The sequence below is a fragment of the Nocardia aurea genome (assembly GCF_003123685.1).
In the GTDB taxonomy this organism is placed as follows: Bacteria; Actinomycetota; Actinomycetes; order Mycobacteriales; family Mycobacteriaceae; genus Nocardia; species Nocardia aurea.
The window spans coordinates 1-56,725 of record NZ_QCYJ01000003.1; the positions used below are offsets into that span (position 1 = coordinate 1).

Annotated in this window: 52 protein-coding genes and 3 pseudogenes (1 of these 55 cut by a window edge); 35 read left to right on the forward strand and 20 right to left on the reverse strand. The window is 65.8% G+C overall.

Annotation, left to right across the window (positions count from 1 at the left end):
* Positions 1-108: 108 nt before the first annotated feature.
* From DAT37_RS46320 to DAT37_RS00065, 5 genes and pseudogenes are all read left to right on the forward strand, one after another.
* Positions 109-258, forward strand: a pseudogene (locus DAT37_RS46320) (TOTE conflict system archaeo-eukaryotic primase domain-containing protein); the annotation flags it as partial.
* A gap of 165 nt (positions 259-423) precedes the next feature.
* Positions 424-1,800, forward strand: coding sequence for a DEAD/DEAH box helicase (locus tag DAT37_RS00045; RefSeq protein ID WP_408637351.1), 1,377 nt, complete (start codon positions 424-426; stop codon positions 1,798-1,800).
* A 179-nt stretch (positions 1,801-1,979) separates the two neighbouring features.
* Positions 1,980-2,711, forward strand: a complete 732-nt coding sequence (locus DAT37_RS00050; RefSeq protein ID WP_198654014.1) for a hypothetical protein — start codon at positions 1,980-1,982, stop codon at positions 2,709-2,711.
* On the forward strand, positions 2,641-3,060 hold the full coding sequence (locus DAT37_RS44740; protein WP_332873258.1) for a glycosyltransferase: 420 nt from the start codon (positions 2,641-2,643) through the stop codon (positions 3,058-3,060). The genes DAT37_RS00050 and DAT37_RS44740 overlap by 71 nt, the downstream gene beginning before the upstream one ends.
* Before the next feature lie 756 nt (positions 3,061-3,816).
* Positions 3,817-4,428 carry a Uma2 family endonuclease gene (locus DAT37_RS00065; RefSeq protein WP_109522588.1) on the forward strand — a complete coding sequence of 204 codons (612 nt, stop codon included), beginning with the start codon at positions 3,817-3,819 and terminating at the stop codon, positions 4,426-4,428.
* Between the two features lie 86 nt (positions 4,429-4,514).
* Here the strand turns inward: DAT37_RS00065 and DAT37_RS00070 are convergent, their stop codons facing one another.
* Positions 4,515-4,862, reverse strand: coding sequence for a choice-of-anchor K domain-containing protein (locus DAT37_RS00070; RefSeq protein WP_109522589.1), 348 nt, complete (start codon positions 4,860-4,862; stop codon positions 4,515-4,517).
* 744 nt (positions 4,863-5,606) lie between these two features.
* On the opposite strand from DAT37_RS00070, the gene DAT37_RS00080 reads away from it, so the two are divergent.
* Complete coding sequence (locus DAT37_RS00080; RefSeq protein ID WP_157978214.1) at positions 5,607-5,876, forward strand: hypothetical protein; 270 nt, start codon at positions 5,607-5,609, stop codon at positions 5,874-5,876.
* Between the two features lie 419 nt (positions 5,877-6,295).
* Here DAT37_RS00080 and DAT37_RS00085 read toward each other — a convergent pair whose 3' ends face one another.
* Positions 6,296-6,928 carry a hypothetical protein gene (locus DAT37_RS00085; RefSeq protein ID WP_109522592.1) on the reverse strand — a complete coding sequence of 211 codons (633 nt, stop codon included), beginning with the start codon at positions 6,926-6,928 and terminating at the stop codon, positions 6,296-6,298.
* Positions 6,929-7,388: 460 nt separating this feature from the next.
* Here DAT37_RS00085 and DAT37_RS00090 point away from each other — a divergent pair, with 460 nt between their 5' ends.
* On the forward strand, positions 7,389-7,583 hold the full coding sequence (locus DAT37_RS00090) for a hypothetical protein (protein WP_109522593.1): 195 nt from the start codon (positions 7,389-7,391) through the stop codon (positions 7,581-7,583).
* Positions 7,576-7,914 (forward strand): hypothetical protein, encoded by a 339-nt coding sequence (locus DAT37_RS00095; RefSeq protein ID WP_109522594.1) that lies wholly within the window; start codon positions 7,576-7,578, stop codon positions 7,912-7,914. The genes DAT37_RS00090 and DAT37_RS00095 overlap by 8 nt, the downstream gene beginning before the upstream one ends.
* Positions 7,915-8,058: 144 nt before the next feature.
* Here the strand turns inward: DAT37_RS00095 and DAT37_RS00100 are convergent, their stop codons facing one another.
* Positions 8,059-8,526, reverse strand: a complete 468-nt coding sequence (locus DAT37_RS00100) for a DUF3558 domain-containing protein (RefSeq protein ID WP_157978216.1) — start codon at positions 8,524-8,526, stop codon at positions 8,059-8,061.
* A 169-nt stretch (positions 8,527-8,695) separates the two neighbouring features.
* Positions 8,696-9,928, reverse strand: coding sequence for an MBL fold metallo-hydrolase (locus DAT37_RS00105; protein ID WP_198654016.1), 1,233 nt, complete (start codon positions 9,926-9,928; stop codon positions 8,696-8,698).
* A gap of 123 nt (positions 9,929-10,051) precedes the next feature.
* Between DAT37_RS00105 and DAT37_RS00110 the strand changes: the two are divergent.
* Positions 10,052-10,171: pseudogene (locus DAT37_RS00110) on the forward strand (universal stress protein); the annotation flags it as partial.
* A gap of 25 nt (positions 10,172-10,196) precedes the next feature.
* Here DAT37_RS00110 and DAT37_RS00115 read toward each other — a convergent pair.
* Together DAT37_RS00115 and DAT37_RS00125 are read right to left on the reverse strand one after the other, a co-directional pair.
* Positions 10,197-11,084, reverse strand: coding sequence for a universal stress protein (locus DAT37_RS00115; RefSeq protein WP_109522596.1), 888 nt, complete (start codon positions 11,082-11,084; stop codon positions 10,197-10,199).
* A 372-nt stretch (positions 11,085-11,456) separates the two neighbouring features.
* Complete coding sequence (locus tag DAT37_RS00125; protein ID WP_456320106.1) at positions 11,457-12,140, reverse strand: Rv1733c family protein; 684 nt, start codon at positions 12,138-12,140, stop codon at positions 11,457-11,459.
* Positions 12,141-12,479: 339 nt separating this feature from the next.
* On the opposite strand from DAT37_RS00125, the gene DAT37_RS00130 reads away from it, so the two are divergent.
* From DAT37_RS00130 to DAT37_RS46190, 5 genes are all read left to right on the forward strand, one after another.
* On the forward strand, positions 12,480-13,010 hold the full coding sequence (locus tag DAT37_RS00130) for a DUF1269 domain-containing protein (protein ID WP_109522599.1): 531 nt from the start codon (positions 12,480-12,482) through the stop codon (positions 13,008-13,010).
* Positions 13,011-13,078: 68 nt separating this feature from the next.
* Complete coding sequence (locus DAT37_RS00135) at positions 13,079-14,389, forward strand: cation:proton antiporter domain-containing protein (RefSeq protein WP_109522600.1); 1,311 nt, start codon at positions 13,079-13,081, stop codon at positions 14,387-14,389.
* A gap of 1,149 nt (positions 14,390-15,538) precedes the next feature.
* On the forward strand, positions 15,539-15,970 hold the full coding sequence (locus tag DAT37_RS00140; protein ID WP_232839401.1) for a DUF7144 family membrane protein: 432 nt from the start codon (positions 15,539-15,541) through the stop codon (positions 15,968-15,970).
* 58 nt (positions 15,971-16,028) lie between these two features.
* Positions 16,029-16,571 carry a glutamate-cysteine ligase family protein gene (locus DAT37_RS46185; protein ID WP_332873254.1) on the forward strand — a complete coding sequence of 181 codons (543 nt, stop codon included), beginning with the start codon at positions 16,029-16,031 and terminating at the stop codon, positions 16,569-16,571.
* Positions 16,562-17,518, forward strand: a complete 957-nt coding sequence (locus DAT37_RS46190) for a carboxylate-amine ligase (protein WP_332873255.1) — start codon at positions 16,562-16,564, stop codon at positions 17,516-17,518. The genes DAT37_RS46185 and DAT37_RS46190 overlap by 10 nt, the downstream gene beginning before the upstream one ends.
* Before the next feature lie 112 nt (positions 17,519-17,630).
* Here the strand turns inward: DAT37_RS46190 and DAT37_RS00150 are convergent, their stop codons facing one another.
* Positions 17,631-17,855 (reverse strand): hypothetical protein, encoded by a 225-nt coding sequence (locus DAT37_RS00150; protein WP_109522601.1) that lies wholly within the window; start codon positions 17,853-17,855, stop codon positions 17,631-17,633.
* Positions 17,856-18,038: 183 nt separating this feature from the next.
* Between DAT37_RS00150 and DAT37_RS00155 the strand changes: the two genes are divergently transcribed.
* Both DAT37_RS00155 and DAT37_RS00160 read left to right on the forward strand, forming a co-directional pair.
* Positions 18,039-18,527 carry a DUF1269 domain-containing protein gene (locus DAT37_RS00155; RefSeq protein ID WP_109522602.1) on the forward strand — a complete coding sequence of 163 codons (489 nt, stop codon included), beginning with the start codon at positions 18,039-18,041 and terminating at the stop codon, positions 18,525-18,527.
* A 409-nt stretch (positions 18,528-18,936) separates the two neighbouring features.
* Positions 18,937-20,538, forward strand: coding sequence for an MFS transporter (locus tag DAT37_RS00160; protein ID WP_109522603.1), 1,602 nt, complete (start codon positions 18,937-18,939; stop codon positions 20,536-20,538).
* 477 nt (positions 20,539-21,015) lie between these two features.
* Here the strand turns inward: DAT37_RS00160 and DAT37_RS00165 are convergent, their stop codons facing one another.
* Entirely contained in the window at positions 21,016-22,008 is a 993-nt protein-coding gene (locus DAT37_RS00165) for an IS3 family transposase (RefSeq protein ID WP_269814726.1), read from the reverse strand.
* A gap of 17 nt (positions 22,009-22,025) precedes the next feature.
* Positions 22,026-22,343: a helix-turn-helix domain-containing protein gene (locus tag DAT37_RS00170; RefSeq protein ID WP_109522604.1), complete on the reverse strand. Its 318-nt coding sequence runs from the start codon at positions 22,341-22,343 to the stop codon at positions 22,026-22,028.
* Between the two features lie 224 nt (positions 22,344-22,567).
* Here DAT37_RS00170 and DAT37_RS00175 point away from each other — a divergent pair, with 224 nt between their 5' ends.
* Complete coding sequence (locus DAT37_RS00175) at positions 22,568-23,896, forward strand: MFS transporter (protein ID WP_157978218.1); 1,329 nt, start codon at positions 22,568-22,570, stop codon at positions 23,894-23,896.
* Positions 23,897-24,880: 984 nt separating this feature from the next.
* Positions 24,881-25,378: a DUF3558 family protein gene (locus tag DAT37_RS00190; protein WP_157978219.1), complete on the forward strand. Its 498-nt coding sequence runs from the start codon at positions 24,881-24,883 to the stop codon at positions 25,376-25,378.
* A gap of 483 nt (positions 25,379-25,861) precedes the next feature.
* On the opposite strand, the gene DAT37_RS00200 is transcribed toward DAT37_RS00190, so the two are convergent.
* Positions 25,862-27,904, reverse strand: a complete 2,043-nt coding sequence (locus DAT37_RS00200; RefSeq protein ID WP_109522609.1) for a hypothetical protein — start codon at positions 27,902-27,904, stop codon at positions 25,862-25,864.
* A 595-nt stretch (positions 27,905-28,499) separates the two neighbouring features.
* On the opposite strand from DAT37_RS00200, the gene DAT37_RS00205 reads away from it, so the two are divergent.
* The 6 genes from DAT37_RS00205 (at position 28,500) to DAT37_RS00230 (ending at position 34,305) form a co-directional block, all read left to right on the forward strand.
* A complete protein-coding gene (locus DAT37_RS00205) occupies positions 28,500-28,763 on the forward strand; it encodes a hypothetical protein (RefSeq protein ID WP_109522610.1) in 264 nt (87 codons plus the stop codon).
* An 841-nt stretch (positions 28,764-29,604) separates the two neighbouring features.
* Positions 29,605-30,102, forward strand: coding sequence for a hypothetical protein (locus DAT37_RS00210; RefSeq protein ID WP_157978220.1), 498 nt, complete (start codon positions 29,605-29,607; stop codon positions 30,100-30,102).
* Between the two features lie 28 nt (positions 30,103-30,130).
* Positions 30,131-30,616 carry a hypothetical protein gene (locus DAT37_RS00215; RefSeq protein WP_109522612.1) on the forward strand — a complete coding sequence of 162 codons (486 nt, stop codon included), beginning with the start codon at positions 30,131-30,133 and terminating at the stop codon, positions 30,614-30,616.
* Between the two features lie 652 nt (positions 30,617-31,268).
* Positions 31,269-32,465, forward strand: a complete 1,197-nt coding sequence (locus DAT37_RS00220) for a hypothetical protein (protein WP_157978221.1) — start codon at positions 31,269-31,271, stop codon at positions 32,463-32,465.
* 344 nt (positions 32,466-32,809) lie between these two features.
* Positions 32,810-33,673: an alpha/beta fold hydrolase gene (locus DAT37_RS00225; protein ID WP_109522614.1), complete on the forward strand. Its 864-nt coding sequence runs from the start codon at positions 32,810-32,812 to the stop codon at positions 33,671-33,673.
* A gap of 164 nt (positions 33,674-33,837) precedes the next feature.
* Complete coding sequence (locus tag DAT37_RS00230) at positions 33,838-34,305, forward strand: hypothetical protein (RefSeq protein WP_109522615.1); 468 nt, start codon at positions 33,838-33,840, stop codon at positions 34,303-34,305.
* 219 nt (positions 34,306-34,524) lie between these two features.
* On the opposite strand, the pseudogene DAT37_RS00235 reads toward DAT37_RS00230, so the two are convergent.
* The 4 genes and pseudogenes from DAT37_RS00235 to DAT37_RS00250 all read right to left on the reverse strand — a co-directional run.
* A pseudogene (locus DAT37_RS00235) lies at positions 34,525-34,691 on the reverse strand (arginine deiminase family protein); the annotation flags it as partial.
* A 137-nt stretch (positions 34,692-34,828) separates the two neighbouring features.
* Positions 34,829-35,545, reverse strand: coding sequence for an alpha/beta fold hydrolase (locus tag DAT37_RS00240; protein ID WP_109522616.1), 717 nt, complete (start codon positions 35,543-35,545; stop codon positions 34,829-34,831).
* 134 nt (positions 35,546-35,679) lie between these two features.
* The gene (locus DAT37_RS00245) at positions 35,680-36,501 is read right to left on the reverse strand and encodes an alpha/beta fold hydrolase (protein ID WP_109522617.1); all 822 of its coding nucleotides are present in this window, start codon (positions 36,499-36,501) and stop codon (positions 35,680-35,682) included.
* Between the two features lie 228 nt (positions 36,502-36,729).
* Positions 36,730-38,583 carry a GAF domain-containing sensor histidine kinase gene (locus tag DAT37_RS00250; RefSeq protein WP_232839403.1) on the reverse strand — a complete coding sequence of 618 codons (1,854 nt, stop codon included), beginning with the start codon at positions 38,581-38,583 and terminating at the stop codon, positions 36,730-36,732.
* Between the two features lie 144 nt (positions 38,584-38,727).
* On the opposite strand from DAT37_RS00250, the gene DAT37_RS00255 reads away from it, so the two are divergent.
* Entirely contained in the window at positions 38,728-39,108 is a 381-nt protein-coding gene (locus DAT37_RS00255; RefSeq protein ID WP_232839404.1) for a response regulator transcription factor, read from the forward strand.
* 6 nt (positions 39,109-39,114) lie between these two features.
* On the opposite strand, the gene DAT37_RS00260 is transcribed toward DAT37_RS00255, so the two are convergent.
* Positions 39,115-39,771, reverse strand: a complete 657-nt coding sequence (locus DAT37_RS00260) for a response regulator (protein ID WP_109522696.1) — start codon at positions 39,769-39,771, stop codon at positions 39,115-39,117.
* A 470-nt stretch (positions 39,772-40,241) separates the two neighbouring features.
* On the opposite strand from DAT37_RS00260, the gene DAT37_RS44745 reads away from it, so the two are divergent.
* Both DAT37_RS44745 and DAT37_RS00270 read left to right on the forward strand, forming a co-directional pair.
* Entirely contained in the window at positions 40,242-40,679 is a 438-nt protein-coding gene (locus DAT37_RS44745) for a hypothetical protein (protein WP_198654018.1), read from the forward strand.
* A gap of 139 nt (positions 40,680-40,818) precedes the next feature.
* Positions 40,819-41,661: a class I SAM-dependent methyltransferase gene (locus DAT37_RS00270; RefSeq protein WP_109522620.1), complete on the forward strand. Its 843-nt coding sequence runs from the start codon at positions 40,819-40,821 to the stop codon at positions 41,659-41,661.
* A 266-nt stretch (positions 41,662-41,927) separates the two neighbouring features.
* Here DAT37_RS00270 and DAT37_RS00275 read toward each other — a convergent pair whose 3' ends face one another.
* The 3 genes from DAT37_RS00275 to DAT37_RS00290 form a co-directional block, all read right to left on the reverse strand.
* Positions 41,928-42,782 (reverse strand): polysaccharide deacetylase family protein, encoded by an 855-nt coding sequence (locus DAT37_RS00275; protein WP_109522621.1) that lies wholly within the window; start codon positions 42,780-42,782, stop codon positions 41,928-41,930.
* Positions 42,783-43,032: 250 nt separating this feature from the next.
* Positions 43,033-43,488: a nitroreductase/quinone reductase family protein gene (locus DAT37_RS00285; RefSeq protein WP_332873256.1), complete on the reverse strand. Its 456-nt coding sequence runs from the start codon at positions 43,486-43,488 to the stop codon at positions 43,033-43,035.
* Positions 43,489-43,560: 72 nt separating this feature from the next.
* Positions 43,561-46,851, reverse strand: a complete 3,291-nt coding sequence (locus DAT37_RS00290; RefSeq protein ID WP_109522623.1) for a BTAD domain-containing putative transcriptional regulator — start codon at positions 46,849-46,851, stop codon at positions 43,561-43,563.
* Positions 46,852-46,954: 103 nt separating this feature from the next.
* Here DAT37_RS00290 and DAT37_RS00295 point away from each other — a divergent pair, with 103 nt between their 5' ends.
* Both DAT37_RS00295 and DAT37_RS00300 read left to right on the forward strand, forming a co-directional pair.
* The gene (locus DAT37_RS00295; protein ID WP_232839405.1) at positions 46,955-47,632 is read left to right on the forward strand and encodes a hemerythrin domain-containing protein; all 678 of its coding nucleotides are present in this window, start codon (positions 46,955-46,957) and stop codon (positions 47,630-47,632) included.
* A 990-nt stretch (positions 47,633-48,622) separates the two neighbouring features.
* The gene (locus DAT37_RS00300) at positions 48,623-49,135 is read left to right on the forward strand and encodes a nitroreductase/quinone reductase family protein (RefSeq protein WP_109522624.1); all 513 of its coding nucleotides are present in this window, start codon (positions 48,623-48,625) and stop codon (positions 49,133-49,135) included.
* Between the two features lie 310 nt (positions 49,136-49,445).
* On the opposite strand, the gene DAT37_RS00305 is transcribed toward DAT37_RS00300, so the two are convergent.
* Entirely contained in the window at positions 49,446-50,246 is an 801-nt protein-coding gene (locus DAT37_RS00305) for a hypothetical protein (RefSeq protein WP_109522625.1), read from the reverse strand.
* 244 nt (positions 50,247-50,490) lie between these two features.
* Here DAT37_RS00305 and DAT37_RS00310 point away from each other — a divergent pair, with 244 nt between their 5' ends.
* Complete coding sequence (locus tag DAT37_RS00310; RefSeq protein ID WP_109522626.1) at positions 50,491-50,853, forward strand: PadR family transcriptional regulator; 363 nt, start codon at positions 50,491-50,493, stop codon at positions 50,851-50,853.
* Positions 50,853-52,199 carry a permease prefix domain 1-containing protein gene (locus DAT37_RS00315; RefSeq protein ID WP_109522700.1) on the forward strand — a complete coding sequence of 449 codons (1,347 nt, stop codon included), beginning with the start codon at positions 50,853-50,855 and terminating at the stop codon, positions 52,197-52,199. Before DAT37_RS00310 ends, DAT37_RS00315 begins: the two co-directional genes overlap by 1 nt.
* A gap of 19 nt (positions 52,200-52,218) precedes the next feature.
* Here the strand turns inward: DAT37_RS00315 and DAT37_RS00320 are convergent, their stop codons facing one another.
* Complete coding sequence (locus DAT37_RS00320) at positions 52,219-52,686, reverse strand: MarR family winged helix-turn-helix transcriptional regulator (protein ID WP_232839406.1); 468 nt, start codon at positions 52,684-52,686, stop codon at positions 52,219-52,221.
* Positions 52,687-52,807: 121 nt separating this feature from the next.
* Between DAT37_RS00320 and DAT37_RS00325 the strand changes: the two genes are divergently transcribed.
* The 4 genes from DAT37_RS00325 to DAT37_RS00340 form a co-directional block, all read left to right on the forward strand.
* Positions 52,808-53,803, forward strand: a complete 996-nt coding sequence (locus tag DAT37_RS00325; RefSeq protein WP_232839407.1) for an SMP-30/gluconolactonase/LRE family protein — start codon at positions 52,808-52,810, stop codon at positions 53,801-53,803.
* Between the two features lie 220 nt (positions 53,804-54,023).
* A complete protein-coding gene (locus tag DAT37_RS00330) occupies positions 54,024-55,001 on the forward strand; it encodes an NAD(P)H-dependent flavin oxidoreductase (protein ID WP_109522627.1) in 978 nt (325 codons plus the stop codon).
* 322 nt (positions 55,002-55,323) lie between these two features.
* Positions 55,324-56,298, forward strand: a complete 975-nt coding sequence (locus tag DAT37_RS00335) for an ACP S-malonyltransferase (protein WP_109522628.1) — start codon at positions 55,324-55,326, stop codon at positions 56,296-56,298.
* A gap of 35 nt (positions 56,299-56,333) precedes the next feature.
* Positions 56,334-56,725, forward strand: partial view of an acyl carrier protein gene (locus DAT37_RS00340; RefSeq protein ID WP_109522629.1) — the 5' portion only. Its footprint extends 46 nt past the window's final position; 392 of the gene's 438 nt are visible here — the first part of the coding sequence; it begins with the start codon at positions 56,334-56,336; the stop codon falls past the right edge of the window.

Genomic DNA, 56,725 nt, shown 5'->3' on the forward strand with positions numbered 1-56,725 from the left:
CCAGCACAACTGAAGACTGAAACCACCAACCCGACCGACCGAGGGGGTCAGAATTCAGGTGCCGGAAAGTGTCCAGGATTCGCTTGCCGTTGACACCAAGACACCCACACCGGGCGCGGATTCGGGAATTTGATCGCGGCACCGCTGGCCGGAGCACGCCGTCGTCACGGCACCACAGTGTTCCTCGATCCGGCGACGCTGGAACCGTTCACCGACCAGTGGGCCTATCTGTGCAGCATCGCACGACTGTCGCCCAAGCAAGTCGCCACGCTGGCAGGGGCACTGTCGCAACCGTCGGTCGGCCGTGACGTACGGCGCCCACGGGTGCCGACCTCGTCGGCGATCCTGCCGCGCCCGGCCCTCGTCGTCCACGCGCGCCTGGGCGCCCGCATCCAGCTCAAGGCGACCGATCTCGGACCGGCGATGATCTCCACGGTCAAACACGCCGCCTCCATCGCCAATCCGGAATTCTTCGCCCGTCAACGCGCACGAAGAAGCACCTGGGACACACTACGATTCCTGCGCAGCTACGACGAGACCCTCGACGGCGACCTCGTTTTGCCACGCGGACTGCTGCCGTTGCTGACCACTCTGATCGAATCCGCTGGAAGCCGGTTGCGTATCGAGGACGCACGCGTCACCGGCACCACCCACGCCTACTCGTGCGCAACCGAACTCCGCCACGAACAGCAGCAGGCGGTGGCAACGATCCTCGGCGCCGACACCACAGTGGTGGTGGCGCCACCGGGCACCGGCAAAACCGTGATCGCCTGCGCGGCCATCGCCGAACGTGCCACGTCCACCCTGATCATCGTCGACCGCAAAGCACTTGCCGACCAGTGGCGTGCACGGATCACCCAACATCTCGGCATCACCTGCGGGCAGATCGGCGGTGGCCGATCCAAAACCACCGGCGTCATCGACGTGGCGTTGCTGCCGACGCTGGCGCGACGCACCAACACCAACGAAATCACCGCCGGCTACGGGTTCGTCGTAGTCGACGAGTGCCATCACGTCGCGTCCTCCGCGTTCACCGAAGTTCTCAACACGATTCCCGCGAAGAACTGGCTCGGGCTCACCGCTACCCCCTACCGGCGAGACCAACTCGATGACCTGATCTTCCATCAACTCGGCTCCCACACCCACACCATCGAAGCGCCCACAGCGGGGCATCTGCCGTCACGGGATACCGAGCCGGCCCCACATCCGGTCCTGCACGTTCACCACACCGCCTTCGCCTACGACGGCGACGCCGACCCCACCCGAGGCGGGGGAATGGCCGAGATCTACCGAGCCCTCGCCAGTGATCAGGACCGCCTGACCCAGATCGTCGACGACGTCACCGCATCGCATCGTGACGGCGCCAACATCCTGGTACTGACGACCTGGATCGGACACCTCACCGCGATCGCCGAACGACTCACTTCGGCCGGCTGCGGTGAGGTGATAGTGCTTCGGGGCGGCATGGGAGCCCGTGAACGCCGAACCGCCAACGACACGATCGCGGACTACCTCGAGCAGGACCGTCCCCTGCTCATCGTGGGAACCGGCTCCTATATCGGGGAAGGGTTCGACTGTCCCGCTCTCGACACTCTCTTCTTGGCGGCACCTGTCAAGTTCAAAGGACGTCTCGTGCAGTATGTCGGCCGAATCACCCGGACCCATCCGGGCAAGACCACCGCGACCGTGCACGACTACCACGATGTTCGTACCCCGATACTTGCCCGCACACTCGAGCAACGTGCACCCGGCTACACCGACCTCGGCTTCCCGGATCCCCGAAAACAACTCGGCACATGAGCCCCTACCGGTAGTCCCGCCAGCCCGCTTCGGGCCACGAAGGCGGTCCGGGGGGCGACGGCGCGCAGGTCCGAACGGTTCAGTTTCGCATCGGCCATCGAGGTCTGCCTGTTGGTTCCAGGTAGTTATGGGTCCCGTTGGGTCGCTTACGCTGAGGTGGTGATTTCTCAGGTCTCGGTGTGGGTTCCCCTCAACGGGACGCGCAGACGGTCGGAGTGACACTGATCGGACCGGAAACCGAACCGGACACCTTCGCTCGGGATCAGCTGACGAGACGGCCGACATTGCCCGGCGACGGTGTCCCCGATGTCGTGATCGGCCACGGGCGCGTGAGCGGACCGCACGCACGCCAACTCGTCGAAGAACATTACCCCGACGCGAAGCGTTTCCAGTTCGTTCACGTCAAGCCTGATCAGCTCGAATTCGAGAAGGAGCCCGGGAATCTCGACCCGACTGCGCTGGCCGAGCAGCGAACCGCAGCCGAGATCGGACTGGCCCAGGGCGCGTTCTGTGCCGTGGCCGTCGGGCCCGTGCTGTTCGACTGGCTGAACTTGTATATCGACGCCGACAAGACCGGACAATCGCTGCTGAGACTGGATCCCGGCTTCGACATCACCGAGGGTGAGGAACGGATCTACCGGAACAACCATCTTGCGCAAGTCCTGATCGCAGGGCGCCTCACCTCGAACGACGCACCGGTCAAGGGATTGGCCGACATCGCGGCACGGTCGCTGGGTTTGCACTCCGCGAGTTGTTGGACTCAGACGATCACGAGATCCAACTGGTGGTACGCGGCGTTACGGAACACGAAGGATCCACTGTCCGGCAGCGTGTACGCGAATGGGCCGGCATCCCGGGTCTTCGTGTCCTTCCCGTGTCTACTCACCAGCAGTCGAGACCTTCCAGGCTGATCTCCACCGCGCGGTACTGCTGCTGATGCCCTCACGCGCCGAAGGGTTCGGGCTGGTCGGCCTGGAAGCGATCGTCGCGGGAACACTCGTGCTCGTCAGCAAATCCAGCGGTCTGGGCATGTTGCCGAACGAAGTGTTGCCCAAGACGTTGGCGGGTCAGGTGACAGTGCCCGTCACCGACGACCCCGACAAGGATCGCATTCGATGGGGTCACGCCATCGCATCGGTACTGGGCCACCCGGATGCGGCATTCGCTACAGCACAAACGATCCGAAAGGCCATGGCGACCAGCCGGACCTGGTCGGCGGCGGCCGAACAGCTCCTGACCGTCGCAGCTGCTCGTCTCTGACCGACATCCATGGTGGCTGATGTCGTTGACCACCCCCTCGGCGACCAGGAAATCGGCCAACTTGGCAAGACTCCAGGTCGAGAACGGCAGACCATGTTCGGTCGGGGGTGGATTTGGCGATCTTCTTCACTTCACGCCGCTCGGCCAGGGTGAACGTCTTCGTCCGTCCGCCTTTGAATTTCGGATACAACGACGCGAATCCGTCGGTGTTGAAGTTGTGCACCACGTCCCCGGTCCGGGCTGGTGAAACTCAACTCCGCGATCCCGGCCACCGGCACACCCTGGCCCGACAACAACACCATCTGCGCACGCCGCCAGGTCATCACCGACCCGGTACCCCGACGGACGATTCGCAACAGCCTGCGGCCCTCGTCATCATCGAGCTCATGGACACGGACACGTTCTGCCACCCCGACAGCCTGAACCCACCACCCGCCCACGCCGGGATTTCCATCGGTGCGTCACCCACCGAACAGGACAAACATTCGCGGTTGCGGCATTAGCCTGGCTGGATGAGGCATCGTCCACACGCAGCGAGGTTCCGGTGTTCGTGGTCCTGCACCACCCGCCTGTCGCGTGGGGATCCCGTTCCTGGACGGGGATGCGGTTAGCCGACGGAGCAGCACTGGCCGAGGTCCTCTCCGGCCACTCGAACGATGAAGCCGGTTTTCGGGCGATTCGCCAAGCAAAGCGACCACTGTCTGCTCTGTCGGGTGCCGTAGGCTCGAGCAGTCGAAACACCATGAGGAGCTGACCGTGACGGTATCGAATCCCGACGCGCATCCCCGAATCACCGCCGAAGAGTTCCTGGCGACCGAGCCCGACTCATTCAGCAGCACATTCGGCGACGTCGAGATCATCGACGGCGCCGTGGTGCGGCTGATGGCCCAAAGCGAGGCTCACAGCCGCGTCGTGCGCCGACTCGGGGCCGCGCTGGAAGATGCTCGCGATCCCGCGGGGCCGTGCCTTCGTGTCGGATCCGATGTCGCGGTCCGTTTCGCCGACGCCGACGATCGCCGAACCGATCACCGGCTCAATGTCCGCTACCCCGACATCTTCGTTCGTGATTGCGAACCGTACGACGTCAACACTGTCCGCGACCACATTGCCCTCATCGTCGAAGTCGTCTCCAAAAGCACTGTCGACACCGACACCAGCGAGAAACACACGCTCTACGCGCGCACCGGAATACCCGCCTATCTGATCGTCCACTTCGACAAGAGCTGGGAAATCATCGACCGGATCGAGGAATATCGCCTCGACTGGTCCGGACTGCGATACATGCCCCACAAAGTCCATCGCACTGCTCTAGTCCTCGACACACCGGTCACACTCGCCATCACCTTTGACGCACTCCATCGTCCCTGACAACCAGCCACACGGAATGGCGACTGCCGCGTTCACCCTTGAGCGGGCGTAAGGGACGTTCGGTCTCGATGTGGTTCCGCTGAGGGTCAAGTCGGGCGGGTTGCGCGTGGTAGGCAGTGTTCCGGGGCAGCTGCACGCGTGGGCGCGCACGCACAACGGCGCGTGGATCGGGCTTGCGTCGTTTGTCTGTGTGTCAGGTGGATTCGACGGTTGTAGTGGGTGAAGATGCCAAGCCGGAAGTTCTGGCCGTCGAGGCGCGCTTCGACATCGGTCAGGCCGGTGAAGTCATAGCTGCTCTTCTCTTCGTCCTGGCCCCATCTGATACTCGACTTGATGCCGGAGCTCGACTTGGCGCCTGCCTCGCCCAATCCGTGGAACTCGCTCGGGTCCACGCTGATGCGTGTCCAGATCCCCTTGGTATCGACTTTTCCCATGACTGATGTACCCCCTTGATTCCCTGCCGACCGACAAATCCGCCGATCTACCGCGAGCCCCATCATTCCGCACCGAGCGCGGCTTGTCATCGAAATCGATTGCGCAACAAGCGACTCTGAGAACAAGTAGGTCGTCACACTCAGGGGTCGGCGACCCCGCTGTACCCGGGGGACCGCACCGATCGGCGGACTCGACTATTCGGCGGAGAGTGTTCGGCCCGGCGATCTTCTCCCGCGCGACGGTCTCCGCCTTCACCGCAGGACTGTTGTCCCAGCAGATGCTGGTCGCGCCCTCGACCGGCGCAGCCCGTGGCGGGCGCAGGCTCGTACGGTCAGTCCCGGCCAGCAGTGTCACCGCCGTTCGGCCGCTGTTGCCTATGTCGCGCTGCTGCGGTGGCAGCAGCATCCGGGAGCGGGAGCGGATCGCCCCGTCGGTGCGACCGAACTCCGCGGTCAGCTCCAGCGCGTTCTTGCCCACGCGGACTCTTTCGACGAGGCGGCGGCACTCCGCGGTCAGCCATGGCTGACCCCCGCGTTCCGTGGCCGCCCGCTCCGAAGCGCAGGTTTCGGTCATCTCTGGGCCCTCCCTGTTCCCGTATGGGCCTTACCATTTTCGGCCCGACTGGCGTGTCCGGGAGCGAGCCCGACATCCCGAGTGCGCGAAAACCACACTCCCCGGGATGAATTCAACGATGCCGTTCGGTCGAACAGGCGAACCCCGGTCCGGCAATGGAAAGGATCCCCATGGGTACCGATCGAGCGGGGTTGCGTCGGTCAAGTATTCGACTGACCGACGCCCAGGTCACGGCGGGTGCGGCGCAGCCCACGCCGGTCGACCACGAACGCTCGCGGGTCCTGGCGCGCACCACCTCGACCCGTGACATGGGCAACCACCTGCCCGCGGCCCTGCGCCACGACATCGGGGCTTGGCTGACCGAACTGTCCGCCGCGGCGTTCGCGGCGCTCCCAGGTCATCCTCACCGACAGCGAACACCTACCTCAACCGCAAATTGATGCCCGAACCGGCGCCGATCACCGCCGACAAACCGATCTGGGAATGGCGCGTGATCGAGCAGTGGCACTGCGCGCGACGTGGGCAAGGTTGGGCCGCGGTCACCACCGCAGATCTCACCGGTCATCGTCGATAGATCTCGTCGCCGATCAGATCCGCAGAATGCCGGTTGGGCACGTCACCCGCTGACCGGTACTTTGTGGCCTTCGGCTTCCGATTTCGATCATGCGGCGGCGGTAGACCGATTCCTCCTCGGCGTGGCTGATGGCATCCACACACGCGGGTCGTTTTGCGCCGTGCGCTCTGGCGGCCGCGGTGGTCGGGGGATGGAACAGGGAAGTACCTGTCCCGCCCGGCGACCGGGGTACAGCTGAGCGGGGCTGCGCTGGACGCGTTCGTTCCGCGCACGACCTGGGGATTGTCAGGCGATGAGGGAGGGGCGGGTTCTGGCGAACCATCCGTCGGGTTCGATAGCGGGCGGGGTCGTCGGTTGGGGAGTTGATGGTGTGTCCGGTTGCTGCGGCCACAGCACCGTCGACGTTGCGGCGCCGTGGCGGATCGCGTCGGTGTCGAGCTCGATCCGGTGTTCGGCTATCTGTTGGGCGGGCCAGGTACCGATGACCGACAGCCGTCCCGGGGGAGGAAGCGGGGTGAGGTAGTAGTTGGCTGTGGCGAGCAGTGTGCTCCCGCCGCTGGCGGAGGCCATCAGTGTCGGAGTGTCAGGGTCGGTGGGGTCGCCTGGCCAGTTGGTGACGGTGCGGCCGTCGGCGAATTCGAGACCGATGAGGAATTGGTCCTTGGTTCCGCCGGGGTAGCCCGCGAAGGCACTGAGGGCGGTGCAGCGAGCGCCGGGGCGGCTGTGGAGCTGGAAGTGTAGTTCCACGCCGTGCCGGTAGGCGCGGGCCCCTGCTATCGCGACCGCGATGTCGTCGGTTCGCAACAGGATCGCCTGCACGGCAACCGCGGTAGGGATTTCGTTGGTTGGTCGAAGTTGCGTCTGATGCTCGGGAATCGTCTGTTGTGGTTGCTGTTCGGTCAGCACCGATTCACCCATCTCGGGCACTCCTGTCATCGAAAGTCGTTTTGCGAGCGCGGACCCTCCGGCCGGGCGGGATTTGAACAATAGAGATTGGTACCGACAGTTCAGGACCGATGTGTCCAGGTGCGGTGTTGCGGGACAACGAATCCGTCGGCGAGATCGGCCGCTGTCTGGTCGCCGTAGGCTGCTCATTCGTTGATCCGCCGGTACAACCCACGGTTTCGGTTGGTGGGTGCTGTCGGCGAGTGTCGAACCCGAGGCACGTGGGTCGTGGTCGACCAAGAGTTTCTGTAGGTGAGCTGGAACATCTGTGCGGTTCCTGGTCAGCCCGGGACAGATCGGGTAGTCTGTGGGTAGTCTGAGGGGTGTGGCGATCGAATGGTACTGGGCGCTCGCGTAGTTGTTGGCCCGATCAGGCGTTGATCCGGACGACGTATTCGACCTGGTGAATGTGTGGCTAGCTGGTCGGCAGCGGGTGTGGTTGCGGACTGCCGGTGACCCGGTCACGGGACTGAGTTCGCTGGTGGTCTGGGGCCGTGCCGACGACGGGACCCCTTTGGTGGTCTACGCACGGCGTCTCGGTCGCGACATCGAGGTGTACAACGCCGAGTACCTGACCGCCGATCAGGTCGAAGACTTCGAGAAGTGGGAGGCGACCCGCAATGACTGATCCGTTCGAGAATATGAGCCCCGCCGAGGTCGCGGCGATGGCCAAGCGTCTCGAGTTTACCGATGAACCCGTCGACCCACCGATTCGGACCGGCCCGGACACCGACCCTGTCCTGATCCCGCGTTCGGTGAAAATGACCTATGACCTCGACAAAGCGTGTAAGCGTCGCGCCGCTGAGTTGGGCTTGTCGCAGTCGGCGTACATACGCTCGCTGATCGAACGCGATGTCGCCGAAGGCAAAGCGGGTGAGCAACGACCGGCGTGGGTGCGTGACCTGCTCGGGGTGATCGCTCGCCGCGAGCACGAGGACGAGCACCGCCAAGCATCCTGAGGCAGCGGTCTGCGGTGGCAGCAGGATAACGAGGCCCGAGCTGCTGGGCGCTGGCGTGGATGCCGTTTCGGAACAGGATCGGCAAGATCACAGCGTGGATCTCGATGGCTGTTGCTGCCGATGTGGATCCTTTCTTCGGATAGGTCATTTCGGTAAGTGTGGTTCGAGTGCCCGTGCGAAATGTTGTGCGATCTGGCATGGCTCGCCGATTCGTGTGCCTTCGTCGCTGAGCCATCCGGCGTTGACTTCGAACATGCCTTGTTGGGCGTCGAAGGACACGTAGCAGGTCCCTGGGTCGAATCGTTCGTTGGACACCAGGCCTTGGCGCTTGTTGACCCGGGTGTGGCCGAGGATGACCACGTTCTCCTTCGTGCGTAGTTCGTAGAGGGTGTGGCTGGTGGAGAACAGGGTCACGACCAGTTTGGCGGATCCGTGCTGGCGAACATCGAGAGGTCGCCAGTTGCAGACCCGCCACGACGCGGGACCTTCCGGTGCGTCGGTGACAACATGTCTGGTCGCCGGGTCCAGACCAGCTGATCGCAGGGCCTCGTCGAAGTCTTCTCCCCGGCACGGGTTGAACACGACGATCTGGTCGATGTCCCTGGCCGCCACTACTGCTTTCCCGGCCACGATGTTCGTGCAGCTGGGCAGCAGGAAAGACGCAGCAACAAAGACGATCAAACTGCTTCTACCCCAACGCATTCAAAATGCTTCCCCCCATCAGGGCGGTCTCCCGCCATGTCGAGCCAGAAGACTACCGCAGACCTGTTCGGCGGTGAGGTCAGTGCGTGACCGGAATCCATCGAGCGATGCCGTCCTGGTCGGCGACGGTGCCGAACTGGCGGTCGGCGAAGTGACCTCCGAAGCCCAGTGTCGCGGGCTGCTGGAGTTCCCGGATGAGCCGGTGTCTGGTCTCGACGGCTTGTGCGCGGTCGTGGTCGACGGCGCAGACCAGGTCGGGGTGGGTGATCTGTAGGTCGGAGTGCATGGCGTCGCCGAGCACGATCAGGCGTTCACCGCCGGAGACGATGTCGTAGCCGAGGTGGCCCAGGGTGTGTCCGGGCAGCGAGAACGCCCGCACTCCCGGGAAGATCTCATCACCGGGGTCGACGGTGACGACCTGGTCGGCGAAGGGTTCGAGCATCGCGGCCAGTGTGCCTTGGTCGTGGGCGAGGTCGTGTCGGTCCCAGTCGGGTGTGGAGACGGCGACTTGCGCGTCGATCAGTGGTGGTGTGTTCATTCCGGGTGGGGTTTGCCAGAGTAGGCCGAGGTGGTCGGCGTGTAGGTGGGTGATCGCGACGGTGTCGATGCTGTTCGGGTCGACACCGAGGGCGTTCAGGTTGGCCAGCATCGCGCCGCCTTGAAGGGCACCGAACTCCGTTTCGACTTCGGTCAACCCGAACGGTTGCCCGAATCCCGCGTCGATCAGCATCGCCCGGTCTCGGTGTTGGATGAGCAGTCCGCCGACGCTGGCGGTGAGAGACCCGTCGGTGAGGTAGTCGCTGTTGTCGGTCCAGAACTCTTCGGTGCTGTCGGGGAACCACTTTCGGGCATCCAATGGCGTGTGCCCGTCGGGGATGTAGGTGACTGTCAGATCACCGACTCGTGTGCTGCGCAGAGGCGCGGGGGTGAGCAGACGTCGGTCGCCGAGGACAGTCATGTGGGGGTCTCCGTCTGGGAACAACTCAGCGTTCCCGTCGTTGCAGGACCGGCCGTGAGGCGACCGGATCTTGTTGGTCGGGGTGGAGAAGGACCCGGTGGGTGTCGATCGGGGTTGCCGGGCCGAACCAGGTCCTCCGGCGGTCATGGCGCGGACGGCGAAGTGGTAGCCGCTGTGGTGGTACGTGTCGCCGGGCTCGCTCGCGCGTTCGCGGATCTCGTGGATGACCTGCTCGAGCGCCGAGGCCAAGGAGCCGATCGCCTTGCGGCCTGCGGTCTCCAGCCCGGCGCGCAGCTGCTCGCGGTCGGCGTCCAGCAACTCGAGCACCGGTCGGACAGGGCCGACCTCGCGCACGATGTCGTCGTAGGGCCGGGGTTCCAGAAATTTGGTCGCGCTGCTCGGATCGAATCCGCGATACAGCCCCTCGGGACCGCCTTCGCGATGTCATCCCTGATTGCGCGAGTCCACCAGCCGGTACAACTGATTGTCGTCGGTGACCGTGGTCGCGATAGCTTCGCAGGTCTGTTGCTCGGCTCCACCAGCAACTTCCTCGTTCAGCACGCTCACTGTCCCGTTATGGTCACGCACGCGAGATGAACGGCCGGTGTCGCCACCGGACCTGTCAGCCGTTGTCGCGGCAGATCAAGGTCGGGCAGGGCGCGTGGTGTAGCAGGTTCTGGCTGGTCGATCCGACGAACAATCCGGTGACACGGTTGTGACCGTGGCTTCCGGTCACGACCAGTTGAGCGTCCGCGGCGTGTTCGAGCAGCGTTTCGGCGGTCGGCCCCTTCTGGAGGATCCGGGTCACCTCCACGTCCGGGTACCTGTCGGCCCAGCCCGAGAGGCGCTCACCGAGCAGTTCTTCTTCTTGCTGAGCCAGCACATCCCAACTGTCGGCCACCGGTGTCCACTGCAACAGGTCCGGGTCGTTCCAGACGTGCAACGCGACGATAGCCACCCCGAGCAACGCGGCCATTTCGAAGGCGTGCCCGATCGCTGCGTCACCGTCGGGGCTGCCATCCACGCCGACGAGGATCGGTCGCTCGTCGGGCAGCGGATGTGCCCGGTTCCCACGCCACACCGCGACCGGGCAGCCCGCCTTGTTGGCCACGCGTAGCGCGGTCGAGCCCAGCAGCACTGTGCTGAGTCGGTCGTCGGTACCGGCCGCGACGACAAGCAGTTGTGCCGACTCGCCCGCGGCGATCAATTCCCGCGGCGGGAACCCTTCCACCACCTGCTCGACGACCCGCGACCGCGGGAAATCCTCGCGCACCACATCCGCGACCTCGGCCACCTTCTCCTTCGCCGCTTCGCGCAGTCGCGGCAAGAGATCTGCTTCGGCCCGTGTGGCTGCGGTGAGCCGGTGGTCCGGGGTCGACACCACCGCGAGGAGTTCGAGCGGCACCTGACGGTGGGCGGCGATCGCGGCCGCCCACCGCGCGGCGGCCAGGGACGCGCGACTCCTGTTGATACCCACGACGATCGACTGATGGTTGGCCGGGGTGGTCATATCGTCTCCGCTCGAATGTCGGCTGCGGGAATTCGGCGCGCGACTCGACTATTCCTCTCCGCGTGCCCGAAGACGACACGGCACGCCGACCCGGGACATGGGACTTCCCGGCTGCGGATACAGCGCACGATCCACCTATACGGTGACTGCGGGTTCACCGACCCTCCGGCGCTGGATCGGACCCGATCGAGCCGCGCGGGGCCGCGGCGTCCGGCTCGGCCTGCACGTCGCGGGCATGCCGTAGCAACTGTCCGACGCCTGCTCGATACCGGTGACGATCGTGGCGATGTCGGGCGTGCTGTCGTAGTCGCCGGGACTTACGGAGTTATCTTCGTGGCCTGTCCGGCACCGGCGATTCGCACTCATCGCAGTTCAACGGTCCTCGCGCCCGCAGCTGTCGATCTGCCGCCACTCGGTTTCCCACCGAATTCCGTTTCGCCGCTGAAACCAACGCCGTGTACATTCCACCACGCAGAATCCGCCGACGAGGGTCACTGCGAACACGATGACAGCGACTGCTACACCCGTCATCGCGGCGGCATCCGAGCTGCGAGGGGCGTCACTCGGCGCGCCGTCGGCATCGACCCACAGGCTGAGGTGATCCCCCTTCTCGGCTGAAGGCGGGACCGGCACGATCGCGTCCCGTGCTCGATCGTGCGCCTGCCATCGCAGGCTCGCTTGCCGGATATCACCGAGGATCTGCTCGGGCTCGGCGATTATCACCGCGTCGACGTTGGTTCGGCTGGTGTGTTCGATTCGGATCGACGCTGCTTCGGCCGAGTACGCGGCGGTTCCGAGTGCGCCGGCCACCGGCACGGAGAACAGGGCCGCCAATACCGCGAGAATCAGCGTCACGCCTTCGATCCGGTCCGATCTGCGCATCAGCTGATTCTGATTCCACGGCCTGAGTTGCCAATGGCGCGCCTGTCGGGACCACCACCGATGGAACGGGACAGCGTGACACTCGACATCGTCGGTCTCCTGCCTGGGCGGGCATGTCGGCTTCGTTCCGAGCATCGTCCGGTCCGTGTCACTCCTGGAAGAGACCAATGTCATCCAGCCCGTGGACTCAGGGCATCAGCACAGGAATGCACAGGGACAGAGTCGGGTCGGCGGCAACCGCCACGGGTCGACATACCGGTACAGCGAATCGTCGGCCTTCTCGGCCTTCAGCTGAGCGCAAGCGGTATCACCTGTTTCGGGGGATGTATTCGAATCCACGGGTGCCGAGGCTGAAAGGCGGACGATCCTCGACGGTGCCGACTCGACCGGGCGCGCAGGCACGGATATCGTGCACGGCCCGAATGCTACGGCGGCGAGCAGCGTCGGCCGGGGCATCGACTCGACCGAAACTCATCGATCCACCTGCGTCGACCCAACTCATCGGAGGAACTCATGGCTATGGATACATTCGCCCTGCTGGCTGCGGTCTACGACTCGCGCGACGATGCGCTCGCCGACTACGACGCCGTGCGCAGGCTCTATGTCGAGGCAGATTTGGTCGATACCTACGATGCGGCCGTCATCAGCAAGACCGATAAGGGCAAGGTCGAGATCGTCAAGAAGCACGAGCAGCCGACCCGCCAAGGCGCGTGGGGCGGGCTCGGCATCGGACTGGTCGGCGGTGCGTTGGTGGCGCTGTTCCCTGCTGTCGGAATCGGGGCCGGACTGTTGGTGGGTGGTCTCGGAGGTGCCGGGCTCGGAGCCCTCGGCGGACACGTCGTGGCCGGGATGAGCCGATCCGATCTCAAAGAGGTGGGCGAACTGCTCGACGAGGGAGACACCGGACTCGTCGTCATCGCCGCGATGGACCTCGAGGCGCGAGTCGAGAAGACGCTGGATCGGGCCTCGAAGGTGACCAAGAAGCAACTACGGGCCGACACCGAGCAGGTCGGTAAGGAGATCGAAGAGGCGTCCAAGGTCTGAACGATCGCGCCGCCTTTCACGGCGGACGCAGGGATAGAGATGCCCCGACATCAGCGGGACGAGGAGTCATGAGCGAGCACCAGGACAGCATCGGATCCGCGATTCCCCTGCTGCTCGTGAGCGCGGTGTTCGTCTACTCGATCCTGTCCGGGTGGCTCGATCGAGCGCGGGTGAGTGCGCCGATGGTGTTCGTGGCTTTCGGGGTGCTGATCGGTGAGTCCGGTTTCGGACTCGTTCGGGTCGATCCGGGTGCACACTGGTTGCTGACGGCGGCCGAGTTGACCCTTGCGCTGTTGCTGTTCTCGGATGCTTCGCATCTTCGGTTGCGTGATGTCGAGGGCGATTCGGGGCCGCCGGCCCGGCTGCTGCTGATCGGATTGCCGCTCACTCTCGCCGCGGGGACCCTGCTCGCGTTCTGGTTGTTCCCCGAGCACGGATGGGTGGTTGCGGCATTGCTGGCGGCGTTGCTGGCACCGACCGACGCGGCGCTGGGCGCGGTCGTGGTCAGTGACATCCGAGTGCCCGGGCGGATTCGCCGAATGCTGAACGTGGAAAGCGGACTCAACGACGGTCTGGCGACACCGGTGGTCACCGTACTGATCACGGTGGTCGCCTCCGAGGCGGGACTTCTGGGGGACCGGAGCTGGCTGGGTGAGGCGGCGTGGGGGTTGGCGGCCGCGGTCGTGGCGGCCGTGGTTGTCGGTGGCGGCGGTGGTTGGGTGCTGCGCTGGTGCCGGGGCCGTGGGTGGACCTCGCCGTTTTCCGAGCAGGTGGTGGTGCTCACCTTGGCGCTGCTGAGTTATCTGGCCGCCGTCGCGGTCCACGGCAACGGGTTCGTGGCCGCGTTCCTGGGCGGGATGATTTTCGGATTCGTTGCGCGAACCGAGATGCCGGCCGGAACCGAGTTCACCGAGACGGCGGGGTTGCTGGCGTCCTATGTCGTGTGGATGGCGTTCGGGGCGGCGATGGTCGGGCCCGCGCTCGCCGACACCACCGTGCGTACGACGGTGATGGCGGTCGCTGCCTTGACAGTGATCCGGATGGTTCCGGTCGCGGTGGCGATGACCGGCCGCCACTGGGGTCGGCCGACGATTCTGTTCGTCGGATGGTTCGGCCCACGCGGGCTGGCCACGGTGATCTTCACGATCATCGCGCTGCAGGAGCTGGGGTCGACTTCGGTCTCCGAACAGCTGGTGGAGGTCGCATCGATCACGGTGGTGCTGTCGATCCTCGCGCACGGGCTCAGCGCCTCCCCATTGGCCAAGCGGTACGGGCGCTGGGCGGGGACACTGCCCGACAACGCCCCCGAGCGGGTATCGGTGCCCTCGGCGTCGACCCGACGGGTGATGCTACACACCGACCCCCGCGATACGGCCTGAACATCTCTAGCGAATCGGGCGCTTCCGGTTCCGACGCGAACTCGCCGGATCGGTCGGCGCGGATTCCCGCCGGATGCCCACATCGTTCGTCCGTTGACCCGGGGGGACGTCCCCGCGTGCTACAGACACCCCCCATGCGGGAGTCTGTGCGGCCCGGTATCTTCCACGCACAGTGTCGCGGATCATGAGAGAGGTCGTGGCATCGGAGACTGTGGGTGGCGACGGCGTGGTCCGGCCCGTTCGGGCGTCGTGGGAGCCCACCTGTGCGGGGTTGCAGGCGCCGCTGAGGTCCACCACGGGCCACGGTGGACCTCGGCGCTTCGAACCTGGCGTATTTCGTGCCGACCTCGCGAGCGGAATTTCGACATGCCGGGTCGGCCGAGAAGATCTTCGTCCACCTTCGGCACCGATGGCGGGGCCCTGATTCCGATCGCCGTACTCACAGGCGTCACCTCGGCCGCTATCGAATTGGATATACCTACGCAGCCTCGCGGGATTGATCACGGTGGCGCTGCGTCAATAATGCGCCATTCCATATAGACTTTCTATCTGATCTCACATCGGATGAGACTTTTACGCTAATTCGATTCGACGGCCAGCCGGCAATTCTATAACAGGCAAATCCCGATCCGCTACCCTTGGGTTACTGATTCGATACGACATCGTGGCAGTGAGGGCCTTTCCGGCGCATAAGCTCGCAGTTGTTCGATGTGAACTCGTCGAACACGGGCGGACAGCCGACTTGACTGCGCCGCTTCGCACCGCAGGGGGCGGCGAGCTTCTTTCGATGTCGCACGAAGCGCGCCGCCCCGATCGGCATTCGCGCCGTGATCGCCCTTCAGTCGCGGCGGGAGGCTATTCGCGATTCCATGCATACCCCTTAAAGAGGATTTTTCCGGTAAACTTCTCGCTATACGAGAATCGACAGTCAACGATCTGAAGGAATAGGTTTCCGTATCGGAAGTGGCACGGTAGTGAGAAATCGCTTCGCGGGTCCTTGCTTATTATCGGCAGCGACTTTCGGTACCGGTGGACACGATCGACATGGTTGTACATCGACGTCCTGTACTGGACGACCGGATCGAATGAGGGAAGATGCGTCGCACATTCTCCCGTGAACAGGTGCCCAGTATCGCCGAGGAGTCGAACATGACCGACCATATGTCCGCTGTCAATAATGCCGCGCCCGAAGAAGAGCCCTTCCAGCAGCAGAGCGTCGCGGCGGGGATTTCCATCGCGGCCGGTTGTACGCTGGTCGTCCTGGCGGTGGTGTCCATCCTGCAGGGGATCTCGGCGCTGGTCGACGACGAGTTCTACGTCGCCGGGATCGACTACGTCTACGAGTTCGATGCGACCACGTGGGGCTGGGTCCATCTGGTGCTCGGTGTGCTGGCATTGCTCTGTGCGTTCGGGGTGGTGTTCGGAACCACTTGGGGTCGGTACTCGACGTTAGGGATCGCCTCGTTGGTGATTCTCGCGAACTTCTTGTCTCTGCCGTATTACCCGGCGTGGTCGATCGTGATCATCGCGTCGAGTGTCGTGGTCATCTGGGCGGTCACGACCTGGCAACCCGAACGCTGAAGTCGGAGCGGAGAACATGTCGGGTCTTCATCCATTGGCGAGCGAGATGTCCGAGCCGATGAGCGGGCAAGTGGTGGACGAATCCGACCATCGGGCGGCGGTGGCGTCCACGGTGTCGATCGAACCGTGTGATCCGTTACAGGGGAACCGTATCCGTCCGTTCACACTCGGTGTCGAGGAAGAGTTCGTCCTGGTTGATCCTGCCACCGGTCTGCCCTCGCTCACCAATACCACCGTCGCGGCGGATGCCTCGGATGTCGAACTGCAACTGGAACTTTCGCGCTGCCAGATCGAAACATGTACTCCGGTCTGCGACAGTATCCCCGCAGTGCGACGTGAACTCCGCCGGTCACGACTGGCGGCCACACGAGCCGCGGCACGGTCGGGTTCGCGTCCACTGGCGGTAGGGGTCCCGATCTGGGGGCCGCCGAGCGGGTCCATGACCGACACGCCGAGATACCAGCAGATGTCCAAGCGTTTCGGTCATCTGGCCGAGCAGGTCATCTGCGGATGCCACGTCCATGTCTGCGTCCCCGACCGCGATCTCGCGGTACAGGTCAGCATCACCTGCGCCCGTGGCTGCCCGCGCTCTTGGCGCTGACGGCGAACTCGCCCATCATCGACGGTGTCGACACCGGACACGCCAGCTGGCGCCACCTGTTGTGGGCGCGGTGGCCCAGCGCCGGACCACCGCCGTATCTGCGGTCGGCAGCCCATTACGACGATGTGGTCGCGAAACTCGTCGAGGACGGGCAGATTCTCGACGCCGCGATGGTCTATTGGGATGTGCGATTGTCCGCCCATCTGCCAACAGTCGAGATCCGGATCAGCGACGTACCAGCGACCATCGAGGAAACCGCCCTGTTCGCGAGCCTGGTCCGCGCACTCGTGATCACCGCCGTGGCCGACATCGACAACGGGCGACTCGCCGTTCCCATAGACCAAGCTCGCCTGCGCTGGGAATGCCGCGCCGCTGCCCGCGACGGCCTGTCCAGTCCGCATTTCCGACGCACGACCAGGAAACATCCGGTACCGGGCACCAGCTCCATCGCCGAGTTGCTCTCTCACATCCGTCCCACACTCGAAGAATCCGGCGACTACGAATTCACCCGCGATGGGCTGGCGAGGGTCCTGCGTGAGGGAAACGGTGCCGTCCGACAACGCGACGCGCTACGGAACGGCGGGCCCGAGAACGTCGTCGAATTGCTCTCGCGCCTGACTCTGCAGGGCTGCGGTGACGGCGGCGGCAACCCCGCTCGTGCCACGACGAATCGTCGCGGACAAGCAGACGAGAAGTCGACACCCGACGAGCGGGAACTACTTCAGGTCGAACACGTCATCCAACGCCTGATTTCTCGATACCCCTCGGTCGCGCCCACAGAGATCGAACTCGTCGTGCGTGCCATTCACCGACGTTTCGCCGATGTCCCAGTCCACGATTTCGTGCCACTTCTCATCGAGAAGGCCGCCGGGCGAGCCATCGGTGACCGCACGACCGGACCGAGCGATTCCGCGCGTAGCGGCCCCGACACGCTCATGACGACATGAAAGGAGCGGCGGCCTTGGTTGACCGGGGGCTGATTCTGTGTCGAGTCGGCGCGCGGTCGCATAGCCCGGCCAGGCGCGAGGTTGAGGTGCGTGACAGATTCCGAGGCACGAATCAGATCTCCTCGCAGAACACCCTGGACTTGTAGGTGACTCGCCACCGCGTCACCCCGGGACTGCGCGGTTCCGCCGGATCCAGTCGAAACTCGATCTCCCTCGGCCAGTCGCCGGATTCGGCCAGTTCACTGGCTACTCGGTGGCGGATGTAGGCGTAGAGATCGTTGGGGTGCATTCCGGTCGGTACCAGAACGTCCGTGCTGCCGGCGCAAGGGTCGGTCACACCTCGATCTTCGGGGGTAATCGACTATTTGCTCGGGCGACACACCTGATCCCGAGGTGGCTGCGATCGAATGATTACCCATCGGTCCGATTCTCACCTCGGATGGGTGAAGAATCCGGGGGCGTCCCGAGCCTAGCGTCGAGGTGTCGAACGACACCCTTTCTTTTGTGAAGGAGACCGCCAGTGGCCGCGACATTGACCGTGTGGAAGTTCTCTCACGCGAACGGAGCCGATGCTGCCGTGGACACTTTGGAGGATCTGCAACGGCGCGAACTGATCACCGTCCAGGACGGCGCGGTCGTCAGCTGGCCGCAGGGCGCGACGAAACCCAAGACCCGCCAGCTACGCAGCATCACGGGCATGGGCGCGCTCGGTGGCGCGTTCTGGGGACTACTGTTCGGGATACTGTTCTTCGTCCCACTGATCGGAGCCGCGATCGGCGCGGGCGTGGGCGCGCTGTCGGGATCGCTGGCCGATGTCGGTATCGACGACCGTTTCATCGAAGAGGTACGCGACAAACTCACCCCGAACACCTCGGCGCTGTTCGTGCTGACCTCCGACGCCACATTGGACCGGATCCACGACGCGTTCCACGGGCAATCCGCCGAACTGGTCACGACCAACCTGTCCCACGAGCAGGAAGCCGTACTTCGCGACGTGTTCGCCGACTGACTGTGAGACAGTCGCGCCCGGCACCGGCTGTGCAGACGTGCGCCCGTGCCACGCAGCGTGGATTCGGCTGCGGGGTGAGCGCGATCATCCGTCGTGGTTGCGTGCCGTTCGGAGTCGGGTGGCCCGCAAGAGCCGTTACCTGTACAGCAACCCATCCCGCGCGGACAGTCCTACCGTCGCGATGGCCGAGTTCGGAATCCAAGCCCGAGATAGGTCATCGCATCGCGGTCGCCCGCGTCATCACCTCGGCGCGGGCGGTCTTGTCAGCGCCGAAACAAGCCCGCCGCAACAGTTGACGGCCGGATACCGGCGTAGAGGTCTCGAGTGGCTTACTCTCTGGCCACAGCAGTGGGATCGACCCCGGACGGGTTGCCGCCGGTTCACGACGAGCGAGGGTGGTGGGACTGCCATGGTCGACGATGCTGTGCCCGAGGGCGCCGATCAATGGTCGGGTAAGCAGCGACTGCTGGCGGTCCTGCTGGCGATGGCGATGTTCGTCCTGGTCGTCGACACTTCGTTGATGAACGTGTCGATCTCGGCGGTGGTGGGCGACCTCGACACCACCGTCAGCGGTGTGCAGTCCGCGATCGCGCTCGAGGCGTTGGTGTCAGCGGCCTTCATCCTGATCGGCAGCAAAGTCGGAGACCTGATCGGCCGCAAACGCGCCTACGTGCTGGGCCTGCTCGGCTACGCGACCGGCGCGGCAGCGATGACGTTCGCGCAGAATCTGACAGCGGTGATCGTGCTGTGGGCGGTGATCGGCGGCATCGGCGCGTCCCTGCTGTTGCCCGCCATGCAGTCCCTGGTGCACGGCAACTTCCGAGGTGCCGCGCAGCAGAAGGTGTACGCGCTCGTCGGCGCGGCGGCCGCGATCGCCGCCGCCGTGGGGCCGCTGCTCGGCGGTTTCGTCACGACCTATCTGTCGTGGCGCGTCGGGTTCGCGCTCGAGGTGGTGATCATCGCGGTCGTTTTGTCCGGCATCGGGCTTGTCCGCGACGTGCCGTACACGGGGGCGAGAGGAGTGGATGCGGGCGGTGCCGTGCTGTCGGTCGTGGGCATGGGTGGCATCGTGCTGGGAATCCTGGTGTGGCAGGAGGGGGGCGAGGCCGTCGCGGCCTTCCTGGTGGTCGGTGCGGCGGCGTTGATCGGGCTCGCGTACTGGCTGATCCGCCGCAAACGTCGCGGCGAACCCGCACTGATAGACCCGGACCTGTTCCGGTCCAAGGTATTCCGGCTCGGGGTCACAGGCCAGATGCTCCAGCAGATCGCCTTGGGTGGCACGATGATCGTGCTGCCGATCTACCTGCAAATGGTGCTCGAGTACAACGCGATGCAGGCGGGACTGTCCCTGGCTCCGCTGTCGCTGAGCATGTTCGCCGTCGCGGTGCTCGCGGGGAAGAAGGCAGGCTCCCGACGTCCGGCCACGATCATCCGGTGGGGGTTCGTCCTGATCACCCTCGGTATCGCGGTACTCGTCCCGCTGGTGCCCCGCGCGGAGTTCGGTTGGGCACTGCTGGCGCCGCTCGTCGTCGCCGGCGCGGGCTTGGGTCTGCTCGTCTCGCAACTGAACGACTACACGCTCGCGCCGATCTCGGAGGAACGGGTCAGCGAAGCGGCGGGCACCAACTCCGCCGCCGGGTCGTTCGGGCTCTCGTTCGGTCTGGCGTTCGCCGGCGCTGTCATGCTGGCCACGCTGTCGTTTGCGTTCACCACGTCAGCGCGGTCGAGCGATGTTCTCCCACCTGCCGAGCAGGAACACGTCGCACAGGTTCTCGAAGACGACGCGCAGGTCATGAGCAACACCGAACTCGAGGCGCTGCTCGCCGGTCAGCCCCCCGTGATCAGTGAGGAGATCGTCCGGATCAACACCGACGCACGACCGCCGGCACTCCAGGCGGCGCTGCTCGTGCCGATCCTGGCCGGACTGCTCGGACTGCTCACCTCGTTCCGGATGATTCGCCGACCCGATGCGCCACCCGCGACACCCGACGTCACACCCGGGTTGCTGTGACATCCCCGACATTCCGACGCCGACCCAACATGACGGATCACCCCCGGATGCTTCACCCGCTCAGGCGCTCGGCGCGCACCTCGCGAAACAGGCGTGTCCGCTTCGTGTCGGCGGCGGATGAAATCCGCTGCCCGGAGCCGGGCCAACTCAGCGGTTGGATGCCCAGCAGAAATGACCCGACCTGTGGCCACGGACGCTGGTGGGGCATCCCGCGGGCACCAGACTCAGACCGACGCCGTCCTCGACGAGCGAGGCTTGCCCTGCTGGTGACAGTGCTGGGGACACGCGAAACGAGCGCGTGTGATCTTCACTGCTGAAGCATCGCGTTAGATTGGGCTCGTCATGGCGAAGCATCCAGCATCGGCTTGGCCGTGACCGGCACAGGAACCCGCCCCGGTACACCCCGCCAGCCGGTGGTGTATCGGCCTCCGATGACGACCCACGCACCGCATCTTGCTCGAGATCGAGAACACTCGACTACGGCACGTGTTGGACGGCCTCGACCACGACGAGGTCTACGCCACCATGGTCACTCGACCCCGGCGGCGCAGCATCACCGCCTACGAAACCGGCGACACGATCACCGGCGACAACCCTGAATACGATGAGGATCAACGGATCAGCGGCACCGAGGTGGACCTCGGCCGGACGGTTCCAGGCGATGGCCTCGTGCGGGCGGACGGTGTTGTACTCGATCCGGTAGACGTCGTTGATCTGTTCGAGGAACAGGCGCTCGTATTTCAACGATCCGAACCCACGTTCGCGTGAACCGTTCTGTCCCGGGCTGCGCACCCGGGTCCGGACGTGCCGCAGCTCAGGGTGAGCGGTGATGAATGCTTCGAACCGGAACGACCGGAACGGGCCACCGTTGTCGGTCACGACCGTGACTGCCGGCAGAACTCGGCCGTCCGGATCGCGGTTGCAGGCCTGGATCAGCGGCCAGCCGAACATGCGCTCGTAGTCGGCCAGCGCGAGCTCGATCGCGGCGATCGCGTCGTGCTGGTTCGCCCTCGGCGAGACATGAAAGGGGTGCTCGTATTTCGACCAATAGTCACGGCATCCAGCGATCCGCCACGTCCCACCCGATATAGTCTCGAACTCGCTGAAATCCAACTGCCACACCTGATTCGGGCCCGTCGGCTCGACAGCGAAGGCAGCCTTACGGTGCTGGGCGAGTTGGCGGCGCTCGCGCTGATAGGCCGCCGACAGCAGCAGTCCTTCATCGCGCAGTAGCCGCAACACACTCGCCTGCGACACCCGGTATCCCTCGTGACGACACATCGCCCAGACCTTGCGGTGTCCCCACGCCGGATGTCGGAGGGCATGCCGACGCGCAGCCTCGCGCACATTCTGCCGAGCCGGCCGCGGCCACGTCCCCCTGACCGGTGCACCGGCACGGGCCCGCGCCTGCCGACGCCGCCAGGTCCGCTCGGGCACACCGATCACCTGGCAAAACCTCGTGGTCGGCATGCCCGCCTCGACGCGGATCACCTCGAGGTCCTCGAAGGGCCCAACCGGCCCTGCGCGGACTTCTTCCACACCCGCGCTTGCAATGTCGCTTCACCCAATGCCTGGGTCAGATCCGCGATCTCGGCCTCGAGTTGCCCCTCCCGCGTCGAGGGCCCGGACTTCCCCGACGCCAGGCCTGCCCGGCCTGCCTCGAGGAACTGCCGTTTCCAGTTCCCGACCGACTGCTCGGACACCCTCGCCCGCCGCGCGGCCTCCGCGACAGTCACATCACCGGCCAAGACCGACAACACGATCCCGACTTTCTCCTCAGCCGGCACCACCGGCGGTCTCGCCATGAACGATCAGACTCCTCTTCACAGGTCACACCCGCAAGAAACGAGTGCTGCCACAAAGTCTGACGCGCGACACGGCCCCGAATTGTGCGGTTGAGCAGGTTGGGTCGGTGCAGGGCTCGATCGGAGCGGCAGCCTCAGGCGACGGTGTCGGGTGGGCCGAGCGGGGCGGTGGCGTGGGCGAGGATCGCACCCGATCCGGGAATCGGTCGGGGTGCCCCGGCGCATTGAGCACGCTGTTCGGTGGAACTGCTCACGTCGGGCCCGCGTCAAACCGTGCATGGACAACAATGTGTGCCGCAGTGTCATCCAACGTTGGCGTCCGAAGTGCAACGGAGTCACCAGATATGATCGAGTCGACAATTTGGATGGTTTCCCTGGCCAAGGGGATTTCCACACTCGGTAACGTTGCGTTCTCCACCGGTCTGCTGTGGGTGTTCGTGCACGAATACGATGACGTGCGTACCGCCGGTTTCATGTTGGCCGTTGCTGGTGTCGTTGCGATAGTGCTTGCCCCGGGTGTCGGGGCGCTGCTCGATCGAAGACGCGGGATGTTGCTGACACTGGGCGCCGACTACGGGGCGGCCGCGGTTCTTCTGGCGGTAATCCTGTCAGGGCTGGCACATTCGCAGGCCGGCATGTGGATCGCGGTGCTGGCCACGTCGATAGGTGGAACCGCCTACGGCCCCGGACTGCAGATGCTGGTGAGCCGAACAGTGCCGAACGAACAGCGTCGGCAGGTCAATGCCAGGATGCATTCTGCCGTCCGCATCGGGCTGATCCTCGGGCCGATGGCAGGCGGTGGCGTCGTCGCGATATCGGGTCAGGTCGGACTGCTGGTCTTCGACGCGGCAACCTTCTTGCTATCAGGCATCATCATCACTGTCATCTACTACACACCGAGTGTTCGGGTACACGTGCACGCAGACAGGGGCGGGCAGGGTTTCTCGTTCAAGGACTCGCTTCAGTTCATGTTCGAGAACAGGATCGTGCGATGGGTACTGCTGGTCGGTGCCGCAGTCAATATGCTGACCTCGGCCTTCGCGATTCTGCTGCCCGTCCTGGCAGAGCGGATATCGCAGTCCGGGATAGCCTACGGAATCCTCTACTCGGTATACCAGTGCGGCATGCTGTTGGTGGCGATCGTGCTCAGCAGCGAGCGGACCACCAAATTCGCGGCAGGCGAGGACTCGAAGGTGGTCGCCGGTTCTCTCGCCCTGTTCGCGGCAGGATTCCTCGGCGCGGTCGCGGTTCAGTCGATCTGGCTGCTGGGGGTATCGATATTCCTCATCGGAGCAGGACTGAGTGCTACCTCGCTGTTCGCCGACACCAGGCTCATGACGAGCGTCCCGATCGACATGCAGGGCCGAGTCTTCTCGGTGTCGGGATCGATACTGGCCAGTCTCCGTCCGGCCGGCAATGCCTTCGGCGGCCTGCTCGTCGGAGTGTCGACGCTGTTGGTGGGCGTGATCGCCACGGTCGCCGCCGCTTCGTGCGCCGTGGCCATAGCGGTAAGGAAACCGCTGGACACTACACCGCAGGGGGCCGACCGATGAGTTCGAAAGTCACCGGGTCCAGCCCTTCCCAGCCAACTGATGTTCGCAGGAAGACACCGACCGTTCGAACGTGCATCGAGTCCGGCCGATTGTCAGCGGATACTTCGGCGACCACTCCTTCTGCGGATTCGCGTCGGATATAGGCTGCGAGAACAGGATCAGGTGGGGTGGGTATGCGGACGACTGTTCTGAGCGGTGCCATCGGTGTGGTTTCGAGCAGGGTGCGGGAAGGCGGTGTACCGCACGTCAACCCGATCCGGGCGAACCGAAGTGTGAACCCATGTCCCAGTCCTGGACGGCAGGATCCGATACGCCGTGAAAAGCTCGGATCGCCCTACTGGGTGGCCGCCACCTGCGGTTTGGCTATTGCCTGCGTCATCGAACTATCCATCGTCGCGTTCATCCTGAGATTACGAGACCCGAACCACCTCCATATGCCCGTCGTTGTCTTCATGGTGCCAACCGGACTCGGGCTGGTCACCGGGGTGGCGTTACGAAGTTCGTCCGCGACAGCGTTGCGAGGAGGTGGACGGGGCGTACTGACTGCCACGGCGATGATCGCGACTACCGGCTTGCTGATCGGGCTCCTGTACCGCGGAGGGTGGATCTGATGGCCGGTACCGGCCGCCGTATACAGCCGCACTCGATCTCGATCGACCGCACGACATTCGACACCGCCACTGTTGTACTGTTCGTCAACATCGTTCCTGTGCTGGTGATCCCATATCTGTGGATCCTGTACACGGTTGGTATACCCCTGCACGCCTTCGTCGGACTGATACTCCTGTTACGGCCCGGAGCGAGCGGACTCGCAGGACTCGGTGTCCTCATCGGACTCCTCACCGCGACAACGACCGTCGGAGTCAGCGTCTTGATCTTCAACACGGGGAACCTCCGATGACGCATCGAAACAGATGCGTAGATCGCGCCGACCTTCCCGGGCTGCCCAGAAGCCGTGCCATCGGCATCACGATCGTGAGTACTGTGACGCTGCTGGCTGGGTGCGGCTCGGGCAGTGATCATGGCGACCCGATCTCGGTTCGTGTCGGCGCAGCTGCCATCCCTGTGCATTGGGACCCATGTACCGAGATCGTGGACGATATTCCCACGCAATTGGGGTTCGATCCCGCGACACGTGAACGTGTCGACTACAACTTCGACGCCGAAAAGAAAACCGGATGCCGCTTCGATCGGACTACCGACAGCAACCTGAGCCCGGGCCAACTCGGGTGGTTCACGATCTTGGCCATCAACACCACGTTCGAACAGTGGAACCAGCTGCACCCGAAGGCGACGCGAGTACTGATCGACAGTCGCGAGGCGATACTAATCCCCGAGGGAGACAATACCTGCACGATTGCCATGCCGGGACCCGATGGTTCGGTCAGCGTACGACTGGCCGCCGCCGTCCGCGCACCGGACTGGAGGCCCTGCGATCAGATCGACCACGCCGCGAAAGTGGTCGCAGCAACCCTGCCGTAGTCGGGTGCCTCGGTGAGCGGAGCGGCCGCCTCGCCGATGAGCGTGGTCGATATCTTGCTGACGTGGTTCCGAGCGCACAGGAAGCCCTCGCCCGCGAGGAGTTTCCTGAGCAGGGTCTTGGTTTGAAGGTGAGCTGAGGTGTGCCCGCGGCGCATCGGGTGAGTTCGAGGATGTGGACGATGCTGGCGCGCTTGGACTTTGCGTACGCGGCCATCCTGCGGTAGCTCTTCTCGCTCATCCGGTCGTCAAGCGTGCCGATGACGCCAGCGTGCCGCGATCGCGCTGACGGTGACGACGCGAGCTGTGGCCGAGCGCCGCACCGTGGGCCCGATCTGGGCGTCGAAGGCGCGTTGGTGCCCACGGTCATCTCATGGCCGGACATCTGGCCACCGGTGCCACCTACGGCACGAAGACCATCGTCGCGCTGGTTGGCGATCCGAGCCGCATACGCCCTGTAGGCGTGCGGTGCATGCCAGGAGCGGGTCAGCGGTGTTTTCCGCGTTTGGCGCGTGAGCTGGAGTTCCGTTTCAGGGCGGTCGGGCTGGCGCGCTCGGGGTTGCGCTCGGTGATATGGGCTTCGGTCACGGCGAGTAGTTCCTCGAGGCCGGTGTCGTCGGGGTGGCCGGAGTCCCGTAGCGCGGCCACGATGTCGCGGGCCTGTGCGGTGGGCAGGTCGGCGAGCGTGCCGGTGACGGCTTCGGGGCCGGCGGCTTCCATGAGGTGGATGAACTGTTCGGCCATCGCGCGCAGTCCTTCCTCGGCGTCGAGTTCGTCGGGGGTGATCTCGTTGTCGGCGATCAGTAATTGCACGACGGTAGGGCCGAGGTGAGGGTCCGCGCGTAACCCGTGCAGGAACGCGGATCGGTCGGGCATGGTTTGGGCGAGCACGTCGAGCATCGCGGCCGCTCGGGTGCGGAACGGACAGTCGCGTATACCGTCGAGCAACAGTGGCAGTCCGTGCTCGGGGCCGCCGTGGGCGGCCAGCCAGCCGGTGATTTCCGCGTGGGTGGTCTCCTCGCTGTAGTACTCGGCGACCATCCCGAGCAGTTGGGCGGGTTCGGTGTCGAACAGTTCACCGACCAGCGGCGCGGATCGGCCTTCGCGGAGCAGCCTGGCACGTACCGCCTGGGTTGCCAGGGGTGTCAGCGCGATCAACTCGACCTCGCCCGCGACGGTGTCGAGCGCGGCGCGCAACCGTTCCCTGGCATCCGGTGGCAACGACATCGGGTCGTCGATATCGAGGTCGGAGCGATACATCGGATCAGGGTGGCCGACCGTCAGCTCGACAGCGCCGAGTTCGGCCAGCTCGTCGAACAGACGCCGTGTGTTCGAGCTGACGCCTTCACGCCATCGTGTCGCGGTTGCGGGGTCGAGATCGTCCAGGTAGTACGTCGCGGCGCAGGCCGACCACACGCTCTCGGTCAGACGTATGACCGGTATCGGCACGGGCAGCCCGTAGACGGTGTTCAGTACGTCGGGTAGCACATCACCGAGGACGCTGTCGAGCATCCGGGTGTGTTCGGCCACCCACGGGGTCGAACGCGACGGGAGGCCGAGTTCGGGTTGCGCGTCGAACGCCGCGGTCCACAACGCCGAGCCGTAGCGTAGCAATGGCGAGGCCTTCGCTACGCGCACCAACCTGTTCTTCACCACCCGCACCAGCCGGATCTTCTTGGCCAGCTCGACGAGGCGAGCGAGGCCGGGCAGTTCGGCGCTGCTCTTGGTGCGAAACACCCGATCACCGATCTTCGGGTCGATCGTGTCCCCGGTATCGAGCAGCGTCACCAGTTCGCGGGCGTCGGCGAGCCTCAGGTTGCCCGTCGTTGTCAACACCCGACCGTCGCCGACCCAGCTGATCAGTGCCCGCAACCGGGTGACGATCGGGGTCTGTTCCGCGACCGCGTCGAGTTCGGGCCGGGCCGGAAGCGAGACCGGCAGTTGGGCTACGGCTCGCACGACCCTGCCGCCACCCTGGCGTTCATGCCTGGCGATGATCTGTGCGAGTATCTCGTCGTCGTGGTCGATCCGGCCCGCGTCGACGTCGTCGAAGAATCCGCTCATGGCGGAGCTGTCGGTGGGATCGACGCCGTGTCCTATCGCGGTCATCACCCAGAACTTGGCCACACCGAAGTTGCTCTGGTCCGCCATTGCGGCGGCGAACGCGGGGACGGACCGTGTGATGGCCGCGTCGAGGTCACCCTGTGGATCGCCGGTGGGATCGAGCAGCGCGGTCAGGTCGAGGTACTCGATGAGATGGCGAAGGGAGTCCGGCAGTCCGGCCGCGGCGCGAGCGTCGGTCGACAGCGTCCTCGGCGCGAAGGACAGCAGGAATTCCTCCGCCAGCGCGGCGGTCCAGTAGCCGAGCCGTCCGTCGATACTTTCGTGCCGGAAATCCAACGCGGCGGCAAGCGCGAAAGGATCGACGGGAGTCCGCCGTTCGGCGGCCCAGCGGACGCATCGCCGAATCAGCAGATCTTTCGCCGTTTCGTAGGTCTCGATTTCGTCGGGCTCGAAGTAGGTGCGCATCGGTGCTACATCGTCGCGCTCATCCGGCAATCCGACAAGTCGCGGCGCCGAAGTGCACTTCTCCGCCTTCGAACAGGCGCAATAGGATCTGCCGCGCACCTGCCTGTTCCGGGCGCGATGGCAGTCGTGGCTTGCCCGACGGCCTTGGCGAAGGCATCGTCGACCAACTTGTGTGCGTCCGGACAGGCGGAGACACCGTCCGCCGAGACCGTGGCGGCTTCGCCGACACGTTCGATTCCGAACTCCATCGGCGTAGGAAACTGTCTGCAACGCTGTTCGGTTCGGCGGTTCCGATATTTTCGTGGTTCGCCCTCTGCCTGGCCACCGTCGGGTTGTCGAGTATCCACTCGGCACTGCGCAGCGACCGAATGGATAGCATCGAGCGTGCGCGTATGCCTCCAGACGAGTCATAGAGGCCGCACAGCGGGATTCGGTTCCATATGGGGAGGGATTGTCGGCGACCTACCGATCTCGATGGACGAAATCGTGGGTGTGCCTGTGAGATCGTCGAGTTCTCGCGCAGGTCGTAGCGCCTCGAGCAAGCGGCATGCGGGGTAGGGAACGCGCTCGGCGTTACTTGGAGCGGAGGAATGCGTTGAACGGCGAGGTTTCATGGTTGGTGGTCGAGCGGGTCGATGTTGTCCCGAGCCGCGCGGATTGGATGTTCGTCACTGGTGCGCTGACCGGCGAGCCGATCAGCGTTGGGGACGAGGTAACTATCCGCGACAGTGACCAGGTGACGGTCGCCACCGTCGAATCCGTTGAACTGCACAGTCGGCCAGGCAAGACGACGATCGTGTTGGGTGCCGATCTGCGTTCCGTCGTCACCGCCGGAACCGTTGTCCAACGGCGGGAATGACGTGCCGACGCTGAAGTAGCTCATCGCGGACAGGACACCATCCGAACTCGTGTTCCCCCACCGACGGCGAGCCGATCGGGCTGCGCGATATCCGATGCGGCTGATGGAACCGAGGGAGCGACCCCACGGATCACCGCCGAGCTACGCGAACGCTGTAAGTCGGTCAGCGTCAAGACCGTCGCGGCGATCAGGGCCGAGATCGGGCGCGATCCCCGTGGCTGGGCCGGGGCGATGTCGCCGGTTAGCCATCGCCGAGGCCGGACACGACGACCGCGTCGGGGAGACGGTTGCAGCGTTGCTGGGTCTGGCGGATCCCGGCAGCTTTCGTAGGCGTCGTCGTGGCTGATGGCCATGACGGTCCGCTGGGTGCCGGTGGTGGTGTCGATCCACGAGTAGGCGTAGCGGATCGGATAGACGCGATTGCCCTCGGATCCGCGGTCTGCTCGGGGGAGCGCAACCGAAACAGGCTCGTGTGGGCTGGTTGAGCGCGGCGCTGACGGTTGCGTAGGAATTGCGAGGTCGCGGGACGGCGGCTGATGGGCACGATTTCCGAGATGGTCTTTCGTCACGGTGTTCCGATCTGGGACAAGGGTGTCCCTGGGTGAAGCTGGGCGTGGAATTCCAGGACGTCACCGTGGAACCAGCTGAGTCGTCATGGTCTGCGGTTGGCAGGAGGGTCCGGCTCAGGTCCGGGATGGGGTGATCCCCGCGCGGCCGGTCGACACCTTGCGTGTGAGTGCTGTTGCATTGCAAAAGGATTCGTGGCTGGTTTCGGTGTGCGGGGTTCTATCCTGGTGGGGCGGGAGGGAGGCGGGTCAGGGGTATGCGCAGCAGGGGATGGATGATCGCAGCGCTGGCCGCCGCGATGGCGTTGGCGCCGGGCGGGTGGGCCGCGGCGGAGCCGGAGCCGGGAATCGTGCGGTCGGGCAACCTGGTCTGGGTGTCGGTCGACTATCTGCGGGCGCATCCGGACGCACTACCCGGTGTCGAATTGCGCGACGATACACCCTATTTCGAGGCAGCCAGCGTGGGACGATGCGACCGTCAGACGTGCATCAAACTCGAAGGAGACGGGGTGTTCGTGGATCGGTTCTCGACGACGTATTACAGCAGCGGGAGCGAAGGGCCCAAGCATGCGCATTTCTTGTGGACTTTGGCTGGTTCGGGAACGCCCAGGTCGATGTATCACTACGACGTAGCACCGAGTGTTGCGGATACGGGCAAACCGGGAGTTTATTGCGATACCCAGGGACTGACGGGCGCATTCGCCGCTGGCTTGACTGCGTGCGCGGAATGGATCCCCTGCAGCGGGGTGCCCTGCGCGGACATCAAACGCTGAGAAGACCGAGCACAAGGGAGGCGCGGGCGTGGACGACAGCTATGTGCCGGTCAGCGACACCGACACCGACGGGACCTTGCGCTGGCAGATCTGGGCGAGCGACGGGCCCACCGGCATCGGCAACCAGATCGCCGGAGCCGAAACACTGATGACGCGGGTCCGCATCACCGGCCCGGGAGTAGAGGACACGTGGGGGTTCGGCGGCCCGAAACTGTATCCGGGCGAGCGGATCCATTACGCGCACAGTCGCTGCGACGGACTACCGGAATTTGTGCTGGCCCAATTCGATCCCACCCTTGAGGCACTGCACATTCAGACAACCCGGCGCCTCGTGGACATTCCCACCACGGAACTGCCGGTCGCTTTCGGGTTGAAATTCTTCACGATGCCGCTGCGGCTCGATGAAGAACTGCTGTCGGTGACCGACGATCACGGCCGGGATCGGGTGCCGGGGACGACCTGGCCGGTCCTGCCTCCGCGGGCCGGGATCGGTTTCGAGCACCTTCCGGACTGAGCGTGCGCGCGGCGCGCTGTACGGCATCCCGTCCCGTGTAGCGCCGGTGCATGACTGCACGTGTATGTGTCGGTGGAGACGTCTTCATCGATCAGCTCATGCACTGAGTCCTCATCGACGATTCCGTACTCTGCGGCCTCGACTTCACGGGTAACGCGGACAGCGGTCTCGAGTGGGTATTTTGCCAGCGTTGATCGGATGAGGCGAATGCCGCGCTCATTCGCTGGGGTCATCTCGATCTGACCCCACAACGACCTATTGATGACGTCGTGTGAGTTGTACGGATAGGCGTGGATGACATCGGCTTCGCATACGGTGAGCCGATCGTGCCGTTGCCAGGCCAGGGCTGTGCTGGAAAACGGCCAGGGGCCGCCTGCGGCGGCCGCGTTGGCCACGCATGGAGTCCGGATAAACGCCTCCGCGGGGCCCGCTCATGGCCCGGGGTCTGTTCCCCGCGAACCGGTTCACCTGGACTGGTCCTGTGCGTCGAGGTCTTCGGGTGGGCTGGCCCAGCGGGAGCTGCCGAAATCGGTGGTTGGGTCACCAGCGATGGGTGACGAACTGAAGACGGCTCAGATCGAACTGGTAATCTCTGATGTGGCGGCGCGATCGACATCCGCCTTGTCGCGACGCGATACGGTATCGGGGAATCATGGGTACTTCACCGGAAGACATCGGTCGACCGCGCCCAGGGCCGCAGAACCACCGACGAGACGAACTCACCCTCGCGGATAGAATCGCTCTCTACGCACAGGCGGTTGCCGCCGAACTGTTGGATGCTACTGCGGAACGGAACGTGTCGGCGGTCGCGCTCTATGAGCAAATCATCAATCTCGATGAGCCGCTCGGCGCCCCCGATTCTCCTCCGGGAGAGATGGATCCTTCCGCCAGGCTGTCGCTGTGTCTACGGTTGTGTTCGTGGGTGCTCGGTACCAGCTATCTCGCAGTCTGGAGACCTCGGTACACGGCCTCGAACCCGATGTACGCCGAGCTGGTCACTGCCAGTGTGGCGAACCCTCACCTCGACCCCGTCTCTCTGGAGGTGGCAGTCTCACTGGTTGAGCGGGAACAGGCTCATAGCGTTGCACAGTTCGGGCAGATCGACCCACGCACCCTCGCCGCACAGCGCGATACCGCGTGGGTTTACACGGCCGCCGGCCGTGTCGAGGATGGGCTCGCGCTGGCTCGTGCTGTCGCAGCCGATGCCGCGCAGCGTTCGGCACCCAACAGCCTGGATGTGTTGCGCAGCAATGTATGTCTGGCGGTATGCCTGTCGGAGGCGGGGGACCATGACACGGCCACTGGAATCTTGGAGCAGGTGCTTGCCGAACTACGGTCGCACGAATCCGCGCCGCTGGACACCATGCTCACTCGCATCGCGTTGGGACTCGCCCATCTCGCTGCCGGTCGTCGCGGCGCCGCCGTCACTGCGACCTATGGGCCGGTGGCGGCCGAGTTGCACCGTTTGTTCCGGCGAACGCCGGCACCAGAAGGAGCGCAGGAACTCAACATACCGGCCGCGTGCCTGTGTAGGTATATCGAGCACCAGGTCAAGGCGATCAGCGGCCCCTCGCGCAGACCACTGAACGAGAAGGAGCCAGGCGACGACCCCGAGGACCTCGAACGGGAAATCGCAATGCTCACTGCCGAATACGGTTCGGATCCATTCGAAATCCAAGTCCGCGAGACCCTCGCCAGCTGCTATGAGGACATGGGCCGCCCCGCGGAGGCCGCCGCGATGTACGCGGCGGCAGCGACTCACAGTGCTGCGGCTTATGGTCTCGCTGACGACCTGACCCTCACCCTGTGGACGAAGCAGATCCTGGCGAGATGGCGTGCCGAAACCTGATTGCAGCGACCAATCAGAACAACCTCCGTCAGGCTACTCGAGACCTCGAGCAGTGAGCTTCCCCCGCTTTCACGGATGTCACTGATCCGTGCAGCAGTCCCCTGCTCAGCGGTTCGGATCTGGCTCGTTGTGGTCGAGCTCCCTCCGCACCGCTTCGACGTCCGGATCGCGAACGCGCCCACCCGGCCCGGAGTGTCCGGGTCGGTCGACGAACGCGTTCCTGCCACGGAGTCGGATATAGGAACCATGAAAGCCGTCGGAGAGCAATCGAATTCGTCTGCCCCGATGAGTTCTGGGTGAAGCTGTCGTCGTTATCTGTGGGGCGGACAGACAGGAGTTCGGGCATGAGCAGACGGTTTCGATCCGGCACGGCCTCGGTACAGGCGAACGGTGTCGCTCTCGGCATCGAGAGCTTCGGCCGCGAGGACGATCCGCTGGTCCTGCTGGTCGGCGACCCGACGATGCTGTCCTGGCCCGACGCACTGTGTGAGCGACTCGTGTCGGGCGGGCGGCGCGTGGTCCGCTACGACCTGCGTGACTGCGGTGCGTCGACGTCCCTCGACCCGGAGAATCCGGAGTACGACCTGCGCGATCTCGTCGCCGACGCGGTCGCGCTGGTCGAAGCACTCGGTGCCGGGACCGCCCATCTCGGTGGCGTCGGCGTCGGCGGGATGGTCGCCCAGGTCGCCGCGCTCGACCATCCGAACGTGATTCGCGCACTGACCTTGGTCGGTACCCGGCCGGTCGCGCCGGGGCCGGTCGACGAGGATCTGCCCGACCACGACCCCGCGATCATGGCCGCGTTGTTCTCGCGCCCGATGCCGGACTGGGCCGACCGGGCTGCTGTCGCGGCGTTCGCCGCCGAGGGAGCCGAGCCGATGGGCGACGATCCGGAGCAGAGCCGGGCGACGGCAGCGCGGATCTGGGACCGGACGGCAACGACCGATCCCGCTGTGCACGAGGCGAACCAGCTCGGGATGGTGTTGTCGCGGATCGACTGCACACCGCGATGGCGCGAACGGCTCGGTGAGCTCGACGTGCCCACACTCGTGGTGCACGGTAGCGCCGACCCGTTCTTCCCGGTCGGCAACGGCGAAGTCCTCGCTGCCGAGATCCCCGCGGCGCGACTGCTCGTACTCGACGAGATGGGCGCAGCCCTGCGGCACACCGTGGCCGACCGGGTCGCCGCCGCCATGCTCGCCCTCTGACCGCTCGACGGGACACGCCCCGCGCAGAAATCCCCAGCGTCGGAAAACTCACCACCCCCTACGCCGACCGACTGGCCGACGCGGTCCAATAGCCACACACGAAAACTGGACTCGCCGCACCGTTCGCGACGCGCGGGGAGTCCGAGAGCTCCGAGGGTGTCGGCATGCGCGGTAATGGAATTCGAGCCGGTCAGGTCGAACTCATCGGCCCCGTCGCCGGAGTGTTCTCGTACACGATCGCGGTCGGTCTCGTGATCGTGGGGCCGGTCTTCGCGGTGACGGGTGATTCGTTGTGGAGTGGGCTGTGCCCGGCACTGGTCACCTTTCCGATCGGGCTCGCCCTCACGGTGCAGACCTACCGGTGGCGGCGCAGCGCGCGACGGTTCCGGACCGCCGCTGTCCCTGCGACTGCGCAGATCATCGCGGTGCGGATCCGTGAAGGTGGTGAGAATCCGGACATAGCCGAGCTGACGGTTCGCATCAGCGGGCCCGGTCTGGACACATTCGAGGCCGACTGCGAGGTGCCCACCGGTGTGCCGTATCCACGGATCGGTGACCGACGCCGAGTGATGGTCGATCCTGCCGACAGCAGCTTCGCGATCGGCTACGACCACCTGTTCGAGCAGCGGTGACCCCCTCGGCGCACCCGACGAGGGAATCTCGGTCCGCCTGCTCGACGCAGGTCACGGCGGCGGATCGCTCCTCGCCGGTCATCGACCTATCGCCGCCGGTGTCGCGTCCCTCGCGCAGATAGATCGCGACATCACATCGACAGTTCACCTTCGCCGCGCCGGGCGGCGGAGGTGCCGATTGGATCCGCGAACGCTGGTACTCGACGGCCGGGGAGATTTTCAGTCGAGGGGGTCGCGTGCAAGCGGGCAGGTCATGCAGTAGCCGCCGCCGCGTCCCCGGCCGAGTTCGGTGTCGGCGATGGTGATGACTTCGACCCCGGCGCGGCGCAGAGCGGCGTTGGTCGCGTGTTGCGGTCGTAGGTGAACACGACGCCGGGTTCGAGAGCCGCAGGCCGGTGATCATGGATCGGCCGAAACGTTCGCGGTCGACACCCGACTCGTCGGCCGGTCGTCGCCATCGCAGGAGTGCGCCGATGATCGCCAGGAAGGTGACCGCGCCGATCGGGTTGTGGCGGTGGGAATATCAGCTCACGGCCGACAGAGCTTCTTCGATGAGGGCGACGACCTCCGACGGCGCGGCGATCATCACCAGGTGTGGTGCGTCGATCTCGACGACCTTTCGAAGTCCTGCCCGCTGGTAGCCGAAGCGTTCGACGTCGGGGTTGATGGTGTGGTCATTGCGGCTCACGATTCCCCAGCCGGGTTTCGTCTTCCATGCCGCCGCCGAGGCGGCCTCGCCGAAAGCCGCCGCGGCCAGCGGTCGTTGGGAGACGGCGAGTACCTCGGCGTCTTCCCGGGGGATGCCGCCCGCGAAGATTTCGTGGAAGGTCTTGATGTCGACCGAGACATCGGTGCCCGGCTCCGCACCCTCGATCGGGAACGGCGAGTACACGAGGTTGGCGGCGAGGTCGGAATCAGGGAACCTGCCCTGCAACTCACCGAGGCTCTCGCCCACCTCCAACGCGTATCCGGAGACGTAGACCAGGCCGACGACATTCTCGGCGACACCGGCGACGGTCATCACCGCGCCGCCGTAGGAATGGCCGACGAGAAGTACCGGGCCCTGGATCTGTTCGACGAACGACCGGATGTAGGCGGAATCGCCGATCAGGCTGCGGTTGGGTACCGGCGGGACGCGCACGGTGTGACCGTTGTCGAGCAGGCGCCGGGTCACCGGAGCCCAGCTGGCGCCGTCGGCGAACGCTCCGTGGAGGAGAACGATTGTGGGTTCGACAGTCATGACGAGCTCCTGTGGTTCGGGTGGAGGAGAGGTGCTATCGATTGCGCACCCGGCCTCGCCAAGGCTCGGAGGAGCGTGCGAGACCGGGGGAGCGGGAACGACGTGGCCGGTAGGTGGGGAAACGAGTGCGGCTGTTACTCCGCGATGAATTTCAGGATGTCGGTGTCCAAGGCCTTCTGATAAGCGCCGTAGATTCCGTGCGGTGCGCCGGGGTAGACCTCGAGGCGGCCGTTCTGGACGAGCTCGATGGATTTCTTCGCCGCGGCCGCGATGGGAACGATCTGGTCGTCGTCACCCTGTGCGATGAGGATCGGGACGTCGAGCGCCTCGAGATCCTCGGTGAAGTCGGTTTCGGAGAACGCCTTCACGCAGTCGTAGGCGGCGGCCAGGTTGACCAGCATTCCCTGGCGCCAGAAATCGTCCTTCGCACCCTGCGAGACATTCGACCCCTCGCGGTTCGCGCCGAAGAAGGTTTCGGCCAGGTCCCGGTAGAACTGCGAACGATCCTCGAGGACGCCGCTCCGGATGCCGCCGAACACCTCGATGGGCGTGCCCTCGGGATTGGTGTCGGATTTCACCATGATCGGCGGCACCGCGCCCGCCGTGATCACCTTGACGACCCGGCCGCTGCCGTGGCGCGCGGCGTAGCGAACCACTTCGCCGCCACCGGTGGAGTGTCCGATGAGCACCAGATCTCTCAGGTCCAGTGCCTCGACGAGTTCGGCGAGGTCCCTGGCGTAGGTGTCCATGTCGTTGCCCCGGTAGGTCTTCGAGGAGCGGCCGTGGCCGCGGCGGTCGTGGGCGATCGCGCGGTAGCCCGCGTCGGCCAGTAGTTTCAGCTCGACCTGCCAGGCATCCGAGGACAGCGGCCAGCCGTGGCTCAACAGCACGGGCTGCCCGCTTCCCTGCTCGGTGTAGTAGATCTGGGTGCCGTCGGTGGTGGTGATGTAAGGCATGGTGTCCTCCCGCGATTGACGCTCAACTCGTGAGAACAACACTCGTCCGGCCGGGGCGCGAGGTCGTCGCTGCTGGCGGCCAATCCGGGGGAGGGGTTTCGGCGGGTGGATATACCGGCTAGCCGGGTAGACCGGTGCCGAACAGTGCGTCGCGCGCGGTTTCGCGGGTGCCCGTGTCGTAGACGGAGGTAACGCCGAGACGGGGCGAGCGCGGTGTTGGTCCGTGTGTCAGATCTCGGCCGCGACGGGTATCCGCGCGGCCAGCGTCGTCCCGATGCCGGGCGGACTCGAGATCGTCAAAGTCCCACCGACAGTATCGATTCGGTCGTGCAACCCGATGAGGCCGGACCCGCGGGCGGGGTCGGCGCCACCGACACCGTCGTCGATGACGGTCAGCTCGAGCACACCGCTGTCGGCCACCGCCGAAACCGCGACAGCGGTGGCGCCCGCGTATTTCGCGGTGTTGGTCAGCGCCTCGGCGACGACGTAGTAGGCGGCGACCTCCGCGGTGTCGGGTAGGCGTGCGGAGATCGCGATCGTCAGTGCGACCGGCACCGGTGACCGGCGGACCAGCGTCTTGAGCGCGGGACCGAGTCCACCGCGCGACAGGATCGCGGGGTGGATTCCCCGGGACAACTCCTGTAGGTCCGTGTGCACCTGCGACAAGGTTTCCACGCTGCGATCCAGCCGATTGCGCAGATCCTCCGACTCCGCCGCGACGGCGCTTCGAGCGGCGCGCAACTCGATGCCCAGCGAGACGATGCGCTGCTGAGCGCCGTCGTGCAGATCCCGTTCGATCATTCGGCGGGCCTGGTCGGCCGCCGCGACGACACGTGCCCGTGAACGCGTCAGTTGAGTCCTGGTCTCGCTGTTGTACACGGCGGTGGCCACGAGGTCGGCGAAGTCGGTCACTCGGGCCTCCAGGTCGGAAGGGGGAACAGCGTCGGCGATGCCGATGACGATCGCACCCCAAGTTCGGCCGTCGATGTCGATCGGCACGCCGAGCCCGGAACGGAAATCCCGCTGATCCAGGCGCTCGGCGATGGGGCCACTCGCGTCGGCGTAATCGATGGACACCGGCTTGCCCGTGGCTCGGACGATGGTGCTCGCGTTGTGGCCGCCCAGTTCGAGTCGCTCCCCCACCGTCAGACGGTGGTCGTCGGGACTGCCGTTCCATGCGGCGAGCACCACGCACGACTCGCCGTCGTAGCGCACCAGCGACACGTGTTCGACCCCGAGCCCCTCGGCGAGTTCGGTCGCCACGGCCGGGAACACGTCATCGGGCTCGCCGCGCCGCGCCACCAGTGTGGCGATCCGGCGCAGAGCAGCCTGCTGACGTGCCAGGGTCTCGGAGTGTTCGTTGAGTTCGTGGCGGTCGTTGGCCGCGGCGAGCAACGCTTCGAGGGCGGGCACGATACGCCGGACCCGGCGCGCGTCGGACGCCGTGAGGTCGGTGGGCACCAGCAAGGTTCCCGCCGGGGTTTCTCCGTCGTGCAGCATGATGCGCTGCTGCCCTGGCGCCACCGGCAGGTCGGCGGGTCCCAGCACGGCGTATGGCGGCGGTAGATCGAGAACCTCGGTCAGCCGGGCGCCCGCGGCCTCGAACATCCTCGATGAGATCGGCTCACGCAGCATGGTCCGCGCGAAGGCCGCCAACATGTCCGCTTCTCGGCGCCGCTGGTCGGATTCGGTGGCGCGAAGTCGCGATTGGCCGACGAGGACATTGGTCAACAACGCGAGCGTGGTGAACACGAGGAGCGCCGGAACCAGGCTCTCGCTGTTCTCCGACACATGGACGTAGGCGTAGGCGGCGGCACTGGCGAGCGAGGTGGCGATCGCGATCCCGAAACCCCACCCCGCCGACACCACCAGCACACCGAAGAGAAAGACCGCGCCGAACGCGCTGTCGGGAGCGAGGCGCTCGAGCAGATGCACGACCAGCACCTCGATCGCGATCACGCCGACCGCTGTGGCGATACCCCAGGCCCGCGGTGGCGTCCTCGGACGCAGCACCGTGGCGAGGAGACGATCGCGCCGAGTCCCGGCGTCGTGATCACCACCGCCCTCGCCGGTGGTGGTCACCGCGGTGGCCGATGGTGACGCAGCCCGATCATTGGTCCTCGCACATGGCGATGGTAGGTCGTCGCGCCGCGCGCCGCCCACGCGACGGAATCTTCCGGCTAGCGGTAATGCCTCGTGGGGGTGTTGTCTGACACCCTCGAAAGGGTGAACCCTGCTGCCCATCGCTGTCTCATAGTCGACGACAGCACCGCCTTCTGCCTCGCGGCACGCGAGATGCTGGAGTCCGCGGGGATGACGGTGGTGGGCACGGCATCGACCCTCGCGACGGCGGTGGAGTCGGCGCGGGCGACGCGCCCCGATCTGATCCTCGCGGATATCGACCTGGGCGGTGAGAGCGGATTCGACGTGGTCGAGGCCCTGCATGCCACTGATCCGCTCGCGATGGTCATCCTGGTCTCGACGCACGACGAAGAGGATTTCGCCGAGATGGTCGAGTCCAGTTCGGCGATCGGCTTTCTTCCGAAGTTCGAGCTGTCCGCCGAGTTGATCGTGAACATGGCCTCGCGAAGCAGTTCGCGCGGTTGATCGCCCTCAGGAGATCGCGTCCAGATACAGGATCACCGCGCGGACCCGGCGATGGTCCTCGGTCGTCTCGCTCAGATTCAGTTTGTTGAGAATGCTCCGCACGTGTTTCTCGACGGTTCCCTCGGTGATCCACAGGCGTTTGCCGATGCCGGAATTCGACAGTCCCTCGGCCATCAGCGTGAGTACGTCGCGCTCGCGGGCGCTCAGCGCTGCCAGCGGATCGTCGCGGCGCTGCGCGGCGATCAACTCGTGGACCAGCGCGGGATCGATGACCGACCCGCCGTTGGCCACGCGACCGAGCGTGTCGACGAAGTCTGCGATGTCGGTGACGCGGCTCTTGAGCAGATAGCCGATTCCGCGCCCGCCGTCGAGGAGTTCGAGCGCGTGATCGACTTCGACATGCGCCGACAGGAGCAGCATGGCCACCGACGGGAACTCCGCGCGAATCCGCTTGGCCGCCTCGAGACCTTCGGCGGTGTGGGTCGGCGGCATCCGGATATCGATGATCGCGAGTCGCGGCTGGGCCTCGCGCACCAACGCCAGGAGTTCGTCGCCGTCGCCCGCCTGTCCGACGACATCGAGGCCCGACCGGGTCAGCAGGCTCGACACACCTTCACGGAGCAACACGTCGTCATCTGCCACCACTACCGACAGTCCCGCCACCACCGCGTCCTTCCGCTACCGTTCGACCTCGATCCTAGTGCGGCGTTGCCGCGGTGTTGCCGGTGGTGGCGGGAAGCGTCGACCTCGACCTTCCCGAAGTTTCTACGCGTCGGCGTGCCGGAACGGGGTCGTGCGCGGAGCAGGCCGACCCGGCTGATGAGCCTGTTCGGGAGAGCGGGAACCGCCGATACAGCACCTCGAACTCCGCGCGGGATCTCCCGGATTCGCATCAGCGGTTACCGGATCGATTTCCCTGATCGTGACGGCATCGAGTTCTGTACGGCCGAGCTGGCGCGGTCGTGGGCCGCGGCGCGTTCGATACCTGCCATCCGACCTCGTGGTCTCCGGTGACCGCAATGATCAGGAATCGAGAAGCGCTGGTCGTCAGGTCGTCGCTAGCGTCATGACACCGAGGTTCATCCGGTATCCCACCGCGCACGGGCCGCACGAAACACACCGAGGAGATCTCGATGACCTGGAGCAAGCCGACCCGGCAGATCCACCGCTGGATCGCTGTCGCCTTCGTGGCGAGTATCGCCGTCACCGTCGTCGCGTTGGCGGCAGGAGGGCCGCAGTGGTTCACCTACCTGCCGCTGGCCCCGCTGGCGTTGCTTCTGTTCTCCGGGATCGCTCTGCTTGGGATCACCTATTCGACCGTGCGCCGCCGAAACGCCGAGGGCGCCGAAGGCCAACCCGTTTCGTTACTCCCACAGGTGCACCGCTGGTCGGGGATCATTTTCATTCTCACGATCCTGGCCACCTTCATTGCCCTGGCGCCCGCCGACCCCATCGTCTGGGTCTCCTACCTGCCCCTGATGCCCCTGGCCGTGCTCCTGATCACCGGCGTGTCCATGTTCGTGCAGCTGTACCGCGCGAGGCGACACGGCCTCGCACCTCAGCACGATTGATCCGGGCGGAGCACACCGCGGCCGCGAGAGCGAGATGACCCTGATCTCCGCCGCCGGGAACCGTCCGGGACAGCGGCTCGTGGGGCCGGGGTACCGAAGGCTGATGCGGTCACCCCGGCCGGGTGAGTAGGGTGGCGGCATGCAGGTCGGACAACCGAGCCTCACCGCGATGGCCGTGGCGCGGGCGCGAGCACAGCATCAGACCGCCGACGATCCGCAGGTGTTCACCGATCCGCTGGCCGAGCGGCTCGTCGGGGAAGCCCTCATGGGCGAGAGCCGGTTCGATATCGATCTCGATGCCGAGATGATTCGCCGTCGGCGGTTGTTGATCGCCGCGCGCAGCCGGTTCGCCGACGATGTGGCGAGTGCCGCCATCGGTCGCGGCGTCGCCCAGGTCGTGATCCTCGGCGCGGGCCTGGACACCACCGCCTACCGTAGGAACGGCGAGAACGCGCGCTTCTTCGAGGTCGACCATCCCGACACCCAGGTGTGGAAGCGGCACCGGTTGACCGAGGCAGGCATCGATATCCCCCCGTCGCTGACTTTCGCGCCCGTTGATTTCGAACAGTCCACGCTCGCCTCGGGCTTGGCCGAGGCGGGTTTCGACCACACCCGGCCCGCCGTCTACCTGTGGCTCGGGGTCGTGATGTACCTGACCGAGCCGTCGATCGACGAAACCTTGCGCTATATCGCCGCCCAGGGCGGCGGCGCGGAGGTCGTCTTCGACTACATCTATCCGGTCGACACCGCTGACGCAGCGGGCATCGAGCAGCTGCGTGCCCGCGCGGAGCGGGTCGCCTCGGTCGGCGAACCCTGGATCAGCTTCTTCACCGTCGAGCAGATCACCGCCAAACTGACGTCCTTCGGCTTCACGCGTGTCGAGGACCGCACCACTGTGTCGACGCTGGCCTCCTACGGCGCCTCGATCCCCGAACTCGCCCCGGGCACCGTGACGCACATGATGCACGCCACCACGGTGTGAGGCTGTCCGCGCGCCGGAGAAGTCCGCAGATCCGCGCGGTGGATGTCTTCGGTCGATCCGCGAGCTCACTCGTTGGGGGCCGGTTGTCGATTCGTAGCGCCCTCGACAGGCAGGTGCGGCAGGGATTCCCAGGTGTTCACCGACTCGGCGGCGTCGAGCGCTACGACTCGCACATCGCGTAGTTGCGGTGCTGCACGGGGGAGGGGGCGCGCATCACCGTCGGTGCGGTTTCGCTCGGCGACACGCGTCGGGTCGGTTGTTCGCTGTCAGAGGTGGATGAAGGTGAAGCCCAGGGCGCGCAGGGCCGGAAGCGCGTCGATCATGCCGGCCGCGGTGCCCGATCGGGGTCTGTGCAGGTGTGCGAGCGAAATCGTTCCGGGGGTGGCGGTTCTCATGGCCGAGGCGACTTGTGTGGCCGTCGCCGTGGCGCCGTGGTCTGCGTTGAGGGTGAATCCGATCGGTGTTTCGCCGAGGTCTTCGATGATGGCGACGGCGATCTCGTCGTAGTGCGCGGTGCCCGCGCGGAAGAACCGGGGTGGGGTGCCGGTCAGTTCGGTCAGCCTGAGGTGGTTGGTCCAGACCTCCTCGGCGGCTTCCTGTGTCGATGTGGTGCCCGCGATACCGTAGGCGGCGCGTCCGGTCACCGACAGTGGTTTGTGTGCGGATCCGTGATTGGCCAGCTCGAAGAGCGGATTTGCGCCCAACTGCATGGTCCGCGCCGGATCGGCGTCGATCCATCGTCGGTTCAGGAACAAGGTCGCCGGAATCTGTTGCGCGACGAGAAAATCCACCAGGGCCTGATCGATCTCGTTGTTGCCCGGTCCGCCGCACGCGTCGAAGGTCAGCGCGATCTGATCGGCGGTCGGCGTGAAGGAACTGGTGATGCCGGGCAGCGCGACACCCCACTGCCGTGGTTGGGTGCCTGCGTGGCGGGCGGCGACAGCGGCAGGTAGAGGCACCTGCGCCGACGCGGTGATGGGTACTGTCGTTGCTGTCGTGACGGGAGTGGCTGTACTGGTCAGGGTGATCGAATCACCGTGTGCGGTACCGCATCCGGCCGTGAGCGCGGCGGATGCGGCGATCCCGAACAGCCGCCGTCGCGACAGTTCTCTGTCAATCATCCGCACTCCCGCGTGATCGGCCTCGATCGAGGTTATGGGATCTGAACCGCGCAGCGGGAAACCATGATGAACGACCGGGTGACGTCGTGTTTGCCATTTGATTGCAGATAGCCCGGGTGGTTCTGCCGGTGAATATCGGCGACTGTCTGTGACGGTGCAGCCGTGATCAGGTGCCGGGGTGCGTCGAGGTGATCACCTACCGAATCGACCATCCGGGTGCAACTGCTCGCCCGCTGTATCGCGATGCTGTTCATTCTCGTGGGCTGAGAACAACCAGGGGGATCTGGCGCGCGGTTCGCTTCTGGTAGGTCTCGTATCCCGGATAGGCAGCGAGAACCTGCGGCCACCGCTGTTCGCGCTCCTGAGGGGTGAGGACACGGGCGGTCATGGGTTGTTCGGCACCGTGCTGGAAAGATACCTCGACCTCGGGATCGGCACACAGGTTGTGGAACCAGTCCGGCGAGATGTCGTCGCCGCCCCGCGAGGCGACGATCAGGTAGCTGCCGTTCTCCACGACGGGAACGGTGAGGATCACGATGCGCGGCAACCCTGTTCGCCGTCCCCTGGTGGTGAGAGCGAGGGTGGGCATCTTCTTGAATCGAGTGCCGACGCGGCCGCCGCTGAGGTCGAGCAGTTTGCGGTGGGTGGTGGTCACGGTCTTCAGGTACAGATCGGTGGCTGTGCGCAAGCGGCGGGTACGGGGCACGGGTACTCCTGGGGCGGCGGGAATCGTCGAGAGCGATGGTCCGGATCCGACTTGCGAGCGGCCAGTGAGACGCTAGTGCTCGAGGCGTTCGACCGCGGCCGCGGTCCAGGTCGGGTTGCCACAGCGTTCGGCGACGCGGAGCGCGGCGCGGTAGTGGACGGCGGCGAGCGCGGCGTCGCCTCGCCGAGCCGCCAGGTCACCGAGGACGGTATCGACCGGACCGGCCGTATAGGAACCGGTGTCGGCGCCACCGAGCCGGTCGTGGAAGGGATACAGATCACGGTAGAGCGCGGTGGCCTCGTCGGGCGTGCCCAACGCCGCGACCCCCATGCCGCGCAGTGTGAGGAAGAACGATCGGAACAGGTCGTCGCGGATCGGCTGCGCCCGGCGCCGTACCCGCGCCGCTTCGGTCCGGTCCTCTACCGCGAGCAGGGCCAGCACCAGGAAGTCCACCGAGTCGGCGGCGCTCGCCGCGGAGGCGGCGCTGTCGGCGTAAGCCCTGATCATCTCCACGAGTTCACCGACACGGCCCTGGTGCAGCCGCACCACGAACAGCGCCATGCCCAGGATTCCTCCCGCATTGAGAATGCCCGCGCGCGTGAGCAGTTCGTTCGCTTCCAGATAGTGCTGTTCGGCTGTGTCGGGGTCGCCGGTCGCGAGGGCGACCAGCCCGCGCGTCATCGTGTTCGCCACCTGCGCCTGCCGCCACTGATAGCGATCGGCCAGCATCGCGGCTTCCCGGAGATGCTCGCGCACGGCGGTCATGTCGGCCTCGGACGCGGCGGCCTGGATGGCGACCGTGTGGCCGAGGAGGAGATAGTCGCCGCGGCCGGTGCGCCGCCCGACTTCGATCAGCTCTGCCCCGAGCGGGCCGCGGTCCGGCGAATCGTAGAGCGAAGCCGTAGCTTGCAGCGCGGGAGCGAGCAGGGCGTCGTCACCGAGTTCACGGGCCAGGGCTTCCGCTTCGGCGGCGGCCACGGCCGCGCGTTCGCTCGCCTCGCCACCGAGTTCGTCGACGAGGGTGACCAGCAGTCGGCAGCGATCGTCGAGAGCGAGGCCGAGCCAACTCAGTCCGTCCTCGATCCAACCGACGACTCGGTGCTCGACCACGCCGTACAACCGATTCATCCACGGAGTCGGTGTGTCCCAGGCGGTGAGCACCCGTACTACCAGATTGGTCCGGCGTGCCTCCTCGGCCAGTTCCGCGGCCCGATGTCGAGCGGTTCGAGCAGCGAGTCCCGCGCCGGCGGCGAGATGGCTTCGACTCGCCCGGCTCAGTATCGTGACCCGTTCCTCGATGGTGTCGACGACGGTATGGCGCTCGAGCGCCGCGACCGCGCGTTCGTACCCGGCCGCGGCGACGTCGTGGGCGTAGCGCCGCTCGGCCTGTTCGGCCGCCGCCACGGCGTAGTCGGCGGCCCGTCGTGCTGTCTGCGGATTCACCGACTCGCCGTAGTGGTGGGCCAAGGCAGCGACATCGCCGGGATCGAGTTCCTCGATCCCGGCGGCAACCCGTCGATGCCATCGGTCGCGGCGGACCCTGGACAGGTCGGCGAGCAGTGTGTCCCGCACCAGAACGTGTGTGAAACGCGCTCGGCCGCTGACAGGTTCGTCGAGGAACCCCGCCAGCACTCCGGCTTCGACCGCGTCCAGCACGTCGTCCTCTGACACCTCGGCGGCATGCACCAGCAGCGCGACGTCGAACTCCCTGCCGATCACCGCGGCCAGGCGCAGCACCGCGACGCCGGTCTCGGGAAGCCGGGAAAACCTGCGGCGCAGCACGTCCCGCACGCCCTCTGGAATGTCCGACGTGGCGACCAGCTCACCCTCGCTCCGCAGGAGCCGGGCGACCTCGGTGAGGTAGAACGGATTTCCGCCTGTGCGCTCGTGCAACGTAGCCACCACGTCATCGGCCGCAGCGTTTCCGGTCACGGCGGTGATCAGGCGACCGCTGTCCTCGATGCCCAGGCCGCTCAGCCGAACTCGGGCGCGGACGGTGGTGGCCAAGGTCGCGAGCGCGTCGGCCAACGCTGGCGGCACCTCGTCGGGGCGGTAGCAGATCACCACGAGCCCGGGTACCCGGGTCGCCACCGCGGTGAGTAGCGCCGCTGTCTCGGTGTCGGCCCGATGGAGATCATCGAGCAGAATCGTCGTAGGGGCGGCCACGGCGACGGCGGTGAGGTAGCCGCAGACCGCTCGATGCAAGAGGAAGCGGCCGTGGGCGCTGTCGACGTCGTGTCCGCCGCCACCGTCGGTGAGCAGCGGCGCCAAGGCGGGCGCGAATTCACCGGGATCGTGCTCGCGGGCCAGGGCCCGCAGGATCTCGACCCAGGCCCACGCCGACGGAGCCGTATCGTCCTCCGGACAACGTCCGACCACCACCTGTTGCCCGGACGCGCGCAAGGTGTCGCCGAAGTGTCGCAGCAGAGTCGATTTCCCGCTGCCCGCTTCGCCTACCACCGTCGCCGAGCGAGCTCCGGTTCCAGCGGCTGCTTCGTGCAGCGCGGTGAGTTCCACGGTTCGGCCGAACAAACCTGGATCCGGCGCGGACCGCGCGACACTCACCTCCGCGACAGCCGATGCTTCAGCGAGCGGAATTACCTGCTCACCCAACGGTATTCGCTGCGCGAGGATATCCGCCTCCAAGCGGGCCAGCGCCGGACCGGGATCGATGCCGAGCTCGGTCGTGAGAACATCGCGGGCCTGCCGCAGGGCGCTGAGCGCGTCGGCCTGACGGCCCGCGCGATACCGAGCCAGCGCGGTCAGCCGCCACGCCTCCTCCCGCAACGGGTGCTCCCTGCACAACATCTCGGCCTCGGCCGCGGCACGCGCCGCCTCGCCCAGTTCGAGCAGGACGGCCGCGAGTCGTTCACGCGCGCCCAGCCGCAATTGCTCCAGCCGCGCCGCTTCGGCGGTCACCCACGGCTCCTCCGTGAAGGCGGCGTAGGCGGGGCCCTGCCACAAGGCGAGCGCACGTTCCAGCGTCCGCCCCCGTTCGCGCGGATCATTCTGTTGCCCAACGGCATCCATATCCGCGTCGAAGAGCCAGGCGTCCACGTCTTCGGTAGCGAGGCGTAGCGCGTAGCCGGGTGCCCGGCTGATCAGAATGGTGGCGGGTGTGCGCGGCGCCCGCTGCGGCTCCAGCAATCGCCGCAGGTTCGACACGTAGGCCTGCAGCGCGCCGAGCGCCCGCGGCGGCGGTTCACCCCGCCACAGGTCATCGATCAGGCGATCGACCGGCACCACTTCACCGCGCGCGACCAACAGTCGCGCGAGCACGCCGCGTTGCCGCGGACCGCCGAGATCGAGTTCGCCCCGATCGTCCGCCGCGGTCAGCGCGCCGAGCACCCCGATCCGAACCATGACGCGCCAAGTCTAGAACGGCCCCCGTGCAGTGCCTCACAAGCGGGCTGCAAGTAGCGGGCCGCACAGTCGCCGTGGTCCCCGACAGCAACAGGAGCACAGCATGAGCGCCACCCGCACCGCATCCGAGCGTCCCGACACCTACGACATGATCGCCGTGCACAACGCCTTCCGCAGTCACTTCCGCGCCCTGCCGGGCCTCATCGCGGCGGTCACTCCTGGAGATCGCGTCCGTGCCCAGCGCCTGATCGCCTTTCTCGACGAACTCGGCACCGGCCTGCACCACCACCACACCGGCGAGGACGAACTCGTCTGGCCGATCCTGCTCGAACGCGCCCCCGCCGACGCCGCGCTGGTGCTGCGGATGGAGGAACAGCACACGCGGATCACCGAACTCACCGAACGCGCCCACCGCGACGGTGCCGAGTTCGCCACCACCGCGGACCCGTCGATCCGGGATCGGCTCGCAGAGACGGCGCGAGCGCTGGCCGATGCCCTCGACGAGCACATGGCCGAGGAGGAGCGGTGCCTCCTGCCCGTCGTCGAGGCCGTGATGACCGCGACCGAATGGCAAGCGCTCGGCGAACGCGGCCGCGAGCACATGCCCAAGAACCGCCAGTTGGTCTTCCTCGGTTTCATCTTGCAAGGCGTCCCCGACACCCACCGCAGGAACCTGCTGGCCGAGATGCCACTGCCCGCCCGACTGGCCTGGCGCGTGCTCGGCCGCCGCGTCTTCGCCAAGGAATACCGCGAGATCTACCACGCCGATCCCGAGTGGTAGCGACGATCGAATCGTCGCCGCGCCCCAACGAACTCGCGCAGCAGTGGCGCGGCGGGCGGCGAACCGGGTGACCGCAAGGTGGTGCGCTCTCACTGGCGGCGGTGAGGATTGGGAGGTCGGAGGTGATGATCGGCGCGGCCTCGGTGGTCTGTGGTCGACGGCAAGCGGCCGAGACCGGTGAGTACCACCCTGCCGCCGCGGGAGTGGCGGTGGTGGAATCGGGTTGCGTGGAGCTTCGCGAAACGGTGGTGATAGCGGCGGTGCCGATGTGCTCGTGTGGCACGCACAGCGGTTCACCTCCCGATGTCGGAATTCGACGGTGCCCGAGGACCGGATGATTCTGTACCTGTTATGGATTCGACCTTCAGCCCGGTGGCGCGCACGCTTGCCTGGAAATGGACGTAGGCCAGGCCCGGCCACACAATCCGGTCACCGCTGACTCGTTGCTCCGCCACTCGAACTGAGGTGTCGCTCTTCCCTCACCAGGGTTGCTGATCTATACGCCCGGGGGGCTCTGTAGAGGTAGTGAAGGGAATCCGCGTGTCTCGTGCAGTCGTGTGGGTCCCGCTCGTGCCCGCTCTCCAATTGCTCGGCGAGGACGTCGCCGCGACGGCGATGCGGCCGATCCGGGCGCAGGAGATCCGTAGCGCCCGACCGGACCCCCGACAGTTCCACGGCGAAGTCCGTCCAGGGGTGCAGGGGAACCGGGTGCATTGCCCGGTACCAATTCCTCTGCTGGCGGCCCGGAATGGCCGGTGCGTCCGCAGGCATACGTGCGAACGTCATACGCCCTTCTTGGCCGAGGCAACTGAATACGGCGGCGGTCAGCGGCGAGAGTCCCGGTCAGCGTCAAAGTGGCAAAGTTCGACGACATCATCGATCTCACCGGTTTCGGTGTGACTGACCCGGCACGGGCTGGCTTGCGAAATACCTCGAGATCTCGGCGAGGTTAGGACGTCAATTGTCCTATCTCCTCGCGATACTCGAATCATGAGCGAAACGGAATCGACTGCGGGACAGCTGGATCAGGCCGACATCACCGACTACAACGATCCGAATGCGCCGTGGAACCGGGCGTGGGACCAGGACGGCGGCATCGCCGACTGGAATGACGAGGTGATCGAGGAGTTCCGGGGGAATTCGGGCAAGGTGGGCGGCGCCTACGCGGGCGGGGATCTCATCCTGCTCACCACTATCGGGGCCAGGAGCGGCAAGCGGCACACGACTCCGTTGGGGCCCCTGTATCGCGGCGACATCATGTACGTGAGCTCGTTCGTCGAGGACAAGTACCCCGCGTGGTGGTACAACATCAAGGCGAATCCGCAGGTCACCATCGAACTCCGGGACAAGACATACCGGGCGATCGGCACGGTGCTCGAAGGCGAGGACTACCACGAGTTCGTAGCGTGGGTGCTGATCAACAACCCGCTATTGGCGGACTTCCAGTCCAAAGTCGATCGGCCGGTTCCGCTGGTCGTGTTGACCCTCGAGGGCGAGGTCTGAACGCTCCCAGGAACTCCGGCCACTGTGTGTCGACGCCGACCGCACCTTGTTGTCGGGTCCGACCGATGAATCGGACGCCGACGGCCGGTCCGTCCTTCTCCTGGCGGGGTCGGGACGGAGCGGTCGGGCGTCTCGGTCAGTGCGCACGTGGCGACCGAATCCGGCACGTGAGGGCAGGGATCACGGTCGCCACCGCAGCCTTCGTGTGCGGTCCCGCTCGTCGTGTCGATAATGTGCCGTCGGCATCGGTGGCGTCAGGTCATGTCACCTGTGACACCCGGCCGGAACCCCTCGCGGCGCGATGGCGACATCACCAACCACCTTGTTGTCGCCGGCTTTCCGGGGATTCGGTCAGCGGATCGGGCACCGACGGATAGGCCGGGGCGGGTTGCGGCACGCCGGACGGCGGGCCATAGACGGGAGCGGCCTGGCCGCTGTAGGGCTGTTGTGGATAGCCGTGCTGCTGCGGATAGTTGGGCTGCGGTGTCCCGAACTGTGGTGTCCCGAACTGCGGGTTGTACGGTGGCGCGAATCCGGGCCGGGGTCGACCGGGCCGGGGATAGCCGGGTTGCACCGACGCCGGTCGCGAGGCCAACCACGTGGACGTCGCGGGCACCAGGGCAAGAATCATCGTCGCGATCGGAAAGATCACCGATCCCAGTGCGCCTTCTCCGCCCAGAATGAGGCCGACCTCTTCGGGGCCGATGATGCGCGCTATTCCGATCACGCCGAGGATCCTCCACAGGATCGTCCCCGCGCATCCCGCGACGACCAGCGAGCGTCCCGACGCCTTGCGGTTGAACAACATGATCGCACCGACGGCGAGAATGATCGCGGTGATGAGGTGGCCGACCCCGACAACCACGGTGACGACGGAGGGGAAGGTGTAGTAGCCGCGATAGCGGAGTAGATGAAGCAGATCGATTCCCGCGAATTCCACACCACCACGGGAGACGCCGATCACGAGAAGAACCAGCCCACCGCCGAGATTGCCCAGCACACCGAGACACGCCGACATGCCCGCGATGATCGCTGTGGCACCGCTGGGCGCGGATGCCGTATTGCCACCGGGATACGGCCCGTAGGACCCCGGATACTGCTGATACGCCACTGTTCTCCCCCTCCGGCGCTGCCCGGCCCGGCGCGCGTTCGGCTCAGGATAGAGCAAATTCGGCCTTGCGCTGCGGCCAGCCCGCCTACGGAAGACCCCGGTGCAGTACTATGACCAGCCCCGAAATCGTCTCCGCACAAAGGGAATCGGTCGGAAACCCCGACCGTCGGTTTCCCCGGTTCCGGAGACCGCGGGGTCGTGTCTGCTAACGTCGATACATAGTAGATCTAGGTATCGGAGTTCGGTGCATATCGACAAAGACTTGGTAGCGGCATCGGCGACGCCGCTGGTGCTCGGAATCCTCGCTGACGGCGAGTCCTACGGGTACGCCATTCTCAAGCGGGTCAACGAGTTGTCCGGCGGGCGTATGCAATGGACCGACGGGATGCTCTATCCGCTGCTGCACCGGTTGGAGCGGCTGGGCTATGTGACGTCGAACTGGCAGTCCGCCGACAGCGGGCGGCGGCGCAAACACTACGCGATCACCGATTCGGGCCGGGCCGTGTTCGCCGAGCGCCGCACCCAGTGGGCTGTCGTGGCCGACGCGCTCGGGCAGGTCTGGCGTAGCGTGGAGCAGCCGTCGGCAGTGGCGAAGGGGTGGGTGTGATGAGTGCCGAGGCCGAGTTGGAAGCGCAGATCGGGCAGTGGCGCGGATATGTCCAGCGGCATCGCGCGATATCGGCCGCCGACGTCGAGGAGATGGAAGGTCATCTGCGCGAGCAGGTTTCGGATCTGACCGGTGTGGGACTGGCATCCGACGAGGCGTTCCTGGTCGCGGTCAAACGGATGGGCAGTGTGGACTCGATCTCGCGTGAGTTCGCGCGCGAACATTCCGATCGGCTGTGGAAACAGCTGGTACTGCTGCCGACCGAACCCGAAGGCGGGGGCGACCGTCCCAAGCGTGAGTTGATCGTCGTGCTCGCCCTGGTCGTCATCGCGGCGCTGACGTTGAAGGTCGGCCTCGCGGTACTCGATGGTGGCGCGGTAGCGCGCAATGTCAGCCTGTTCGTATTGCCTTTCCTCGCTGGATATTTCGCGTGGAAGCGGCAGGTCTCGCCGCGTGTCGCGGCTGCGTTGCTGGTGCCGTTCGCGCTCGCGGCCGTCGTACTGAACGTATTTCCCTTCGACCCGGACGGATCGACCGAGGTCATCGCCGCGATCCACGCGCCGATCGCCTTGTGGTTCGTGGTCGGTCTCGCCTACGTCGGCGGACAGTGGCGATCCGACCGGCGCCGAATGGATTTCATCCGATTCACCGGCGAATGGATCGTCTACCTCACCCTGCTCGCCTTCGGTGGCTTTGTACTGACCGGGCTGACGGTGAGCGCGTTCGACACGCTCGACATCGATATCGAATGGGTCGTCGAAGACTGGGTGGCGCCCTTCGGCGTCGCGGGTGCGGTGATTGTCGCGGCCTGGCTGGTCGAGGCCAAGCAGAACGTGGTGGAGAACATCGCCCCGGTACTCACGCGGGTGTTCACTCCGCTCACCATCGTGATGTTGCTGGCGCTGCTGGTGGCGTTCGCGACCAACCGCAGCGTGATCGACATCGACCGCAATCTGTTGATCCTGATGGACTTGATTCTCGTGGTCGTGCTCGGATTGCTGTTGTACGCGATCTCCGCGCGCGATCCGCTGGCCTCGCCCGACACCTTCGACCGGCTGCAACTGGTCCTGATCCTCAGCGCCCTCGCCGTCGATGCGGTGATGCTGGCCGCGATGCTCTCGCGTATCGCGGAGTTCGGCTTCACCGCGAACAAGACGGTGGCACTGGGCATGAACCTGGTGTTGCTGGTGAATCTGGCGTGGTCGGCGTGGCTGGGATTCGGGTTCGTCCGCGGTCGGTGCGGGTTCGCCGACGTCGAACGTTGGCAGACCCGGTACGTGCCGGTCTACGGTGCGTGGGCCGCCGCCGTGATCGTCGTGCTGCCACCGATATTCGACTTCGCGTGAAAGGCGAAACGCTGAGGCCCTAAACGGGTTTCGAGTCCGCGGCCGTCTCGGCGCGGATACCGTCGAAAGCATCGGCGCAGCGAGTCAGTAGGTCCTGAAGGGTGGCGCGCTCCTCGTCGGTGAAGGCCGCTCCCACGGCCCGCTCGACGCGGATAGCGCGCACATCCGCGTCCCGCATGACCTCCGCGCCGCGTTCGGTGAGGCGGGTCTCGAGTACATTGCGGTGCCATTCGTGCTGGCTGCGTTCGATGAGACCCCGCTCCTGCAGATTGTTCAGGATCGTGTTCATGGTCGGCGGGGTGACACCGCACAGCCGGGCCAGCGCGGCGGCCGAGATACCCGGATTCCCGGTGAGAAACAGCAGCGCCGAATACTGCGGCACGGTGACGCCCGCCGGCTTCAACGCCGCGTTCTTGGCCACCGTGAGCGCCTGTTCAGCGCGCTTGATGTAAGACCCGAGGCGCTCCGAGGGCGGCATGGACGTCATGAACGCATCGTATCCGCCCGCCCTGTCATTCGACTCTTGACGTTCATTAGAGCTCTAATATAACTTAGAGCTCTATTTTAGAGATGACCTCAAATGTGTTCGAGTCGACCAAGGCAGGACCATGTTCCACACGCGCTTCCGTCATCGCTTCACCCTCACCGCCGCAACGACTCTCACGGTCCTGGCCGCCGCCTGCGGCTCGGACGCTGCCCACGGGCCGATCGAAACCGCCTACTCGCTACCCGGCGATCGCGTCTATCCCGAGGGCATCGCGGCCGATCCCCGTACCGGAGACACCTACGTCGGCTCCTACAGCACCGGCGCGATCTACCGCGCGACCTCCGCGGCCACCACGGCCGAAGTCTTCTTGCCCGAAGGCGCCGACGGCCGTCGCACCGCGAACGGCCTGGAGGTCGACCGCGCCGGTCGGCTGTGGGTGACCGACTCGACCGCGGGCGTCACCGTCTACGACATCACCAACCGCGCCCTGCTCGCCCGCTTCGACGTTCCGGGCTCGGCCCCGCGGTTCGTCAACGATCTCGCCGTCGCCACCGATGGCACCGCCTATCTGACCGACTCGGTCCGCGGTGTCGTCTACCGGGTCACTCCGCAACAATTGGACGAGGCCATCGCACGCGGCACCCGGACCGATCTGTCGGTGGGATTCGACCTGAGTGGGATGCTGACGCCCCGTGATCCCGGCGCGTTCAACCTCAACGGGATCGTGGTGGACCCCGTCGGGGACTATCTACTCGTCGTCGACATGATCCCGGGCGAGCTGTACCGCATTACTCTCGCGCCCGATGTCGTCGCTCCGATCCACAAAGTCGTGCTGCGCGGCGGCGACCTCACCCACGGCGACGGCCTGGACTTACAGGGCAACACGCTCCGGGTGGCCCAGAACACGATCAACACGATCAGCCGATGGTCGATCACGGACAACGGCGCGACCGCGACCCGCACCGACGCGCTCACCGACCCCGCGTTGAAGATCCCGACCACCCTGGTCCGCCTCGCCGACCGCACACTGGTCGTCGCCTCCCAATTCGATCGTGGCGGGCCCATGGGACCGGGTACGCCGACGACCTTCGAGATCGTCACCGTCGACGGCATCTGAGCATGTCTGCTCGTCGTGCTGCCTGCGACTCGCGAACCGAACCGCCGTTGCCGCACCGAGAATCGCTCGATCGGCGCTACGTCGGCGGATGCGGAGGGGCGAAAAGTTTCGGGGCAGACGTATCGGCGGCCGATGAGAACGTTATTTTCACCGCAGACATACGATATTCTCTCGGTCGGAGTGTATCGGCCCGGATCCGGGCTCGGGAAGGACGGTTGCGGTGTTGAAGACCAGGTTCACCGAGGAGTTCGGGATCGAACATCCCATCGTGTGTGGCGGGATGACGGCGGTGGGTCGGGCGGAGCTGATCGCGGCCGTCGCGGAGGCGGGAGCTCTCGGCTTCCTGGCGGCGCTGACCCAGCCGACGCCGGAGGATCTGACCCGTGAGATCGCGCGGGTGCGGGAATTGACCGACAAGCCGTTCGGGGTCAATCTGACCATCCTTCCGACCGTCAACCCGGTGCCCTACGACGAGTACCGAGACGCGATCGTCGACGGTGGTGTGAAGATCGTGGAGACGGCGGGGGCGAATCCGGAGCCGCATCTGCCGACGTTCAAAGCGGCCGGTGTGAAGGTGATCCACAAGGCGGTCGCGGTGCGTCACGCGCTCAAGGCCGAGCGTCTCGGTGTCGATGCCATCAGCATCGATGGGTTCGAATGCGCGGGACATCCGGGGGAGGACGATATTCCGGGTCTGGTGCTGATCAACGCCGCTGCCCGCAAACTCCGCATTCCGATCATCGCTTCGGGAGGGATCGCGGACGGCGCGGGCCTGGTCGCGGCCTTGGCGCTGGGTGCGGACGCGGTCAACATGGGGACGCGGTTCGTCGCGACCACCGAGGCCCCGGTGCACGAGAACGTCAAACAGCAGATCGTCGCGAACGACGAACGCGCGACCGCGCTGATCTTCCGTCAGTTCCACAACACCGCCCGGGTGGCGCGGAACGCGATATCGGACGAGATCACCGAACTGTCGCGGCGTCCCGGCGCCACCTTCGCCGATATCGCGCACCTGGCCTCGGGTGAACGTGGTCGCCGCGAGGTGTTGGGCAACGGTGATATGGACGGTGGCCTGTGGTGGGCCGGTCAGGCCCAGGGGCTCATCGACGAGGTGCTGTCGTGCCGCGAGGTGGTCGACAGCATCATCGCCGACGCTGAACAGATCATCGAGAAGCGGCTGGCGCACATGCGCTTCTAGCGCGAGTCGGCGGCGAAGCGGCACGGCAGCGCTCGAGATGCGGCGGCCGTGCCGGCTGAGGCGCCCCGACCGTGGCTCGTGCGGGGCGTTGCCGGTTCGCCGCACGCCTCGCAACTCTGCTGAGCGACAACGACTTCCGGGACGCGCGACACAGTCACCGAGACGCGGGTAGGAATCCCACCCGGCGATGACCGGTGTGTGATTGTCCGCTGCGGCAGAGATGCCGATTCATCGAGCTGAACGGAGGCTCGACGCGGGTCGTTTGGATCGGCTCGAGGTCCGCTCGAGGTCCACGCCTAGGTAAGCGGCCCAGAGTCGAGACATGTCGTCGTCTCTCGCTCCGATCCCCACTCGTCACGGCGCCGCGCCGACGCGGCGCGTGCTGGCGATGTTCCCCGGCCAGGGGGCGCAACGACCCGGAATGGCCGCGTGGCTGATCGAGCGGCACCCGGCGGCCGCGCGACTGTTCGCCCTGGCCGACGAAGTGCTGGACATGCCGCTGACCGAATTGTGCACCTTCGCCGACGCCGAGCAGCTCACTCCGACCGAAATCGCCCAACCCGCCGTGGCGGTGACTTCCCTGGCGATCTACGAGGTTCTGCGCACGGCCGGAGTCGAGCCACACATCGTGGCAGGACACAGTCTCGGTGAATTCCCGGCCCTGGTCGCGGCCGGGGTACTCCACCCTGTCGACGCGTTGCGGCTCGTCGGGGTGCGCGGCAGATTGATGGCCGAGGTGGCCCGGCGGACACCGGGGGCGATGATTGCGGTCTCCGGACTCGCGGTGCACCTGCTCGAGGACATCTGCGCCGACGTGAACGGTGTCGTCGAGATCGCCAACCACAACGAGCCGCGTCAATCGGTGCTGTCGGGCGAACGGCGCGCGGTACTGGACGCGGCGCGAGCGGCCAGGTTCGCCGGTGCCGACCGAACGGTCGAGTTGCGAGTCGGCGCGCCGTTCCATTGCACGCTCATGCGTGAGATCGAAGACGAATTCGCCTCGGCGACAGCCGATGTGGTGTTCGCCGATCCGGTCCTACCGCTGATCAGCTCGGTCACCGCGACCGTGGTCGAGGGTGGACAACAGGCGCGCGAACTCCTGCGCGGACAACCGGCCGCCCGGGTGCGCTGGGTGGATGTGCTCACCACCGCCGATGGCATGGGCGTCACCGACTACCTGGAGGTCGGCCCGGGCCGAGTGCTGAGCGGGCTCGTCGGCCGCACCGTGAGCGCCGCCACGGTGCGCAGCACCAACGACAGTCGGCGCTTGACCGCCGTGACACGGGCTTATCGCTGAAATCCGAATTCCGACAACCGATAAGGAGAGATCGCATGACCGGTACCGCCGAAGAACTCACAGCTGTGGTCATCACGTCCATCGCGGACGCGATCGGACTGGAAGAAGACGAGATCCACCGAGAGTCCACCTTGATCGATGAACTCGGCGCGGAATCGATCGACATGCTCGATGTCATGTTCCGCATCCACCGGGACACCGAGGTGGCGATCTCGGTCACCGATGTCGCCGATCTGCTGCAAGGCGGCATACCCGACGACGAGTTCGGGGACGAGAACGAGATCGTGACAGAGGTGGGGCTGGCCCACCTCGAAAAGGTGCTGCCGCAATTCGACCGCGATTCGCTGACCGGTCCACTGCGCGGTGACCAGGTACTCGGCCTGGTCACGGTCGGCAATCTGATCGATCTGGTGCATTTGCTCGCGGC

What these genes read in the sequence shown, in the direction of transcription:
- DAT37_RS00245 (WP_109522617.1), bottom strand. Translation starts at nt 36,501, where the DNA reads ATGCCTTACATCACCACCACCGACGGCACCCAGATCTACTACACCGAG.
- DAT37_RS00315 (WP_109522700.1), top strand. Translation starts at nt 50,853, where the DNA reads ATGAGTGCCGAGGCCGAGTTGGAAGCGCAGATCGGGCAGTGGCGCGGA.
- DAT37_RS00220 (WP_157978221.1), top strand. Translation starts at nt 31,269, where the DNA reads ATGGGTACTTCACCGGAAGACATCGGTCGACCGCGCCCAGGGCCGCAG.
- DAT37_RS00125 (WP_456320106.1), bottom strand. Translation starts at nt 12,140, where the DNA reads ATGACATTGGTCTCTTCCAGGAGTGACACGGACCGGACGATGCTCGGA.
- DAT37_RS00080 (WP_157978214.1), top strand. Translation starts at nt 5,607, where the DNA reads ATGGGTACCGATCGAGCGGGGTTGCGTCGGTCAAGTATTCGACTGACC.
- DAT37_RS00325 (WP_232839407.1), top strand. Translation starts at nt 52,808, where the DNA reads ATGTTCCACACGCGCTTCCGTCATCGCTTCACCCTCACCGCCGCAACG.
- DAT37_RS00135 (WP_109522600.1), top strand. Translation starts at nt 13,079, where the DNA reads ATGAGCGAGCACCAGGACAGCATCGGATCCGCGATTCCCCTGCTGCTC.
- DAT37_RS00140 (WP_232839401.1), top strand. Translation starts at nt 15,539, where the DNA reads ATGACCGACCATATGTCCGCTGTCAATAATGCCGCGCCCGAAGAAGAG.
- DAT37_RS00240 (WP_109522616.1), bottom strand. Translation starts at nt 35,545, where the DNA reads ATGACTGTCGAACCCACAATCGTTCTCCTCCACGGAGCGTTCGCCGAC.
- DAT37_RS00165 (WP_269814726.1), bottom strand. Translation starts at nt 22,008, where the DNA reads ATGCCGACCACGAGGTTTTGCCAGGTGATCGGTGTGCCCGAGCGGACC.
- DAT37_RS46185 (WP_332873254.1), top strand. Translation starts at nt 16,029, where the DNA reads ATGAGCGGGCAAGTGGTGGACGAATCCGACCATCGGGCGGCGGTGGCG.
- DAT37_RS00130 (WP_109522599.1), top strand. Translation starts at nt 12,480, where the DNA reads ATGGCTATGGATACATTCGCCCTGCTGGCTGCGGTCTACGACTCGCGC.
- DAT37_RS00295 (WP_232839405.1), top strand. Translation starts at nt 46,955, where the DNA reads ATGAGCGCCACCCGCACCGCATCCGAGCGTCCCGACACCTACGACATG.
- DAT37_RS44740 (WP_332873258.1), top strand. Translation starts at nt 2,641, where the DNA reads ATGGGCCGGCATCCCGGGTCTTCGTGTCCTTCCCGTGTCTACTCACCA.
- DAT37_RS44745 (WP_198654018.1), top strand. Translation starts at nt 40,242, where the DNA reads ATGACCTGGAGCAAGCCGACCCGGCAGATCCACCGCTGGATCGCTGTC.
- DAT37_RS00095 (WP_109522594.1), top strand. Translation starts at nt 7,576, where the DNA reads ATGACTGATCCGTTCGAGAATATGAGCCCCGCCGAGGTCGCGGCGATG.
- DAT37_RS00170 (WP_109522604.1), bottom strand. Translation starts at nt 22,343, where the DNA reads ATGGCGAGACCGCCGGTGGTGCCGGCTGAGGAGAAAGTCGGGATCGTG.
- DAT37_RS00070 (WP_109522589.1), bottom strand. Translation starts at nt 4,862, where the DNA reads ATGGGAAAAGTCGATACCAAGGGGATCTGGACACGCATCAGCGTGGAC.
- DAT37_RS00320 (WP_232839406.1), bottom strand. Translation starts at nt 52,686, where the DNA reads ATGACGTCCATGCCGCCCTCGGAGCGCCTCGGGTCTTACATCAAGCGC.
- DAT37_RS00225 (WP_109522614.1), top strand. Translation starts at nt 32,810, where the DNA reads ATGAGCAGACGGTTTCGATCCGGCACGGCCTCGGTACAGGCGAACGGT.
- DAT37_RS00270 (WP_109522620.1), top strand. Translation starts at nt 40,819, where the DNA reads ATGCAGGTCGGACAACCGAGCCTCACCGCGATGGCCGTGGCGCGGGCG.
- DAT37_RS00210 (WP_157978220.1), top strand. Translation starts at nt 29,605, where the DNA reads ATGATCGCAGCGCTGGCCGCCGCGATGGCGTTGGCGCCGGGCGGGTGG.
- DAT37_RS00115 (WP_109522596.1), bottom strand. Translation starts at nt 11,084, where the DNA reads ATGACCACCCCGGCCAACCATCAGTCGATCGTCGTGGGTATCAACAGG.
- DAT37_RS00335 (WP_109522628.1), top strand. Translation starts at nt 55,324, where the DNA reads ATGTCGTCGTCTCTCGCTCCGATCCCCACTCGTCACGGCGCCGCGCCG.
- DAT37_RS00200 (WP_109522609.1), bottom strand. Translation starts at nt 27,904, where the DNA reads ATGCGCACCTACTTCGAGCCCGACGAAATCGAGACCTACGAAACGGCG.
- DAT37_RS00085 (WP_109522592.1), bottom strand. Translation starts at nt 6,928, where the DNA reads ATGGGTGAATCGGTGCTGACCGAACAGCAACCACAACAGACGATTCCC.
- DAT37_RS00160 (WP_109522603.1), top strand. Translation starts at nt 18,937, where the DNA reads ATGGTCGACGATGCTGTGCCCGAGGGCGCCGATCAATGGTCGGGTAAG.
- DAT37_RS00230 (WP_109522615.1), top strand. Translation starts at nt 33,838, where the DNA reads ATGCGCGGTAATGGAATTCGAGCCGGTCAGGTCGAACTCATCGGCCCC.
- DAT37_RS00290 (WP_109522623.1), bottom strand. Translation starts at nt 46,851, where the DNA reads ATGGTTCGGATCGGGGTGCTCGGCGCGCTGACCGCGGCGGACGATCGG.
- DAT37_RS00300 (WP_109522624.1), top strand. Translation starts at nt 48,623, where the DNA reads ATGAGCGAAACGGAATCGACTGCGGGACAGCTGGATCAGGCCGACATC.
- DAT37_RS00275 (WP_109522621.1), bottom strand. Translation starts at nt 42,782, where the DNA reads ATGATTGACAGAGAACTGTCGCGACGGCGGCTGTTCGGGATCGCCGCA.
- DAT37_RS00045 (WP_408637351.1), top strand. Translation starts at nt 424, where the DNA reads ATGATCTCCACGGTCAAACACGCCGCCTCCATCGCCAATCCGGAATTC.